At 34.6% G+C, this 56,336-nt stretch carries 65 protein-coding genes, 2 pseudogenes and 1 riboswitch; of the genes and pseudogenes, 47 read left to right on the top strand and 20 right to left on the bottom strand.

Going from position 1 to position 56,336, the window contains the following annotated elements; all coding sequences use genetic code 11:
- Window positions 1–29 precede the first annotated feature (29 nt).
- From AC1Q51_RS12340 to cbpA, 10 genes are all read left to right on the top strand, one after another.
- Entirely contained in the window at window positions 30–1,106 is a 1,077-nt protein-coding gene (locus AC1Q51_RS12340; protein ID WP_000750893.1) for a putative 2-aminoethylphosphonate ABC transporter substrate-binding protein, read from the top strand.
- 19 nt (window positions 1,107–1,125) lie between these two features.
- Complete coding sequence (locus tag AC1Q51_RS12335) at window positions 1,126–2,127, top strand: putative 2-aminoethylphosphonate ABC transporter ATP-binding protein (RefSeq protein ID WP_000006196.1); 1,002 nt, start codon at window positions 1,126–1,128, stop codon at window positions 2,125–2,127.
- A complete protein-coding gene (locus AC1Q51_RS12330) occupies window positions 2,128–3,885 on the top strand; it encodes a putative 2-aminoethylphosphonate ABC transporter permease subunit (RefSeq protein WP_000425530.1) in 1,758 nt (585 codons plus the stop codon).
- Window positions 3,886–3,906: 21 nt separating this feature from the next.
- A complete protein-coding gene (gene phnX / locus AC1Q51_RS12325) occupies window positions 3,907–4,701 on the top strand; it encodes a phosphonoacetaldehyde hydrolase (protein ID WP_000687381.1) in 795 nt (264 codons plus the stop codon).
- A gap of 15 nt (window positions 4,702–4,716) precedes the next feature.
- Window positions 4,717–5,814, top strand: a complete 1,098-nt coding sequence (gene phnW / locus AC1Q51_RS12320) for a 2-aminoethylphosphonate--pyruvate transaminase (protein WP_090975882.1) — start codon at window positions 4,717–4,719, stop codon at window positions 5,812–5,814.
- Window positions 5,811–6,995 (top strand): saccharopine dehydrogenase family protein, encoded by a 1,185-nt coding sequence (locus AC1Q51_RS12315; RefSeq protein ID WP_025118330.1) that lies wholly within the window; start codon window positions 5,811–5,813, stop codon window positions 6,993–6,995. Before phnW ends, AC1Q51_RS12315 begins: the two co-directional genes overlap by 4 nt.
- A gap of 40 nt (window positions 6,996–7,035) precedes the next feature.
- Window positions 7,036–7,818 (top strand): DeoR/GlpR family DNA-binding transcription regulator, encoded by a 783-nt coding sequence (locus AC1Q51_RS12310; RefSeq protein ID WP_000117666.1) that lies wholly within the window; start codon window positions 7,036–7,038, stop codon window positions 7,816–7,818.
- Window positions 7,819–8,237: 419 nt separating this feature from the next.
- Complete coding sequence (locus AC1Q51_RS12305; protein ID WP_492331534.1) at window positions 8,238–10,538, top strand: NEAT domain-containing leucine-rich repeat protein; 2,301 nt, start codon at window positions 8,238–8,240, stop codon at window positions 10,536–10,538.
- Window positions 10,539–10,830: 292 nt separating this feature from the next.
- Window positions 10,831–11,460: a class II aldolase/adducin family protein gene (locus AC1Q51_RS12300; protein WP_053564937.1), complete on the top strand. Its 630-nt coding sequence runs from the start codon at window positions 10,831–10,833 to the stop codon at window positions 11,458–11,460.
- A gap of 126 nt (window positions 11,461–11,586) precedes the next feature.
- Window positions 11,587–12,210 carry a cyclic di-AMP binding protein CbpA gene (cbpA, locus tag AC1Q51_RS12295; RefSeq protein WP_001264204.1) on the top strand — a complete coding sequence of 208 codons (624 nt, stop codon included), beginning with the start codon at window positions 11,587–11,589 and terminating at the stop codon, window positions 12,208–12,210.
- A gap of 160 nt (window positions 12,211–12,370) precedes the next feature.
- Here cbpA and AC1Q51_RS12290 read toward each other — a convergent pair whose 3' ends face one another.
- Window positions 12,371–13,141 (bottom strand): divergent polysaccharide deacetylase family protein, encoded by a 771-nt coding sequence (locus tag AC1Q51_RS12290; protein ID WP_492331533.1) that lies wholly within the window; start codon window positions 13,139–13,141, stop codon window positions 12,371–12,373.
- 480 nt (window positions 13,142–13,621) lie between these two features.
- Between AC1Q51_RS12290 and AC1Q51_RS12285 the strand changes: the two genes are divergently transcribed.
- Window positions 13,622–13,903: an aspartyl-phosphate phosphatase Spo0E family protein gene (locus AC1Q51_RS12285; RefSeq protein ID WP_000495527.1), complete on the top strand. Its 282-nt coding sequence runs from the start codon at window positions 13,622–13,624 to the stop codon at window positions 13,901–13,903.
- 29 nt (window positions 13,904–13,932) lie between these two features.
- Here the strand turns inward: AC1Q51_RS12285 and AC1Q51_RS12280 are convergent, their stop codons facing one another.
- Complete coding sequence (locus AC1Q51_RS12280) at window positions 13,933–15,429, bottom strand: DUF3149 domain-containing protein (protein ID WP_492331532.1); 1,497 nt, start codon at window positions 15,427–15,429, stop codon at window positions 13,933–13,935.
- A 195-nt stretch (window positions 15,430–15,624) separates the two neighbouring features.
- Here AC1Q51_RS12280 and AC1Q51_RS12275 point away from each other — a divergent pair, with 195 nt between their 5' ends.
- The 4 genes from AC1Q51_RS12275 to AC1Q51_RS12260 all read left to right on the top strand — a co-directional run bounded on the left by AC1Q51_RS12275 (window position 15,625) and on the right by AC1Q51_RS12260 (window position 18,817).
- Entirely contained in the window at window positions 15,625–16,071 is a 447-nt protein-coding gene (locus AC1Q51_RS12275) for a MarR family winged helix-turn-helix transcriptional regulator (RefSeq protein ID WP_090975890.1), read from the top strand.
- 159 nt (window positions 16,072–16,230) lie between these two features.
- On the top strand, window positions 16,231–17,925 hold the full coding sequence (locus AC1Q51_RS12270; protein WP_063546912.1) for a M3 family oligoendopeptidase: 1,695 nt from the start codon (window positions 16,231–16,233) through the stop codon (window positions 17,923–17,925).
- 139 nt (window positions 17,926–18,064) lie between these two features.
- Complete coding sequence (locus AC1Q51_RS12265; protein WP_000941977.1) at window positions 18,065–18,598, top strand: DinB family protein; 534 nt, start codon at window positions 18,065–18,067, stop codon at window positions 18,596–18,598.
- Window positions 18,599–18,700: 102 nt separating this feature from the next.
- Window positions 18,701–18,817 carry a DUF6254 family protein gene (locus AC1Q51_RS12260; protein WP_000038355.1) on the top strand — a complete coding sequence of 39 codons (117 nt, stop codon included), beginning with the start codon at window positions 18,701–18,703 and terminating at the stop codon, window positions 18,815–18,817.
- Between the two features lie 11 nt (window positions 18,818–18,828).
- Here the strand turns inward: AC1Q51_RS12260 and kinB are convergent, their stop codons facing one another.
- Window positions 18,829–20,037 (bottom strand): sporulation sensor histidine kinase KinB, encoded by a 1,209-nt coding sequence (gene kinB / locus AC1Q51_RS12255; protein WP_000964151.1) that lies wholly within the window; start codon window positions 20,035–20,037, stop codon window positions 18,829–18,831.
- 206 nt (window positions 20,038–20,243) lie between these two features.
- A riboswitch (PreQ1 riboswitch) is annotated at window positions 20,244–20,287 on the top strand.
- 93 nt (window positions 20,288–20,380) lie between these two features.
- Between kinB and queC the strand changes: the two genes are divergently transcribed.
- The 4 genes from queC to queF are packed head-to-tail and all read left to right on the top strand — an operon-like array spanning window position 20,381 to window position 22,759.
- Window positions 20,381–21,043, top strand: a complete 663-nt coding sequence (gene queC, locus AC1Q51_RS12250) for a 7-cyano-7-deazaguanine synthase QueC (RefSeq protein ID WP_000711595.1) — start codon at window positions 20,381–20,383, stop codon at window positions 21,041–21,043.
- Complete coding sequence (queD, locus tag AC1Q51_RS12245; protein WP_000368414.1) at window positions 21,043–21,534, top strand: 6-carboxytetrahydropterin synthase QueD; 492 nt, start codon at window positions 21,043–21,045, stop codon at window positions 21,532–21,534. Before queC ends, queD begins: the two co-directional genes overlap by 1 nt.
- On the top strand, window positions 21,527–22,243 hold the full coding sequence (gene queE / locus AC1Q51_RS12240) for a 7-carboxy-7-deazaguanine synthase QueE (RefSeq protein ID WP_000036299.1): 717 nt from the start codon (window positions 21,527–21,529) through the stop codon (window positions 22,241–22,243). Before queD ends, queE begins: the two co-directional genes overlap by 8 nt.
- An 18-nt stretch (window positions 22,244–22,261) precedes the next feature.
- Entirely contained in the window at window positions 22,262–22,759 is a 498-nt protein-coding gene (queF, locus tag AC1Q51_RS12235) for a preQ(1) synthase (protein ID WP_001986050.1), read from the top strand.
- A gap of 48 nt (window positions 22,760–22,807) precedes the next feature.
- Here queF and AC1Q51_RS12230 read toward each other — a convergent pair whose 3' ends face one another.
- The gene (locus AC1Q51_RS12230; RefSeq protein WP_001165082.1) at window positions 22,808–22,993 is read right to left on the bottom strand and encodes a YkvS family protein; all 186 of its coding nucleotides are present in this window, start codon (window positions 22,991–22,993) and stop codon (window positions 22,808–22,810) included.
- Between the two features lie 261 nt (window positions 22,994–23,254).
- Here AC1Q51_RS12230 and AC1Q51_RS12225 point away from each other — a divergent pair, with 261 nt between their 5' ends.
- Window positions 23,255–23,410, top strand: coding sequence for a hypothetical protein (locus AC1Q51_RS12225; protein ID WP_000461432.1), 156 nt, complete (start codon window positions 23,255–23,257; stop codon window positions 23,408–23,410).
- 88 nt (window positions 23,411–23,498) lie between these two features.
- A complete protein-coding gene (locus tag AC1Q51_RS12220; protein ID WP_075720137.1) occupies window positions 23,499–24,101 on the top strand; it encodes a histidine phosphatase family protein in 603 nt (200 codons plus the stop codon).
- A gap of 35 nt (window positions 24,102–24,136) precedes the next feature.
- Here the strand turns inward: AC1Q51_RS12220 and AC1Q51_RS12215 are convergent, their stop codons facing one another.
- Complete coding sequence (locus tag AC1Q51_RS12215; protein ID WP_000619547.1) at window positions 24,137–24,715, bottom strand: GNAT family N-acetyltransferase; 579 nt, start codon at window positions 24,713–24,715, stop codon at window positions 24,137–24,139.
- 334 nt (window positions 24,716–25,049) lie between these two features.
- Between AC1Q51_RS12215 and ykzS the strand changes: the two genes are divergently transcribed.
- The 13 genes and pseudogenes from ykzS (at window position 25,050) to AC1Q51_RS12150 (ending at window position 35,800) form a co-directional block, all read left to right on the top strand.
- Window positions 25,050–25,244: a protein YkzS gene (gene ykzS, locus AC1Q51_RS12210; RefSeq protein ID WP_000356686.1), complete on the top strand. Its 195-nt coding sequence runs from the start codon at window positions 25,050–25,052 to the stop codon at window positions 25,242–25,244.
- A gap of 82 nt (window positions 25,245–25,326) precedes the next feature.
- Window positions 25,327–25,644 carry a hypothetical protein gene (locus tag AC1Q51_RS12205; RefSeq protein ID WP_000502199.1) on the top strand — a complete coding sequence of 106 codons (318 nt, stop codon included), beginning with the start codon at window positions 25,327–25,329 and terminating at the stop codon, window positions 25,642–25,644.
- A 477-nt stretch (window positions 25,645–26,121) separates the two neighbouring features.
- Window positions 26,122–26,481, top strand: a complete 360-nt coding sequence (nrdI, locus tag AC1Q51_RS12200; protein WP_000959447.1) for a class Ib ribonucleoside-diphosphate reductase assembly flavoprotein NrdI — start codon at window positions 26,122–26,124, stop codon at window positions 26,479–26,481.
- Window positions 26,468–28,552, top strand: coding sequence for a class 1b ribonucleoside-diphosphate reductase subunit alpha (gene nrdE / locus AC1Q51_RS12195; protein ID WP_492331531.1), 2,085 nt, complete (start codon window positions 26,468–26,470; stop codon window positions 28,550–28,552). Before nrdI ends, nrdE begins: the two co-directional genes overlap by 14 nt.
- Window positions 28,553–28,706: 154 nt before the next feature.
- Window positions 28,707–29,285 (top strand): annotated as a pseudogene (locus tag AC1Q51_RS12190) (ribonucleotide-diphosphate reductase subunit beta); the annotation flags it as partial.
- 189 nt (window positions 29,286–29,474) lie between these two features.
- Window positions 29,475–30,248 (top strand): GIY-YIG nuclease family protein, encoded by a 774-nt coding sequence (locus tag AC1Q51_RS12185; RefSeq protein WP_492331530.1) that lies wholly within the window; start codon window positions 29,475–29,477, stop codon window positions 30,246–30,248.
- A gap of 129 nt (window positions 30,249–30,377) precedes the next feature.
- Window positions 30,378–30,773, top strand: a pseudogene (locus tag AC1Q51_RS12180) (ribonucleotide-diphosphate reductase subunit beta); the annotation flags it as partial.
- Window positions 30,774–30,988: 215 nt separating this feature from the next.
- Window positions 30,989–31,369, top strand: coding sequence for a GntR family transcriptional regulator (locus AC1Q51_RS12175; protein WP_000687512.1), 381 nt, complete (start codon window positions 30,989–30,991; stop codon window positions 31,367–31,369).
- Complete coding sequence (locus tag AC1Q51_RS12170; protein WP_000137747.1) at window positions 31,366–32,064, top strand: ABC transporter ATP-binding protein; 699 nt, start codon at window positions 31,366–31,368, stop codon at window positions 32,062–32,064. Before AC1Q51_RS12175 ends, AC1Q51_RS12170 begins: the two co-directional genes overlap by 4 nt.
- Entirely contained in the window at window positions 32,061–32,843 is a 783-nt protein-coding gene (locus AC1Q51_RS12165) for an ABC transporter permease (RefSeq protein ID WP_492331529.1), read from the top strand. The genes AC1Q51_RS12170 and AC1Q51_RS12165 overlap by 4 nt, the downstream gene beginning before the upstream one ends.
- Before the next feature lie 14 nt (window positions 32,844–32,857).
- Window positions 32,858–33,760, top strand: coding sequence for an ABC transporter ATP-binding protein (locus AC1Q51_RS12160; protein ID WP_000528820.1), 903 nt, complete (start codon window positions 32,858–32,860; stop codon window positions 33,758–33,760).
- Window positions 33,760–34,536, top strand: coding sequence for an ABC transporter permease (locus AC1Q51_RS12155; protein ID WP_000475427.1), 777 nt, complete (start codon window positions 33,760–33,762; stop codon window positions 34,534–34,536). Before AC1Q51_RS12160 ends, AC1Q51_RS12155 begins: the two co-directional genes overlap by 1 nt.
- 250 nt (window positions 34,537–34,786) lie before the next feature.
- Complete coding sequence (locus AC1Q51_RS12150; protein ID WP_000558812.1) at window positions 34,787–35,800, top strand: CPBP family intramembrane glutamic endopeptidase; 1,014 nt, start codon at window positions 34,787–34,789, stop codon at window positions 35,798–35,800.
- A gap of 28 nt (window positions 35,801–35,828) precedes the next feature.
- On the opposite strand, the gene AC1Q51_RS12145 is transcribed toward AC1Q51_RS12150, so the two are convergent.
- Window positions 35,829–36,011: a DUF3913 family protein gene (locus AC1Q51_RS12145; RefSeq protein ID WP_492331528.1), complete on the bottom strand. Its 183-nt coding sequence runs from the start codon at window positions 36,009–36,011 to the stop codon at window positions 35,829–35,831.
- A 100-nt stretch (window positions 36,012–36,111) separates the two neighbouring features.
- Window positions 36,112–36,564: an Lrp/AsnC family transcriptional regulator gene (locus tag AC1Q51_RS12140; RefSeq protein ID WP_001175505.1), complete on the bottom strand. Its 453-nt coding sequence runs from the start codon at window positions 36,562–36,564 to the stop codon at window positions 36,112–36,114.
- Between the two features lie 123 nt (window positions 36,565–36,687).
- On the opposite strand from AC1Q51_RS12140, the gene AC1Q51_RS12135 reads away from it, so the two are divergent.
- The 3 genes from AC1Q51_RS12135 to AC1Q51_RS12125 all read left to right on the top strand — a co-directional run bounded on the left by AC1Q51_RS12135 (window position 36,688) and on the right by AC1Q51_RS12125 (window position 38,151).
- Entirely contained in the window at window positions 36,688–37,101 is a 414-nt protein-coding gene (locus tag AC1Q51_RS12135; protein WP_072939645.1) for a carboxymuconolactone decarboxylase family protein, read from the top strand.
- Between the two features lie 10 nt (window positions 37,102–37,111).
- Window positions 37,112–37,666, top strand: coding sequence for a cysteine hydrolase family protein (locus AC1Q51_RS12130; RefSeq protein WP_492331527.1), 555 nt, complete (start codon window positions 37,112–37,114; stop codon window positions 37,664–37,666).
- Window positions 37,667–37,752: 86 nt separating this feature from the next.
- Window positions 37,753–38,151 carry an SseB family protein gene (locus tag AC1Q51_RS12125; RefSeq protein WP_000435265.1) on the top strand — a complete coding sequence of 133 codons (399 nt, stop codon included), beginning with the start codon at window positions 37,753–37,755 and terminating at the stop codon, window positions 38,149–38,151.
- Window positions 38,152–38,190: 39 nt separating this feature from the next.
- Here AC1Q51_RS12125 and AC1Q51_RS12120 read toward each other — a convergent pair whose 3' ends face one another.
- Entirely contained in the window at window positions 38,191–39,111 is a 921-nt protein-coding gene (locus AC1Q51_RS12120) for a S66 peptidase family protein (RefSeq protein ID WP_000640064.1), read from the bottom strand.
- A 115-nt stretch (window positions 39,112–39,226) separates the two neighbouring features.
- On the opposite strand from AC1Q51_RS12120, the gene AC1Q51_RS12115 reads away from it, so the two are divergent.
- Window positions 39,227–40,315 (top strand): NAD(P)H-dependent flavin oxidoreductase, encoded by a 1,089-nt coding sequence (locus AC1Q51_RS12115; RefSeq protein ID WP_090975900.1) that lies wholly within the window; start codon window positions 39,227–39,229, stop codon window positions 40,313–40,315.
- A gap of 21 nt (window positions 40,316–40,336) precedes the next feature.
- Here the strand turns inward: AC1Q51_RS12115 and dltD are convergent, their stop codons facing one another.
- From dltD to AC1Q51_RS12090, 5 genes are all read right to left on the bottom strand, one after another.
- Window positions 40,337–41,512 (bottom strand): D-alanyl-lipoteichoic acid biosynthesis protein DltD, encoded by a 1,176-nt coding sequence (gene dltD, locus AC1Q51_RS12110; RefSeq protein ID WP_001030287.1) that lies wholly within the window; start codon window positions 41,510–41,512, stop codon window positions 40,337–40,339.
- Window positions 41,509–41,748 carry a D-alanine--poly(phosphoribitol) ligase subunit DltC gene (gene dltC, locus AC1Q51_RS12105; RefSeq protein WP_000807310.1) on the bottom strand — a complete coding sequence of 80 codons (240 nt, stop codon included), beginning with the start codon at window positions 41,746–41,748 and terminating at the stop codon, window positions 41,509–41,511. The genes dltD and dltC overlap by 4 nt, the downstream gene beginning before the upstream one ends.
- Window positions 41,749–41,816: 68 nt before the next feature.
- A complete protein-coding gene (gene dltB / locus AC1Q51_RS12100; RefSeq protein ID WP_053564929.1) occupies window positions 41,817–42,983 on the bottom strand; it encodes a D-alanyl-lipoteichoic acid biosynthesis protein DltB in 1,167 nt (388 codons plus the stop codon).
- The gene (dltA, locus tag AC1Q51_RS12095; RefSeq protein WP_492331526.1) at window positions 42,980–44,494 is read right to left on the bottom strand and encodes a D-alanine--poly(phosphoribitol) ligase subunit DltA; all 1,515 of its coding nucleotides are present in this window, start codon (window positions 44,492–44,494) and stop codon (window positions 42,980–42,982) included. Before dltA ends, dltB begins: the two co-directional genes overlap by 4 nt.
- A gap of 12 nt (window positions 44,495–44,506) precedes the next feature.
- Window positions 44,507–44,653, bottom strand: coding sequence for a teichoic acid D-Ala incorporation-associated protein DltX (locus AC1Q51_RS12090; RefSeq protein WP_000440293.1), 147 nt, complete (start codon window positions 44,651–44,653; stop codon window positions 44,507–44,509).
- Between the two features lie 337 nt (window positions 44,654–44,990).
- Here AC1Q51_RS12090 and AC1Q51_RS12085 point away from each other — a divergent pair, with 337 nt between their 5' ends.
- The 5 genes from AC1Q51_RS12085 to AC1Q51_RS12065 all read left to right on the top strand — a co-directional run bounded on the left by AC1Q51_RS12085 (window position 44,991) and on the right by AC1Q51_RS12065 (window position 48,112).
- Window positions 44,991–46,160 (top strand): amidohydrolase, encoded by a 1,170-nt coding sequence (locus AC1Q51_RS12085; protein ID WP_353773018.1) that lies wholly within the window; start codon window positions 44,991–44,993, stop codon window positions 46,158–46,160.
- 224 nt (window positions 46,161–46,384) lie between these two features.
- Window positions 46,385–46,561, top strand: coding sequence for a hypothetical protein (locus AC1Q51_RS12080; RefSeq protein ID WP_090975909.1), 177 nt, complete (start codon window positions 46,385–46,387; stop codon window positions 46,559–46,561).
- Complete coding sequence (locus tag AC1Q51_RS12075) at window positions 46,554–47,000, top strand: flavodoxin (RefSeq protein WP_000041153.1); 447 nt, start codon at window positions 46,554–46,556, stop codon at window positions 46,998–47,000. The genes AC1Q51_RS12080 and AC1Q51_RS12075 overlap by 8 nt, the downstream gene beginning before the upstream one ends.
- A gap of 24 nt (window positions 47,001–47,024) precedes the next feature.
- Window positions 47,025–47,798, top strand: coding sequence for a hypothetical protein (locus AC1Q51_RS12070; protein ID WP_090975911.1), 774 nt, complete (start codon window positions 47,025–47,027; stop codon window positions 47,796–47,798).
- A 152-nt stretch (window positions 47,799–47,950) separates the two neighbouring features.
- The gene (locus AC1Q51_RS12065) at window positions 47,951–48,112 is read left to right on the top strand and encodes a hypothetical protein (protein ID WP_000651086.1); all 162 of its coding nucleotides are present in this window, start codon (window positions 47,951–47,953) and stop codon (window positions 48,110–48,112) included.
- 2 nt (window positions 48,113–48,114) lie between these two features.
- On the opposite strand, the gene AC1Q51_RS12060 is transcribed toward AC1Q51_RS12065, so the two are convergent.
- Window positions 48,115–49,017 (bottom strand): aminoglycoside phosphotransferase family protein, encoded by a 903-nt coding sequence (locus AC1Q51_RS12060; RefSeq protein ID WP_090975913.1) that lies wholly within the window; start codon window positions 49,015–49,017, stop codon window positions 48,115–48,117.
- 83 nt (window positions 49,018–49,100) lie between these two features.
- Between AC1Q51_RS12060 and AC1Q51_RS12055 the strand changes: the two genes are divergently transcribed.
- Window positions 49,101–49,619: a biotin transporter BioY gene (locus tag AC1Q51_RS12055; RefSeq protein ID WP_097924968.1), complete on the top strand. Its 519-nt coding sequence runs from the start codon at window positions 49,101–49,103 to the stop codon at window positions 49,617–49,619.
- An 81-nt stretch (window positions 49,620–49,700) separates the two neighbouring features.
- On the opposite strand, the gene AC1Q51_RS12050 is transcribed toward AC1Q51_RS12055, so the two are convergent.
- The 3 genes from AC1Q51_RS12050 to AC1Q51_RS12040 form a co-directional block, all read right to left on the bottom strand.
- Window positions 49,701–49,850 (bottom strand): hypothetical protein, encoded by a 150-nt coding sequence (locus AC1Q51_RS12050; RefSeq protein WP_000744623.1) that lies wholly within the window; start codon window positions 49,848–49,850, stop codon window positions 49,701–49,703.
- A gap of 18 nt (window positions 49,851–49,868) precedes the next feature.
- The gene (locus tag AC1Q51_RS12045; RefSeq protein ID WP_000341062.1) at window positions 49,869–50,042 is read right to left on the bottom strand and encodes a hypothetical protein; all 174 of its coding nucleotides are present in this window, start codon (window positions 50,040–50,042) and stop codon (window positions 49,869–49,871) included.
- A 76-nt stretch (window positions 50,043–50,118) separates the two neighbouring features.
- Complete coding sequence (locus tag AC1Q51_RS12040) at window positions 50,119–51,477, bottom strand: MATE family efflux transporter (protein WP_029441800.1); 1,359 nt, start codon at window positions 51,475–51,477, stop codon at window positions 50,119–50,121.
- A 186-nt stretch (window positions 51,478–51,663) separates the two neighbouring features.
- On the opposite strand from AC1Q51_RS12040, the gene uppP reads away from it, so the two are divergent.
- The gene (uppP, locus tag AC1Q51_RS12035) at window positions 51,664–52,455 is read left to right on the top strand and encodes a bacitracin resistance undecaprenyl-diphosphatase (protein ID WP_000796253.1); all 792 of its coding nucleotides are present in this window, start codon (window positions 51,664–51,666) and stop codon (window positions 52,453–52,455) included.
- A 30-nt stretch (window positions 52,456–52,485) separates the two neighbouring features.
- Here uppP and AC1Q51_RS12030 read toward each other — a convergent pair whose 3' ends face one another.
- Both AC1Q51_RS12030 and AC1Q51_RS12025 read right to left on the bottom strand, forming a co-directional pair.
- Complete coding sequence (locus AC1Q51_RS12030) at window positions 52,486–53,073, bottom strand: thioredoxin family protein (RefSeq protein ID WP_002040836.1); 588 nt, start codon at window positions 53,071–53,073, stop codon at window positions 52,486–52,488.
- A gap of 33 nt (window positions 53,074–53,106) precedes the next feature.
- On the bottom strand, window positions 53,107–53,538 hold the full coding sequence (locus AC1Q51_RS12025) for a YrvL family regulatory protein (RefSeq protein ID WP_090975917.1): 432 nt from the start codon (window positions 53,536–53,538) through the stop codon (window positions 53,107–53,109).
- Window positions 53,539–53,699: 161 nt separating this feature from the next.
- Here AC1Q51_RS12025 and AC1Q51_RS12020 point away from each other — a divergent pair, with 161 nt between their 5' ends.
- Window positions 53,700–54,119 carry a MarR family winged helix-turn-helix transcriptional regulator gene (locus tag AC1Q51_RS12020; protein WP_000081434.1) on the top strand — a complete coding sequence of 140 codons (420 nt, stop codon included), beginning with the start codon at window positions 53,700–53,702 and terminating at the stop codon, window positions 54,117–54,119.
- A gap of 155 nt (window positions 54,120–54,274) precedes the next feature.
- Window positions 54,275–54,430: a hypothetical protein gene (locus AC1Q51_RS12015; protein ID WP_000184928.1), complete on the top strand. Its 156-nt coding sequence runs from the start codon at window positions 54,275–54,277 to the stop codon at window positions 54,428–54,430.
- 22 nt (window positions 54,431–54,452) lie between these two features.
- On the opposite strand, the gene AC1Q51_RS12010 is transcribed toward AC1Q51_RS12015, so the two are convergent.
- Window positions 54,453–55,688 (bottom strand): dicarboxylate/amino acid:cation symporter, encoded by a 1,236-nt coding sequence (locus AC1Q51_RS12010; RefSeq protein ID WP_000814809.1) that lies wholly within the window; start codon window positions 55,686–55,688, stop codon window positions 54,453–54,455.
- Window positions 55,689–56,336: the final 648 nt, after the last annotated feature.

Below are 56,336 nucleotides of genomic sequence, written 5' to 3'. Positions count from 1 at the left end.
CATAAGATTTGTAAAAGGAGAGAGAAACAGTGAAAAAAACAATCTTTAAAGCTGTAGCGACTGGAATGGTATTTTCGTTATTAATGGGGTGTGGTGCAAAGAAGGAAGAAAGTGCTGGAGCGAAAGTGAAAGATGACAAATTATCTGGATCATTAACTGTTTACACAGCAATTGAAGAAGAGCTTGTACCAATTTATCTTGATTCCTTTAAAAAGAAATATCCTGATGTGAAATTGAACATTGTACGTGATTCAACAGGAGTTATTACTGCGAAATTGCTAGCTGAAGGGAAAAATACACAAGCAGATGTTGTATGGGGAACTGCGGCATCAAGTCTATTAGCTTTAGATAAAAAAGATATGTTAAAAGGATACTCTCCAAAAGGAGCAGATCGTGTTCTTCCACAATTTAAAGATGATAAGCAACCTGAAAAATGGGTAGGAAATACTGCATTTATGACGGGGATTGCTGTAAATAAAGAAGAGTTAAAGAAGAAAAATTTACCGATGCCAGAATCATATGAAGATTTAACGAAACCAGAGTATAAAGGAACACTTGTTATGCCACATCCAGCATCATCTGGAACAGGATTTTTAACAGTTTCTGCATGGCTACAAATCATGGGTGAAGATAAAGGCTGGGATTACATGAAGAAACTTCATGATAATATGGCAAGTTATACGCATTCAGGATCAAAACCAGCGAAATTAGCAGGAGCAGGTGAATATCCAGTCGGTGTATCAATGGTTTATAGTGCTTTAAAAGAGAAACAAAAAGGTGCACCAGTTGAAGTTGTACTGCCGAAAGAAGGATTAGGGTGGGAAGTAGAAGCGAACGCACTTATTAAGAAAGATAATGCGAAAAATGATAAATTAGCACAAGCATTTTTAGATTGGGCAATTACTGATGATGTAATGAAGTTATACTTTGAGAAAAATGGATTTGCGACAATTAAAAATGATTATAAACTTCCAGAGGGATTCCCGAAAGATGTTACTGAAAAATTATATAAAAAGAATGACTTTAAATGGGCAGCAGAAAATCGTGACAAAATCTTAGAAAAATGGGAAAAAGAGTTTGGCCAAAAAGCAGAACCGAAAAAGTAAGTGAGTGGGAGAGAGAAAAATGAGCGAATATTTATCAATTCAACACATTCAAAAACAGTTTGATGCATTTACAGCGTTAAAAGATATTTCTTTTACTGTGAACAAAAATGAGTTTGTTTGTTTATTAGGCCCGAGTGGCTGTGGGAAAACGACGTTGCTTCGCATTTTAGCGGGACTAGAGGAACCAACGACTGGCAGTATAGCTGTGAATGGAAAAGATATTACAGCATTGCCTCCTGGAAAGAGAAACTTCGGAATGGTTTTCCAATCGTATGCTTTATTTCCGAATTTAACAGCACTTGAAAATATTGAATACGGCTTAAAGACAAAAAAATATGGGAAAGCAGAAGTGAAAGAGAAAGCGCTAGATGCGTTAAAACTTGTAGATTTGCTGAATGTAAAAGATAAATATCCTGCTCAAATGTCTGGTGGACAACAGCAGCGAGTAGCACTTGCACGTGCGCTCGCTCTGTCTCCAGATATTTTGTTACTCGATGAGCCGTTATCAGCTTTAGATGCAAAAGTGCGTGAAAAATTACGTAGGGAAATGCGTGATTTGCAAGAGAAAATAGGAATAACGACGATTATGGTAACGCATGATCAAGAAGAGGCATTAACGATGGCTGATAAAATTGTTGTAATGAATCATGCGGAAATTATGCAGATTGGAACACCAGAGGAGATTTATCAAAGACCAGCCAATCCGTTTGTGGCAGATTTTATTGGTTCTATTAATTTCTTTTCGAAAAATAACGAAGAACATGCAATTCGTCCTGAACATGTAACAATTGTACAAAAGGACGGTATTAAAACAGTTGTGGAAAGTATGGAATTTCGCGGATCTGTATATCGGACGGAAGTACGAGTCGTAGAAGAAAACACACACCTTTATAATGAGAAAATTGTAGTGGATATATTAGCATCAGAAGTAGAAGCAACGGCTATTAGAAAAGGAAAGCCGATTCAAATCTCTTTCTCAGAAAATCATATGTTGTCATATGGAAAGAAGGTCATTGTATAGATGGAGATGTTAGAAAACTATAAGGTAGAAAGTACGAAAAAAAAGATTAAGAGAAGTATAGGGAAAGAGGAATGGATCCAAAGGCTCGTAATTATCGGTATGATTCTTTCTTTCCTTATCATACTTGTATTACCGCTATTACAACTATTTACACAAGCTTTTTATAATAAAGATGGAGTTTTCATTGGTTTAGCGAATTTCAGTAAATATTTCACAACACCAACTTTAGTGCAGTCTTTACAAAATACAGTATGGATTTCGGGCGCAACAACAATTATTTCAGTTGCAATCGCATTCGTTTACGCATATGCAATTGCCCGTACGAATGTTTTTGGAAAGCGCGTATTTCAGTATGTAGCGTTATTACCATTGTTTGCACCAACGATGATGCACGGTATAGCACTTACATATTTATTTGGTAATCAAGGGCTAGTAACGAAAGGAATGTTTGGTTTATTTGAAGGTATACAAATCCCTTTATATGGACCAGTAGGAATTGTAATAGCTGAAGTTATGTATACATTTCCGCAAGCCTTTCTCATATTGCTAATTGCCTTTCAAGGATCTGATTATCGTTTATATGAAGCTTCTAATATGTTAGGAGCCAGTAAAACAAAGCAATTTTTCACGGTTACTTTACCTAGTGTAAAGTACGGATTAATTAGTGCAATGTTTGTTGTGTTTACACTTAGTTTTACTGATTTTGGGGCACCAAAAATTGTTGGTGGGCAATATAATGTGCTTGCTACTGACGTATACAAACAAGTAATTGGACAGCAAAATATGCCGATGGGTGCAACTGTCGGAATGATTTTATTAATCCCAGCTATATTCGCATTTGTAGTTGATCGTATTACGCAAAGAAAGCAGGCGAATTTCTTATCTTCAAAAGCAGTACCATACAGAATAATAGCTAATAAGAAAAGAGATGTAATCTCATTCATATATTGTAGTGTGATTACCCTTATGATCATTCTATTATTTGTTGCAGTTGGTATTGCTGCAAGTGTGAAAGTATGGCCATATAATATGAGTTTTACATTTGAGCATTTTAATTTTTCCAGTTTAACAGGAGATGGACTTGAAGCATTTAAAAATAGCGTAATTGTTTCAGCAGTTACAGCAGTTATTGGGGCGATCTTAACATTTGTATTCGCATATGCAATTGAGAAAATAGACCAGCTACAATTTTTTAGAAAAACAGGTTACTTTTTCTCTATAGTGCCGTTAGCGATACCAGGTTTAGTACTCGGATTAGGATATGTCTTTTTCTTTAGTCAACCAACGATTCAAATTCTTGGACTATCAGTAACGAATCCGTTTCATTCTTTATACGGAACAATCGCTGTATTAGTACTAGTAAATATCATTCATTTTTATTCTGTAACATTTGTCACGGCAACGACTGCCTTAAAGAAATTAGACCGAGAGTTTGAGCTTGTTTCGCAGTCGATGGGTATTCCGTTTTATAAAACATTCTTCCGAGTAACAGTACCAATGTGTTTACCAGCAATTTTAGAAATGGTAATGTACTACTTCGTAAATTCAATGGTAACTGTATCGGCAGTTGTGTTCCTATATGCAGCTGATTTTAAACTAGCTGCCGTATCAATCGTAAATATGGATGATGCAGGAAATGTAGCGCCAGCAGCTGCAATGAGTGTACTTATTGTTGTTACAAATATTGTAGTGAGAGTTGTATATGAATGGGGAACGAAAGCACTTCGTAACCGAACTTCACAATGGCAAAAAAGATAAGTAAGAAGGGTGATGGACAGAATGAAAATTGAAGCAGTTATTTTTGATTGGGCAGGTACGACGGTTGATTACGGATGCTTTGCACCACTAGAAGTATTCATGAAGATTTTTCATAAACGCGGCGTTGAAATTACAGCAGAAGAAGCACGTAAGCCAATGGGATTATTAAAAATAGATCATGTAAGGGCACTAACAGAAATGCCTCGTATTGCGGATGAGTGGAAGCGTGTCTTTGGTCACTTACCAACAGAAGCAGACATTCATGAGATGTATGAAGAGTTTGAAGAAATTCTCTTTTCTATTTTGCCAAATTATGCTAAGCCGATTGATGGGGTAAAAGAAGTAATCGCTTCTTTACGTAAGAGAGGCATTAAAATCGGTTCAACAACTGGTTATACGAGAGAAATGATGGATATTGTAGCAAAGGAAGCAGCGTTACAAGGATATAAACCTGATTTTCTTGTTACGCCAGATGATGTTCCAGCAGGCCGCCCATACCCATGGATGTGCTATAAAAATGCAATGGAACTTGGTGTGTATCCGATGAACCATATGATAAAAGTAGGGGACACAGTATCAGATATGAAAGAAGGTAGAAATGCTGGAATGTGGACAGTTGGTGTAATTCTTGGAAGTAGTGAGCTCGGTTTAACGGAAGAGGAAGTGGAGAGTATGGATTCGGTAGAGCTTCGTGAAAAAATAGAAATAGTTCGTAATCGGTTTGTTGAAAATGGGGCTCATTTTACGATTGAAACGATGCAGGAGCTCGAAAACGTAATGGAACATATCGAGAAACAAGAACTTATTATTTCATAAAAGGGGTACGGGATCATGAATGAAAATCACTACTTATTATTAACACCAGGACCATTAACGACAACAAAATCAGTAAAAGAAGTTATGCTATACGATTGGTGTACGTGGGATGTTGAATATAATACGATGGTGCAAGAAGTAAGAGCTAAACTTGTATCGTTAGCGACGAAGGAAGAAGAGAAATATACAACAGTGTTAATGCAAGGAAGCGGTACGTTTTCAGTTGAAGCAGTAATTGGTTCTGTTATTCCGGCAAATGGGAAGCTTCTCGTTTGTACAAATGGTGCGTACGGTAAGCGCATTGTACAAATGGCAGAGATGTTACAGATTGATGTAGTGGTCAGCCAAACAGAAGAGTGGGAACCTACTAATATTGTAGAAGTAGAAAAGTTATTGGAAGAAGATAAAGATATTACGCATATTGCAGTTGTTCATTGTGAAACAACGACAGGCATTATAAATCCAATTGTAGATGTATGTAAATTAGGAAAGCAGTATGGAAAGGTTACAATTGTTGATGCGATGAGTAGTTTCGGCGGGATTGAAATAGACATTGCTGATTTACAAATTGATTTTTTAATTAGTAGTGCGAATAAGTGTATTCAAGGGGTTCCTGGATTCGGATTTGTAATCGCAAAACGTGATGAATTATTGAAGTGTAAAGGGCAAGGACGCTCTTTATCTCTTGATTTATATGATCAATGGGAAACGATGGAAAAACAAAATGGGAAATGGCGTTTTACTTCACCTACACATGTTGTACATGCTTTTTATCAAGCACTACTTGAACTAGAAAAAGAGGGTGGAGTAAGAGCGCGTTACAATCGATATTACAACAATCAAAAACTACTAGTGAATAGAATGGGAGAAATCGGATTTAAGCCACTAGTAGATGAGAAATATCAATCTCCTATTATTACATCTTTCATTTATCCAAAAGGGGAGTTCGAGTTTCAACAGTTATATAACGAATTAAAATGCTATGGATTTGTTATTTACCCTGGGAAAATTTCGAAAGTAGATACGTTCCGGATTGGAAATATAGGTGATGTACATGAAGAAGATATTAATCGCTTAGTTGATAGTATTGCTAAAGGAGCTGTTATTGGGTGAAAGTATTTTGTTTAGGTGGAGCAGGTAAAATTTGTCGTGAAGCTATTTTGGATTTAGTTCAATTTTCATCTTTTGAGACGATTACTGTAGCCGATTTTAACGAGGAAGAGGGCTGTAAAGTAGTAGAATGGCTCAACGATCCTCGTGTTGATTTTGTAAAAGTAGATGTAACGAATCACGAGGATACGGTTGCAAAAATGAAAGGTTACGACATTGTAATGGACGGTACGACGATAAAGCTAAACGGATTGTCGACTCGCTGTATTGCAGAAGCAGGCTGCCACGGTGTGAACCTAAATGGATTTGGTGAAGAAAATGAATCGCATGCTATATTTGTTCAAAATGAAAAAACATGTTTGCCTGGGTTTGGCATGACGCCAGGTGTAACGCAAATGATGGCAATGCATGCAGCAAATCAACTGGATACTGTAGAGTCTGTCCGCGTAAGTCACGGTTCGTATCGTCCGATTGCTTTTTCTGCTTCAATTACAGAGACAACGACATATGAATATGATCCAGATTTACCATCGCGTACAGTGTATGAAGATGGTGAATTTAAACAAGTACTTCCGTTTGCGCGTCCGAGAGAAATAGAATTGCCAGCGCCTTATGGTAAGGAAACGCAGTATATCATTCCGCATTCTGAAACGATTACGTTAGCAAAGGCACTAGAAAATAAAGGTGTCAAACTGATAGAGACGAGAGGGACTTGGCCGAAGCAAAATATGCAACTTGTACGTGCTTTATATGATTACGGCATATTGCGTAATGATCAGATTGAAATAAACGGGAAAGAAATAGGCATTATGGATTGTATTTCGCAGTATTTATTGCAATCGAAAGAAGGACAAGAAACAGAGCTTTATGGTTATGCACTTCATGTAGAAGTAATAGGTATGAAAAATAATGAGAAGCAAAGACATGTGTTATATCATACACATCCGTTATCTGATGGTTCTGTTGTAGGATGGGAAAAATTAAGGGCGTATACGAGAAACGTCGGTATTCCATTTGGGATTGCTGCAGAGTTAATTGCAACTGGAAATGTAAATAGGGTGGGTGTTGTTACGCCTGAAGAAGCTTTTGAAAATCCACAATTAATTTTTGATGAACTAGCAAAGCGCGGTATTCATATTCATGAAGAAGTTTCTACTTACAAAGAAAATTATAACTTTGTATAAGCAAGGAAGCTTATGAGGGAGATATAAATGAGGTGAATCTATGTCTGTAGTAGGAGAAGAAAGAAAGCGAACCATTCTTGAAAAGGTAGAATTTAAAGGAAAAGTAAAGGTTTCAGAATTAGCGAGAGAATTTGCTGTATCAACAGAAACGATTCGTCGATATTTAGAAGAATTAGATCGTGAAAAGAAGCTGAAAAAAGTGTATGGTGGAGCTGTTCAACTTCCAGGCGCTGGGGTAGAGGCGCCAATGTTAGAAAGAGAAATGCTACATATAGAAGAGAAGAAAAGAATTGGTTATAAAGCAGCGACATTTGTAGAAGATGGTGATGTCATTGCAATTGATGATGGAAGTACACCGCTTCAAATGGTTCCATACCTTGTTCATCGTAAAAACTTAACGATTGTAACAAGTTCATTTCCAGTCGCAACACAATTAATTTCTTCTATTAATAAAAAGATGTTTCACGGTGAAGTTTTATTTATAGGTGGAAAAGTATCTCCAAAGCATTCGCGTGTATCAGGGTCTATTTCTCAGCAAGTAATACAGCAATTCCATTTTCATAAAGCGTTCGTTTCGATTGATGGGTTATTACCTAGCTTTGGAGTTTCCAGCTTTGAATTAGAGAAAGCGAAATTGTCAGAGGCGATGATGAAATTAGCTGAGAAAACATATATTTTATGTGATCATACGAAGGTAGGCGTGAAAGGGAATTATCGTATAGCAGCATTTTCACGTATTCAACATGTAATTTGTGATAAAAAAATGCCATATAGTTTTGAAGAAGAACTTATGAAGCATAATATTCAGTGGACAGTTTGTTAAATAAAGTGAAAGTACCTAAACTCCCGCCTAATTTTTAGGAGGGAGTTTTATTGTCTGCAAATCGTAAAATAAAAGATTTGCATTTATGCAAAAAGTGGACACATTTTCTCATCTCTTTCATATAATTTACCAATACAAAAAAAGTTGGTCGAAGGAAAGAAGGGAGAACATGTCAGAACGAATATATAATAAACTTGTATTGTACGCGAATATTTTGCAAAAAATTGGTGTCATCAATGAGAAGGAAAAAAGTGAAATTCTTCATACGATAGGTAAAAAAGCCCTTTGAATAAAGGGCTTTTTATTTTTATCTTTAAAAATATAAATTTAATGTAATATTCTCATTGACAATGATAATGACATTCATTATCATTTATTTGTAGGTAATTGATAAGGGTTATCAATTATAAAAATTGTATATGATAGGGGATATTATTTTGAAAAAAAATTATATGAAGGCGCTAGTAGTAGCGACAACATTAGCAATTCCATTTGCTACGTATTCTACTCCAGCATTAGCGGCATTAAAAGTTGAAGCAAATCAATCGGTAGCAGCAGCGAGTGATCGCACGTATGATACTGAAATTAAAATATATAAGGACCAAAAAGACGAGCCATCTATGGTTTCTCAATATATAAAAGATCCTAAAGTAACGATTGCAGCTGGTAAAAAAATTGTCACTGTAACAATGCAAGATAGCGATTATTTTCAATATCTTAGAATAGAAGATAGAAACCAGCCTGGTGTATTTCATGATGTGAAGGTTTTGTCAGAAGATAAGAGGAAGAACGGAACGAAAGTAGTCCAATTTGAAATTGGCGAGTTTGAGAAGAAGCACAATATGCAAATGCATATACTTATTCCAGCTATTGGATATGATCACAAATATCAAGTTCAATTTGAAATTAAAGATCCAACTGTAGGTAACAAAGAAACAGAGAAACCAGATGATAACTCTAATTCAGGCAATACGGAAACGGATAATCCAGTTGATAATCAAAATATGATAACAGATAACAAATTAAGAGAACTTGTGAATAAAAAAGTATTTAATAGAAAAGATTTAAATACACCAATTACGAAAGAAGAGTTATTACAAGTAAAGGATTTATTTTTAAATACAAATGAGATACTTGATTATAGTGCATTAAAATATATGCCAAATTTAAAATCTTTAACAGTTGCGAATGCGAAGATAAAAGACACGTCGTTCTTTGCGAACTTAAAGCAATTAAATCATTTAGCTTTGCGTGGTAATGAATTTGCAGATGTAACGCCACTTGTTAAGATGGATAATTTAGAATCTCTTGATTTAAGTAATAATAAAATTACAAACGTTACACCACTAACTGAAATGAAAAATGTAAAAAGTTTATATCTATCAGGCAACCAAATAGAAGATGTAACAGCATTAGCGAAAATGGAACAACTAGATTACTTGAATTTAGCAAATAATAAAATTACGAACGTTGCTCCATTAAGCGCTTTGAAAAATGTAACATACTTAACTTTAGCAGGTAATCAAATTGAAGATATTAAAGCGTTATATTCATTACCTTTAACAGATTTAGTATTAACACGTAATAAAGTTAAAGATTTATCCGGCATTGAGCAAATGAAGCAATTAGAAGAATTGTGGATCGGGAAAAATGAAATAAAAGATGTTACTCCTCTAAGTAAGATGACACAGTTAAAACAATTACACTTACCTAACAATGAGTTAAAGGATATTACGCCATTATCAAGTCTAGTAAACTTACAAAAGCTTGATTTAGAAGCGAATTATATTTCAGACTTATCACCAGTGAGCAATTTGAAAAAATTAGTATTTCTAAGTTTTGTTGCAAATGAAATCCGTGATGTCCGACCAGTTATAGAACTAAGTAAGACGGCTTATATTAATGTCCAAAATCAAAAAGTATTTTTAGAGGAAACAGAAGTAAATAAAGAAGTAAAAGTACCTATATATGAAAAAGATGGTGAGGTTTCTACGAAAATCCGTCTGAAGAGCGATAACGGTACGTATAGTAATGGTGTAGTGAAATGGAGTACACCGGGTGAGAAAGTATATGAATTTGGTGTGAAAGATCCATTCGCGGATACAGGAATCTTCTTTACAGGATCTGTTATTCAAAATGTAGTAGAAAGTAAAGACGGTAATACATCTAAAGAAGATGAGAAAACAGAAGTGATAGAATTTAAAGATGTACCAAAAGGACATTGGTCAGAAGAAGCAATTAATTACTTAGCGAAAGAAAAGTTATTTATAGGCTATGGAAATGGTGAATTTGGATTTGGGGATAACATTACTCGTGGACAAGTAGCACTTCTAATACAAAGGTACTTAAAATTAGAAAATAATCTAAAACCAAAAACGACATTTACAGATACGAAAGGAAATATGTATGAAACGGCTATTGATGCAGTAGTTCAAGCTGGGATTATGACAGGGTATGGAAATGATACATTCCGTCCAGATGGAGTATTAACTCGATATGAAATGTCAGTAGTACTACAAAGAGTATTTCAGTTAAAAGAAAATGAAAATAGTGCAGAGAACTTTAAAGATATACCAAATGGCCATTGGGCGAAAGGATATGTGAAAGCTTTAGTAGATAATAAAATATCAAAAGGTGACGGGGAAGGGAACTTTTTAGGAGATAATTTCGTAACACGTGAACAATACGCACAGTTTTTATATAATGCAATAAAGAAATAAAGTGAAACTTTAATCAGTGGGGGTCTTACTGTCCCGGTAAATAGCGGGATAAAAAATGAGGAAAATACGCTATTCTTTAATTAAAGAATAGCGTATTTTTTTATGTGCAAAATGAAATAGATAGGAGTATAGACATATGAATAGCCTATTTTAAAGAAGAACCACGAAACTATATTGACAAAAAAGCGTTCTCATGTGATAATTCAATTAAATTTTTAGAATAATCAAAAAATATTCCTTTTACATAGAAAGGATTCGAACCTTATATGAATATTATGCCGGGGGTGACGAAATGTTATTTTTTCTGAAGAAATGGAATGAATTAAAAGATGTGAAATCTGAATTAGCACTTCGTGATTGGTTTTATGGTACCAAAATTAGTTTATCGCTATGTACGTCAAAAGAGCCGTTAACATTCTTAGTAAATGTTGAGGGAAGAGATAAAGGGCTATTTTCGGAAGAAGATTTTATTGTCGTAAATTGCATGTGCGAGTCAGTATTTGAAAATGAAGAAAAACCAGCTGCAGAGTCATTTATGCATGCAGATATTTATAAAAAAAGTAGTGCAGGATGTATTTTACAAGTGCAGACTGTAGATAGTCATTTAATATCAGAGTTATATGGAGAAGAAGGAGAAGTAACGTTCGATAAACGCAGTGTGGAGCGTGTTTTCGGAAAAGAAGGTATAACAGAAATGACAATTCCAATTGTAGAAGATGAAAAAAAATTCGCTGATTTATTAGAAAGTAATGTTCCGAATTTCATTGAAGGTGGAGGAGTAGTTCTTGTTCATAATTATGGCATGATTGTGTGGGGGAAAACGCCAGAAGAATCGAAAAAATGGCTAGAGGGTATAGAATATTTAATGAACTATCATGTAAAGTTATTAATGATTAAGGGCGCAAGGAGCTCTGTTATATAAAAATGTATGTGATATGGATACAAGTTAATAAATAAATGAAAGCGTTTTAAAAATAATTTCACTCATAAAATATAGGTCTCCTTATTATATATAGATTACATGTTGACATGTAAGGAGGAACATATTTTGCGAGTTAAATATCATTTTCTGCCAAAGCAGCAAGTAACATTTTGCAAAATAAATGATTCTGGTGAAGAGGCACTGCAAATGATGAACGAAACGGGATTTCGAGCCATCCCGGTATTAGCAGAAGATGAGAAGAAATTCACGGGGATTATTTATAAAGTAGATTTATTAGAAAAAAAATGCAATAGCGGATTAGATCATGTAAGTGCAGGAGATATGCTTGACAATTCCGATGCATTTATTTTTGAAAAGGATTCCTTCTTCAGAGCCTTTTATGTAATTCGTCGGCTTCCGTTTTTAGCCGTGCTAAATGATTATAATGAATTTGTCGGTATGTTAACGCATTCGAATATATTTGATGTTATTGAAGATTCATTTGGTATGCGAACAGGTGGTTATATATTAACAATTGCAACACAAGATTGTAAGGGGACGATTAAAGAGCTTGGGACATTGTTAAAAGCATATAATATCGGTGGTTTGTTTACACTCGATAACGGTGATCAATATATCCGTCGGGTTATTGTAAATATATCAGATGAGTTAGATGAAACAAGATTAAAGCAATTAATCGGAAAAATAGAGAAAAAAGGATTCAGAGTGAGTCATGTAGATTATATTTAAGTTAAAAAGAAAAGTACCTATCTGTTATATACAGATAGGTACTTTTTTGTCCCGTTATTTGTGGGCGGTAAGATCCCCACCTCAAAATTCAGTGAAAGCAATGGGGGGCTTCCCGTAAAAGCCCGATTGGTGAGGGCTGGTTATATGTGAGTAATGAACTTTATTTTGAAACAGGAGGCGGGGATAATGCTAGATCAGATAAAAAAATAAAGTCTGCATGCTCACGAATTTTAGGGATAGAAGTTTCAATAACGCGTGATGTAATTTCACCTGGGGGGCCCACATGCCCGATAGCTACCATAATAGGCTTTTCTTGAATTTTTTTGATGAGTAATTGGGCTTGTTTTGAAATATGTCCTGCTGTATACACATCATCAAAAAATAGTTGGTTTTCAATAATAGGAACTCCTAATTCTTTTCCTATTTTTGGGACGACACTATTAGGATTCGTTTTACTATCTAAGTAAAATAAACCGTGTTTTTTACAAGCAGCAAGTATAAGGCGAACAATTCTTTCATCTGCTGTTACTTTTGACCCCATATGATTGTTCATTCCAATTGCATGCGGAACTTCTTGAATTGCTTGTTCAAGTCGGTTGTTTATTTCTTCATCGCTTAAATCGGTTGTAATGGCTTTTGGTCCAAGCCATTCTTTTTTACCTTTAATAGGTTCCATTGGCATATGTATAATAACTTCATGACCTTTTTTATGGGCAGCTATTGCATCTTCTTTTGTGGAAGGAAGAAAAGGCATAACAGCAACAGTTAGTGGAATTGGAAGTGACAACATTTGATTAGTCCCCTTCATATTATTGCCGAAATCATCAATGACAATAGCAACTTTATTCGTATGAGCAGTTGCTTGCATAGGAAATAAGAAGGACGGTAAAAACAAAATAATGATGAATAATGCAATCGTATATTTTCGCATATAAATATTTCCTTTCTCTTGTTATCCCGCTATTTGTGGGTAGTAAGACTCCCACCTCAACATTGGGCTGGATAGGTGGGAGATTCACTGTCAATAAACGCTCGATTGGTGAATGCTAATAATCAGTGGGGCTGAACAAAAAACACTGATGAAAGTTTCACTTTATCAATCATCATTATGTTTTGCTTTTTTATATAAATTAAACAAAAAATGTCGAAGAAAAGTAGGTGGAAAATTAAGAATCCCCGGTTTACGTAGAATTTGTAAAAAAAGAAGATGAAAAAAATGTCTATTATTGCGAATGTATTTACAAAGATAGAATAATTTGTAATAATTCTCAAAGTGAGGGTAAAGATTTGTAAATTACAGGGAGAAAATGTTAAATTTTCTGATTCTTCAAATTTGCATATGATTAAGTAGTTAAAAAAGTCAATGGAGAAGTGAACTTGAGAGCATGGAAGTATAATAAGGGGGATATGGATGTTTACTGTAAAAAGGAAGTACACATTAGAAAAGCTTTCACGTGATATTCATATGAAACGTGAAGAAATGATTCAACTAGGATTAACAAGTGGGCTAAATAGTAAGGAGACAATTCAAGTTAGTCAAGAATTGGACAAGCTTATTTTACAATATCAGTGTTATAAAGAAAAACAAACACCGAAATGGTTTTCAATTATAAAAATACCTATTTTCCAAATCGGGTATGAAGGAAAATCAAATAATTTTTGGCGAATGCTTGTCGCTGGTTTTATGAAATAAGTATAATTACCCTTATAGGATAAGGATAATTATACTATGTGTAACGGAATTTCGATATGAACTGTCGTTCCTTCGTTTTCTGTACTGTCAATAAAAATATGCCCATTATACATCTCTACAATTCGTTTACATATGACAAGTCCAAGACCTGTTCCAGTATCTTTATTAGTAAAGAACGGATGAAAGAGGTGTTTTTGAATATGTTGTGGAATCCCTTTCCCAGTATCTATAATCTGCAATTGTGCATGTGTTTGATTGTTTTTTACTACAATGGTTAGTGTATCATTAGAAGTCATAGCCTCAATTGCATTTTTTGTAATGTTTAAAACCACTTGTTTCATATGGTCTTTCGAACAACGGATATGAACAGGATGGTCTGGCAAATGTAAATGGAATACAATGTTATGTAAATTCGCCTCAGATTGAATAATTAATGCTACCTCATTTAGAATTGTTCTTACATCATATGTTTGTTCGATGATGGCGGTTGGCTTTCCGAGAATAAGAAATTCACTTACAATTTCATTGATTCGCTCTATTTCTTGTTCAATTACGGAAAAGTAGAACTGATCTTGTTCATCTTTATATTTCTCTTTTAATAGAGCGACGAGTCCTTTAATTCCAGTAAGAGGATTACGGATTTCGTGTGCTGTACTTGCTGCAAAAGTTCCAACTAATTCAATTTTCTGTAGTTCGTTTTGTTGTCTTTCAAGTTTTGTTTGACGTTTTAACAACATATATTGAGCAAGTAAAAATAAAATAGACATTAAAAATAAAGTAGCGATACACTCTATTGCAACCCACTGGTATAAGGTTTTCTGATGAATAGGTAATGGAGAAACAGAGACCTTCCAATTTAATCTTTGGAGTGGGGTAGTAAGCATATTAGAATGCGTATCACTTGTGTCGTTATTATCATCGGTTAGAAACACTACATCATGTTTATCAGTTACCTCAAAATGGTATTGTGGTTTAATGGCATTTAAAGAAGATGAAATGTAATCAAAGCGTAAACTAGCTAATAATAATCCTGAGAGCTCTTTCTGTTTATTGAATATGGGGGTAGCAATCATAATAGCTTTATGTCCAAGAACGCGATCAGTAATGACTGATGATACAGTGGTTTTTTTAGTTTGTAGCACGTCTTGAATATATTTACGGTCTGAAACATCTATAGGCTTTGATTCATCTTCAGATGCGATTGTAATGACCCCTTCTGGTGTAGCGTAATATAAACCAGAAAAGCGTGCATCGTTCCCATCTGTATCATGTACAATTTGTTTAATGCCGTTTATATTACCAGTCTCGGTGCCTACAACTTTTGCAAGCATGTCTAAAGCAGAAATTGCTTCACCAAGATGATGATCTAAATAATCTCTATATAAAAAGAGAACTGTATGAGCGGATAATTTGTTTTCCTGTTTCATTTTATATGTATGATACGAATAAAATGTAGCACCAATCCCTATTGTCGGTAGGATAACAAGCAATATATATATAATTATGCTTTGGAATTTGACTTTCAAATGTGGTACTCCTTCTTTTTTTATTATCATTATATATAAACTATGTTAAAATTGTCATGTTTTTATTCAAGAATGATTCTTAATATATTAGGGGAGAGGAAATGGATGAGTGAATGCTCATTCGGAATTCACATGAAGTATGAAGTGGCATTTTCTTTTTATTGGTGAGAATTTAAGTGAAGGGTTGAAAGTTGTATGACATCAAATAATGAACGAGAAGATATTTCTCAATCTTTAAAAGTATTTATTGCATTATCTCGTGTACATCGTTCTGTTATGGATACTACAAATAAATCTATACAAAGTAACGGATTAAATCCAACTGAATTTGCTGTATTAGAACTGCTATATCATAAAGGCGGTCAACCACTCCAGCAAATTGGTGAGCGCATTTTAATAGCCAGTGGCAGCATTACATATGTTGTAGATAAGCTGGAGAAAAAGGGATTAGTAAAGAGAATCCCATGTCCGAATGACAGACGTGTTATTTACGCGCAATTAACTGAGTCTGGCGAGAGCTTTATTGCTTCTATTTTTCCGGGGCATGAGAAAGTTATACATCAGTCTTTTGAAATGTTAACGAAAGATGAAAAAGATGAATTACTTGATCTATTAAAAAAAATTGGGAAGTATGAAAAATAATAATATGTTCCAAAGGAGCTTTGGATAAATAAATCCAGGGCTTTTTTATTTGCAATGAACTCAGAGTAGTCACTGCCGAATTTTGTTGAAAATTAAGAGGGAATTCGAGAATACGTATTGAATTATAATAAAGGTATGTAATGGAGAGGAGGCTCGTTCATGTCATTTAAAGACTATGAATATAAACGCCCAAATATTGAAGAGTTAAAAGAGAAATTTACTGTTGCTTTAGAGAAGTTTGATAACGCAAAAACTGTAGAAGAACAAAAACAAGTCATTCATTCAATTAATGAAATTCGCAACGATTTTGGTACAATGGGAAACCTTTGTTACATTCGCCATTCTGTTGATACGACGGATACTTTTTATAAGGAGGAGCAGGATTTCTTTGATGAATTCTCTCCAGTTGTACAAGGATATGGTACAAAATATTATAAGGCACTTATTAATTCTCCATTTCGTGAAGAATTAGAGGCGTATTATGGAAAACAATTATTTGCTCTAGCAGAATGTGATTTAAAAACATATTCAGATGAAGTCGTGAAAGATTTACAATTAGAAAATAAATTATCGTCGCAATATACACAGTTATTAGCATCTGCAAAAATTGACTTTGCTGGAGAAGAAAGAACGTTATCGCAATTGATTCCGTTTATGCAAGGAAAAGAAAGAAGCGAACGTAAAGCAGCAAGTGAAGCATACTACGGATTTTTAGCTGGAAATGAGGAAGAACTAGATCGTATTTATGATGAGCTTGTTAAAGTGAGAACGAAAATCGCAAAATCTTTAGGTTTCAAAACCTTTGTTGAACTTGGATATGCAAGAATGTACCGTACAGATTATAATGCGGAGATGGTGGCTAATTACCGTCAGCAAGTGCTGGATTATATCGTTCCCGTTACAACGGAATTAAGAAAGCGACAACAAGCACGTATCGGTGTAGAGAAGTTAGCTTATTACGACGAAAACTTTGAGTTTGCTACAGGTAACCCAACTCCAAAAGGAGATGCGGATTGGATTGTTGATCATGGAAAGACGATGTATAAAGAGTTATCGGCTGAAACAGATGAATTTTTCAATTTCATGCTAGATAACGATTTATTAGATTTAGTTGCGAAAAAAGGAAAAGCTGGTGGCGGATATTGTACATATATTGAGAATTATAAAGCGCCGTTTATTTTCTCAAACTTCAATGGAACATCTGGTGACATTGATGTATTAACACATGAAGCAGGTCATGCTTTCCAAGTATATGAAAGTCGTAAATTTGAAATTCCAGAATATAATTGGCCAACATATGAGGCATGTGAAATCCACTCTATGAGTATGGAATTCTTTACATGGCCATGGATGAAGCTATTCTTTGAAGAAGATGCAGATAAATATTACTTCTCTCACTTAAGTTCAGCACTTCTGTTTTTACCTTATGGTGTATCTGTTGATGAATATCAACATTATGTATATGAAAATCCTGAAGCATCACCTGAAGAGCGTAAGACAGCGTGGCGTAACATAGAGAAGAAATATTTACCGCATCGTGATTATGAGGATAATGATTATTTAGAGCGCGGTGGTTTTTGGCAACGTCAAGGGCATATTTATAGCTCACCTTTCTATTATATTGATTACACGCTTGCTCAAATTTGTGCGCTACAATTTTGGAAACGTGCAAGAGATAATAGACAAGAGGCATGGGAAGATTATGTGAATCTGTGCCAACAAGGTGGAAGTAAATCGTTCTTAGAATTAGTAGAAGTTGCAAATTTAACATCACCATTTGCTGAAGGCTGTGTGAAAAGTGTTATTACAGAAATTGAAGCATGGTTACATGCGATTGACGACACAAAATTGTAAAAAACATGCGCTTTTTTTCACATGTTTAACATCGACATAATGGGAAAATGATGAGATAATAAAAGAAAATTCAGAATACTAAAGAGGTGTTTCTAATAAGGAGCACCTCTTTTCACCAACAAAAAGGGGGGAAAGAAGTATGCTTCAATCTAATATGGATGTGAGTTTAGAAAGTTTAGTAAGCTCATTACAGTCTACTCGAAGCACGCTATTATCAGAAATTGAAATGTTAAATGATACAGAAGTGAATGTAAAGCCACGCCGTGATAAATGGAGTATTATTCAAATTTTACACCACTTGCATTTAGTTGAACAATCTGTCACGTCTGCCCTTGTATATGCTTTACAAAAAAATGAAAGAAACATGACTCCATTTAAAGACCTCCAACTTACGCTTGATCGCACACATAAACGAGAAGCTCCTCAGCAAATGCAACCAACAGAAACTTTAATGAAAAAACAGCAAGGAATTCAATTACTAGAACATTCACGACAAGAACTATTACATGCGCTTCATAGTGTTATAGATGAAAAAGATCTATTTGAAAATGGATTAAAGCATCCTGTTTTTAATGATCTGAATTTGTATCAATGGGTTCAATTTCTTGATTTGCATGAACAAAGACATCTTACGCAATTAAAAGAGGCGAAACATGCAATTTTGCAGCGCTAAAGTGGAAGAAGTGGGAAACCACTTCTTTTTTTGATACGTGCATAGTTTTCTTTCTTATTTTGGAATACTACATGGAGAAAGAAAAGAAGGAGTTGAAAAAATATGTCTAAGAAGAAGCGAGAAGAAGAGCGCGCCTGGAAAGCGCGTAAAGAAAATCAACAACCGCACGGAAAAGTGAAAGCTTTTGCTGAATTAGTTGAAGGAACAGAAAAAACGTGATGATTATTTCATCACGTTTTTTGTATGAGTGGAAAAGTTAATAAAAAGGTTGTACCGATTCCTTTTTCACTTATAATATCAATTTTTCCATTCATAGCTTGAACAACACTGAATACGACCATCATTCCAAGTCCAGTGCCTTTTTCTTTCGTTGAATAGAAAGGCGAGCCAAGACGTTTTACTTGTTCTGAATCCATACCGACTCCTGTATCTTTTATATATAACTGAATATGCTTATGATCAGGAACTAATGTGAAATAAAGATCACCGCCTTTTGGCATAGCCTCAATGCAATTTTTTAAAATATTTAATAAACATTGATTTAGTTTTTGCTTTTCTCCAGCGATAAAAAAAGAAGTGCTTTGCTTTATATAATGAGTACGTACATTTGTTAAATTAGCAAGCGGTGTAATTAACGACAATGCATGTAGTAATTCTTCTTCTAACTGTAATGTTTGTTCTTTTTCAATGCTTGGTTTAGCAAAGGTTAAATAATCTGTAAGAACATGATTTGCTTGTTCAATGCCGTTAATGGCAATGTCGATATATAATTTTCGTTCCTGCTCAGTGCATGTATCTGATTGTAACAGTTGTAAAAACCCTTTTGTTGAAGTTAATGGATTGCGAATTTCATGAGAGATAGACGCTGCCATTTCACCAATTAAATGAAATTTTTCAGCATTTATAAGTTCGTTTTGGAGACGAACTTGAGTTTGTAATATGTGTAGTAAATATAAAATTAGAATCGTACCAAGCATTGAACATAACTCATACACAATAATATGCGGTATATAATCAGTCTTATTTGTAACCTTTGAAAGGAAGAAGGGTATCCAACTAAATCCGTATGTGAGACTGTAGATAATAGCAAGTGTTATTTTTATACGATTAGAAGTTCGATTGAAAAATTTATATGTTAATAGTAGAACAATAAATAGAAGAACAGAACCGATAAGAGATGGGAAAACACCGATCCCACCTAATAATAAGCGATATATGTTTAATACAACTAAGATAGAACCACCAGCAATAGGCCCTCCCGTTAATGTACCGACAATTAATACAATATGGCGCATATCAAATTGAAAACCATTATTTGTTTTTGCTGCAAATGTAATACAGAGTACGGTAGCGAGGCAACAGAGTACAATGAATATAGCTGAATTTAATTTAGGAGAGCGTTTCCCTTTTTGATTCCAAAATAAATGATATACGAGCATTGTAATCAGGATGAATAATATATTTAAAAAGAGATAAATAATAAAGGATTTCAGTGGGATGCCTCCTCTCTTCATATATTAAATTAATCATACTATAAAATGAAAGAAATGAAATGATAAATAGCGGAAAAATCAGAAATTTTTACGCTAGTATACAATATGTTACAATAAGCTGTGTCAATGAAAGAAGAAATTCCGTGCACCGCGCGGGAGAGGTTCGCGAACTCCCTCTATAAAAAACTATGGAAACAACAATATCCTTAGGTATTGTTTTGTTTTTTTATTGTGACAGTTCAAGAACGTTCTTTCTTCTTATTTATAGTAGAGAAGGAGAATGAGTGAAATGAAAAAAGAAAAAGCAGTTGTTGTTTTTAGTGGAGGACAAGATAGTACGACATGTTTATTTTGGGCAATAGAGCAGTTTGCGGAGGTAGAAGCTGTAACATTTAATTACAATCAACGTCATAAGCTAGAAATTGATTGTGCAGCGGAAATTGCAAAAGAGCTAGGAATAAAGCATACGGTACTAGATATGAGTCTATTAAATCAACTTGCTCCAAATGCGTTAACGAGAACGGATATGGAGATTACACATGAAGAAGGTGAATTGCCGTCGACATTTGTAGATGGACGAAATTTACTCTTCCTATCATTTGCTGCTGTATTGGCAAAACAAGTTGGAGCACGTCATATTGTAACCGGTGTATGTGAAACTGATTTCAGTGGTTATCCAGACTGCCGTGACGTGTTTGTGAAATCGTTAAACGTTACTTTAAATTTATCTATGGATTACCCGTTTGTCATTCACACGCCACTTATGTGGATTGATAAAGCTGAAACATGGAAATTATCAGATGAACTTGGAGCATTTGAGTTTGTTCGGGAAAAAACATTAACATGTTATAACGGAATCATTGGTGATGGTTGCGGTGAATGTCCAGCATGTCAACTTCGTAAAGCAGGATTAGATACGTACCTACAAGAACGCGAAGGAGCGAACAACTAATGGATAACTTTTTTGGATTTCGCATCGTAGAGAATTTGCAAAAAATGGACAAGGATATTCAGCGTAAACAACTCAAATACCATAATAAAAGAGTAATGGTCAGCAAGGAATTTACATTTGATGCAGCACACCATTTACACTGTTATGAAGGGAAATGTAAAAACTTACATGGTCACACATATAAAGTTGTATTTGGAATTAGTGGATATGTAAATGAAATAGGTCTTGCAATTGACTTTGGAGATATAAAAGAAATTTGGAAGAATGAAATCGAAATTTATTTAGATCATCGTTATTTAAACGAAACGTTACCTGCAATGAATACGACTGCTGAAAATATGGTCGTTTGGATTTATGAAAAGATGGCAGAAGCACTAACAAAAGAGAATCGAGTGAACGAATATAAAGGAGCTCGCGTTGAATTTGTTCGTCTCTTTGAGACGCCGACTAGTTATGCGGAAGTAAGACGGGAGTGGATGCTTGATGAGTAAAATCCCTGTCTTAGAAATATTCGGTCCGACTATTCAAGGTGAAGGAATGGTTGTAGGGCAAAAGACAATGTTTATCCGTACAGCTGGTTGTGATTATAGCTGTGCTTGGTGTGATTCTGCTTTTACGTGGGATGGATCAGCTAAAGATCAAATTAGACAGATGACACCAGAAGATATTTGGGATGAGCTTGTTGCAATTGGAGGAGAAAATTTTTCTCATGTTACGATTTCAGGCGGAAATCCGGCATTACTGAAAAATATTGAGTTTCTTCTTTCAATATTAAAAGAAAATGGAATGCGAACGGCAATTGAAACGCAAGGGAGTAAATGGCAAGATTGGTTACTTCAAATTGATGAGGTAACAATTTCTCCAAAACCACCAAGTTCGACGATGAAAACAGATTTTCAGAAGTTAGATGCTATTATTCAGAAACTAGCAGGAAAAGATATTAGTTTAAAAGTAGTAGTATTCGATGATCATGATTTTGAATATGCAGTTAAGATGCACGAACGTTATCCAGGTGTACCATTTTTCCTGCAAGTAGGAAACGATGATACAAAAACAGTGGATGATGCGATGCTTATTAAAAAATTATTAGATAAGTATGAGTGGCTGATTGATAAAGCTGTAAATTGTAAAGAGATGAATGATGCAAAAGTATTGCCTCAGCTTCATGCGTTAGTATGGGGAAATAAACGCGGCGTATAACGAGAAGGGATGTTTAAAATGACTGGAAGATTAGATGAAGATTTAAAAGATGTAACATTATTAGGAAATCAAAATACAAAATATTTATTTGAATATAGCCCAGAAATATTAGAGGTATTTGATAATAATCATCCAAACCGTGATTATTTTGTAAAATTCAATTGTCCTGAATTTACAAGTTTATGTCCGAAAACAGGACAACCAGATTTTGCAACAATTTATATTAGCTATATTCCAGAGCAAAAAATGGTAGAGAGTAAATCTTTAAAGTTGTATTTATTTAGTTTCCGCAATCATGGTGATTTCCACGAAGATTGCATGAACGTTATTATGAACGATTTAATTAAATTAATGGATCCACGTTATATTGAGGTATGGGGGAAATTCACACCACGTGGTGGCATTTCAATTGATCCATACTGCAACTACGGTCGCCCAGGGACGAAGTATGAACAAATGGCTGACTACCGCATGATGAACCACGATCTATATCCGGAAACAATTGATAATCGTTAATAGAAAGAAAGGGCCTGTATACTATACAGGCCCTTTCTTTCTATTATATTATGCATTTTGATTAATGACAGTATAGTTTTTATGACTTACAACTGTAAGAGGTTCCATATCTAGTTCTCTAAAATTCTTCATAATTGTTATATCAACAATAACAGAGTTTTGATTTACTTTTTGAACACGGCCTTGCATTCCACCTTTAAATTCGATGATATCTCCAGTTTCTGCGATCTGCATAAGCAACTCTCCTTGTTACAGTTTTCCCAAAAAAAGAATAAATTTGGGTTTTTTTTATTTCCTCCTATTTTGAACCATATTTCCTACTTTGTAAATGTTTCCAAAGTAAAAATTCGAAAAATATTCACTTTTTGTAAGAAAATATGTAGAAAATCCATGTTATTTGAAAAAAATAGCAAAAATGCGGGAATCTTTATATCGAGGTATAATGAAAAAGTAGAATAACCTGCTGAAGTGGGAGAAATTAGAGGCGGTAAAATGATGTTTGAATTTGTGGGGAGTGTTATAGCTTTAATTTTATTTTTATTTTCTTATATGCATTTAAAAAAGATTCGTCAATATGATACGAGTACATATTTTGATGGGATGGATGGTATCCATGCTTCGATAACGCATGATAGTGGTGGGGAGATGTAAAGGTATATGACTTTCTTTTCTTGCGTGGTATGATGTTTAGAACTAGTGCATAATAGAGTTCGTAAGTGATGAATGGAGAGTGAAAAGAATGAAGATTTCTTTTATTCGTCATGGTTGTTTAGGTCGTATAAGAGAACCGATGACAATTAATTCATTTCACGAATGGATGAAACAGTATGATTCCGAGTCAATGATACAAAAAGCTAAAATGCCGATAGAAACAATAGAGGCAATTGAAGCAGCGAAATTTGTCTTAACAAGTGATCAAAGGCGTGCTGTACAATCAGCAGCTGAATTAACGGATTCTTTATCTTTTATGCAAAACTCTCTTTTTAGAGAAGCTGAAGTTCCTTCATACTTTTTTGCTCCGAAGTGGTTGAAATGCACAATTAAGGTATGGATGTTCATTGGGCGCACATTATGGATACTTGGCTACCATAAAGATGTTGAGTCTTATAAGGAAGTAAGAGAGAGGGCAAAGCAAGCGGCTTACCTGTTACATCGTTATGCTCTCGTACATGGAAGTATTGCTCTTGTAGGTCATAATTATTTTAATTCGATGATTGGAACGGAGCTGAGGGCAATGGGATGGTCTGGTTCTCCTATTTTGCATAGAAAGCCATGGGGATGTACAACATATACGTTTCACGAGGCGATGGATGGAAATATATTAAATACGAATTTAACATAAAAGCACACGATTTATATAAATCGTGTGCTTTCTTTTTAAGATATAGAAATTTTGACGTTTAATGGTTTTACGAGATGAGCATAAGGTTCGCCTACTAGCATAACAATTTCATCTTTTTTATAACCTAACTTTTCGTATAGTGAATAGGCGCGTGTGTTTTCTAAATTAACAAGTAAAGCGATTTTTTCATGCCCTTTTTCAGTTGCATAGATTTCGGCAGCTTCAATTAATTTAGAACCAATACCTTTTCCACCGTGTGCACTTGAAACTGATAATGTATCAATGTAATACTCATCAAGCTCAGCTTCTTTTTCTAACGTAATTGATTCATCTTTATGTAATTCTCTTAAGTGATGTACAATTGGTGCGTCAAGCTGTGTTGCTTCACTACCGTGATAAGCGACAATAATTCCAACTGCACTCTCGTCTTGTTCATAAATAAAACAGTTTTCGTAGCTCAGACGGTTATTTTCTTTTGAGAACCATGTCTCAAGTCCTAGTAATACTTCTGCTTCAACTGTGCTACCTGTGATTTTTTCAGCAATTTCATGCAGAGCATTATACAATAAAGGAGCTATTGCCATTGCATCTGTCTTTTTTGCTTTCCGAATCATAGTATCCCTCCTAGTTCTATTTGTATATTGTAGCATAGTGGTATGGAACTTTGCATAATTGAATGCCGAAATGTTTGATATAGAGAAGTAGCTATGTTAGTATATGATATTTAGTGGACATATAGTAAAACGATATTGTTTGCGAAATAACGAAAATAAAATCATGGCATAACAACAAGATAAAGTGAAATGTTAATCAGTAAGATTTTTTGTTCATTCCACGACTGATTAGTAGTCAACACCAATCGGACTACCCGCAAATAGCGGGATAATTTTACAGTTGTTGACCTATAGAATATACGATAGAATAAAATATTGCAGAGAGGTGAAATACATGGATAAAGAATTAGCAAATACAATTTTAGATCAGCTGAAAAATGGTGAAATAACGGAGTATGTTGTTACGAAAGATGTATTTTATACGTTCAGAGAAGTTGTTGTAAATAGAGAAGACTTTAAGCATTTCATTGGTAACGCACAGCGAGGCGGGCAAGTGATTTATACATATTCAGAAACGCCACGTTCATAAAGGGGAATTTTGATCAGCAGGGCATCCTTCACCAACTGGACGTTTAATGCGGGATAAATAAAAGATAAAGGAGAGGGGAATTATGGGCGATTTTAAACAAGGCATTTTACCACATTGGGATTATATGTGGAAAGATAGAGCCGGCAATAGATTTATGGGAATGGTTATGTATCCAGAGAAACGAAAATGTTCAGCAAAAATGCTTCAGAAAATAAAAAGAGCATATGAAGAAGCGATAGAAATTAAAGTAACTGTACAAGTTCAACATACATATCAGTATGTAGAAGGAATGATTGTATACTTTGATGAAGAGGCTCCTGTATGTACAATGCTTGATAAAGATGAAAATCCACATCACATATTTGTAAAAGATATTTTGCGTATTGAGCACTCTGAATAAACTTTTCATAAATAAATTGAAGTTCCATAATAATAATCTTTTTCTATAATAGTTATCTTTTAGTATGTAACGAGAGACGAAAGTATATGTATAATATATTTAATAAGGTAAATTTGATAAATGTAATCGTTTTTTAGAGCAGATTATCGTTTCATATCTGTTCTTTTTTGCGTGATGCTAGAGAAATATATTTCTTCAGCATCTACCGTTTTATGACAAAATATATTGTTAACTTTTTTAAAAATAAGGTTAAATTCGTTGACAACTTTTTTGAAAAGCACTTTATTGACATGAGTTTTAGAATGTTGTTTCATAGTCATTGTATTGAAAAAAAACGGCTATCATGTCGAAAAGTAAAAGTTAAAAAAAGAAAGAATTTATACATATATCTTGTGTCTTATTTTGAAACGTAATACAATATATAGAGAAATCAAGAACAACATATAGAGAATATAGATTTGAGAGGGAGGGTCGGAAATGTTAGTTGCATATGATTCTATGACAGGAAACGTGAAGCGTTTCATTCACAAATTAAATATGCCGGCCGTTCAAATTGATGAAGATCTAGTAATAGATGAAGACTTTATTCTTATTACGTATACAACAGGTTTTGGCAATGTACCAGAACGTGTTTTAGACTTTTTAGAGCGCAATAATGAAAAATTAAAAGGCGTATCTGCAAGCGGCAATCGTAACTGGGGAGACATGTTCGGTGCAAGTGCTGACAAGATTTCTACTAAATATGAAGTGCCTATTGTATCAAAATTTGAGTTATCTGGAACAAATAACGATGTAGAATATTTTAAGGAAAGGGTGCGGGAGATTGCGACACATTGAACTGAATAATGAAATCACGCAAATGCAGGACGGTTTTTATCAGCTTCATAAAGATAAAGAGGCATTAGAAGTCTTTATGGAAGAAGCTAGAGAGAATACCGTTCCTTTTAATAGCGTGGCAGAGCGAATGGAGTATATGAAAGAACATGATTACTATTACAACGTTCTGGACGAGTATAGCTTGGAGGAAGTAGAGGAAGTATATAACATCGCTTATGGTGAAAACTTCGAGTTCCAATCTTATATGGCAGCATCTAAGTTCTACAAAGATTATGCGTTAAAAACGAATGATCAAAAACAATACTTAGAAAGCTATGAAGATCGTGTAGCAATTGTTTCATTATACTTAGGACGCGGTGATGTTTCGAAGGCAAGACATTTCGCAAGCATGATTGTAAAACAAAACTACCAACCAGCGACACCAACCTTTTTAAATGCGGGAAGAAGCAGAAGAGGAGAAATGGTGTCTTGTTTCTTGTTAGAGATGGACGATAGCTTAAATTCGATCGGCTTTAACATTAATACTGCGATGCAATTATCGAAAATCGGCGGGGGAGTAGCTTTAAACTTATCTAAGCTACGCGCACGTGGTGAGCAAATTAAAGGTATCGACAATGCTGCAAGTGGTGTAGTACCTGTTATGAAATTGCTTGAAGATTCGTTTTCATATGCGAATCAACTTGGCCAACGAAAAGGTGCCGGTGCAGTATATTTAAACATTTTCCATTGGGATATTATTGAATTCCTTGATACAAAAAAAATAAATGCCGATGAGAAGAGCCGTATTCAGTCTCTATCAATCGGAATTATCGTTCCAAGTAAGTTCTTTGAGCTTGCTGAGAAAAATGAGCCTTTCCATGTTTTCGCACCTTATACGGTTTATAAAGAATATGGCAAGCATTTAGATGATATTGATATTGATGAAATGTACGATGAATTAATGAGCAATCCGAAAGTGAAGAAGAAGCCACTAGATATTAGTGCACGTGATATGCTTATTAAAATCGCTATGATTCAGCTTGAGTCTGGTTACCCATACTTAATGTTTAAATCAAATGCAAATAATCAACATCCATTGAAGGATATTGGAACTGTGAAGATGTCGAACTTATGTACAGAAATCTTCCAGCTTCAAGAAACTTCAGAAATAAATGATTACGGTACAGATGACATTATCCGTCGTGATATTAACTGTAACTTAGGATCGTTAAATATCGTAAACGTAATGGAAAATAAAGAAATTCGTGAAGCGGTTCATGCAGGAATGGAAGCTTTAACAGCTGTTTCTGATATGACGATCATTCCGAATGCACCAACCGTGAAAAAAGCAAATGACGAGCTTCATTCAGTTGGACTTGGAGCAATGAATTTACACGGGTATTTAGCAAAAAATAAAATCGCTTATGAAAGTGCAGAAGCGAAAGAATTCGCTCGTACATTCTTTATGATGTTAAATTACTACTCTATTGAGAAAAGTATGGAAATCGCTACAGAAAAAGGCGAGACATTTAAAGACTTCGATAAATCTGATTATGCGAATGGCACATACTTTGAAAAGTATGAAACGACAGATTACAGCCCAGTAACTGAAAAAGTTCAGCAACTATTTGAAGGAATTCATATTCCAACAAAAGAAGATTGGACAAGTTTAAAAGAGCAAGTGCAAAAGAATGGTTTATACAACTCATATCGTCTTGCCATTGCTCCAACACAATCAATCAGTTACGTTCAAAATGCAACTTCAAGCGTAATGCCGATCGTAAGTCAAATCGAATCAAGAACATATGCGAACGCGACAACATATTATCCAATGCCGTATTTATCAAAAGATACGTTCTGGTACTATAAATCTTCTTACGATATGAATCAGTTTAAATTAATTGATTTAATCGCAGAAATTCAAGAACATATTGACCAAGGAATTAGTACAATTCTTTACGTTAATAGTGATATTTCAACACGTGAATTAGCACGTTACTACATCTATGCACATAAAAAAGGCTTAAAGAGTCTGTATTATACGAGAACACGTAAATTAAGCGTGGAAGAGTGTGTGGCGTGTACCGTTTAATGGCATATTGCCATACTAAATGAATAACCCAATAGTATGAGCAGGGTTATGAACCCTGCTCATACTTGGTTTGTTCTACTAAACGGTTAGCTTTTCATTGTTAGATGGAAATTTAACCGTTCAGTAGAACAATAATAGATATAGGGGTGATTCAATGCGCGCTGTTAACTGGAATAAAAAGGAAGATGATTTCAGTTTAATGTTTTGGAAGCAAAACATCGCTCAGTTTTGGACAGAAGAAGAAATCGCGGTTTCGTCTGACAAAAATACTTGGGTGCAATTATCGAAAGAAGAGCAAATTGCTTATAAGCGTGTATTAGGTGGTTTAACACTTTTAGATACGAAACAAGGTGGCGAAGGAATGCCACTTGTACTTGTTCATCTTGAAAATTTACAAGCGAAAAGTGTATTAGCTTTCATGGGAGCTATGGAAGAAGTACATGCGAAAAGTTATAGTCACATTTTCACAACATTAGCTACAGAAGAAGAAATTGATGATATTTTTGACTGGGTAGACAATCATCCGTTACTTGAGAAAAAAGCTGGTATTATTACTAGTTACTATCGTCGTTTATTAAAGCCTGAAGTAACGAAAAAAGAGTTATACATGGCAATGGTAGCAAGTGTGTTCTTAGAAAGTTACTTATTCTATAGTGGATTCTTCTATCCACTTTACTTAGCTGGTCAAGGTAAACTGACGGCAAGTGGTGAAATTATTAACCTTATTATCCGTTAACTTATGGCGGCTTTTGGTAGAGATACCAATTGAAAAACCCTTTTAATTGCTGGGACCCCCTATTGTAAATTTATCTGTATTATTATTGATGAATATATGCATTCAGGTTATTCTCTAACTATCAATAGATGGAAAGGAGAATAGCTGATAGGGCAATCAGCAGCGAAGCCTTTATCTAGCGATAACATGTACGGAATTTACTATTTAAAAATCAATGGGAAGTATTATATTGGTAAAGATGTGAACGTTTCAAATTTAAAACGAATTAGGGAACATATGTGGATGTTAAAGAGTGGTACACATTATAATAGGTATTTACAAGCAGTATATTGTAAATATGAATCCACTTTAGAATATGGAATTCTAGAGGAAATAGAATGTTCATTGGAAGAATTGAGTGAGATTGAGCAACAGTATATTTGGCTGTATGATTCTTATAATAATGGCTATAACTTGACATTAGGCGGAGAAGGATTGGGTGGAATTAAATTCACTGAAGAACAATTAGAGAAGAAAAGGCAACGTGTTATAGGTGAAAAAAATCCACAATCAAAAATTACAGATGCACAATTTTTTGAGATTGTAGAACTACTAAAGTGCGGAAAGACAAATCCAGAAATTGCTGATATGTATAATCTTCATCCTAATTATGTATCTTTAATTCGACATAAGAAACGTTATAAATATCTTTGGGGAAAAGTACAAAATTATTTGCCGGTTAAATCTGAACACCAACTGAAAACAAGGGGACGTGTTACTCTTGAAATGTTTTTGGATATCGTTCAGATGCTACAAGCCGGTGAATCTAATGCATCCATTGAAAGAAAACATGGGTTATCGAGCGGCACAGGAAGCCATATCAGACATCGAAAACTGTATAAACAGTGGTGGGTGCGATACGTAGATAAAGGAACGTTCAACGACTATCCCAATGGCGGTGAAATTCCGCAAGAGGAGTAGGGCCAAGCGGTGGGTGAGAATCCCTTAAATCGAAATGGAGGGCTACCTGAGAAGGTAGATGATATAGTCTCTTCTTACAGGAAACTGTAAGCTGTATAAACGGCATAGGAGTAGCGAACTTATGTGAAGGTAAAGGATGAGTCAATTCACGGCGTATTCGTCGGTATTTTAGCACAACAAATCTTCGCAGAACTTTCTGCAGAAGAGCAACAAGAAGTGCAAAAAGAAACACAAGAGTTATTAATGGAACTATATGAAATTGAAATGGCCTATACAGAAGAAATTTACACTTCTATCGGTCTTGTAGAAGATGTAAATCGTTTCGTTCGTTACAATGCGAATAAAGGGCTTATGAACTTAGGACTTGAGCCGAAGTTTGAAGAAGAAGAAATTAACCCAATCGTTTTAAATGGTTTACGTACAGATACGAAAAACCATGATTTCTTCTCTGTAAAAGGAAATGGTTACGTAAAAGCAACGAACGTTGAAAAGTTAGCTGACGATGACTTCGTGTTTAACTTTTAATATAGGATTATAAAGAAAAGCTGTCTTATTCATTGATAAGACAGCTTTTCTTTATAATTTTGTTTACATAACACTATTATTTCTATATAGCGATTTATGTTTGGGAAGTTCTATTCGGTTAACGGATAGAACTTTTTGTAATTAAATGGGTATTTACAAACTTTTTGTATCAGTGTATTATTTAACTGGTACACCGATACAAAAGGAGGGAAGAAATGAAAATAGAGTTTTCTCCAAATACACCAATTTACATTCAGGTAATGGAATACATAAAAAAAGAGATCGTAACAGGACATTTATTGCCTGGTGATAAAATTCCCTCTGTCCGTGAATTAGCGAGTGAATTACAAGTGAATCCAAATACGATTCAGCGTACATTTCAAGAGCTAGAACGGGATGGAGTTGTTGTAACACGTAGAGGAATGGGACGGTATGTAACGAATGAAGGGGAGAAAATTATGGAGCTGCGAAAAGAGATGGCGAAAGAATTACTTCATTCTTTTATAGATGGAATGGACAATTTAGGTTTTTCAGAAGAAGAAATTCTTACAATTCTTCGTTCTTCATTACATGATAAGAGGGAGGAGAGCCAATGACAGAGCTATTAAAAATAGAAAACTTATGGAAGAGATACGGATTAAAAGCAGTGATCCGTGAATTAAACATAGAGATTACGGAAGGGAAAATCGTTGGGCTTGTTGGAGATAACGGGAGCGGGAAAACGACGTTATTGAAAATGATTGCAGGCTTGCAACACCCTTCTGAAGGCAGTATCACAATAGACGGTAAAAAGGTAGGATTACAGACGAAAGAAATCGTTTCATTTATGTCCGATAAGCCAGTCTTTGATGATTGGATGACTGTAAAAGACGCTTTATTTTTCTACCGGGATTTTTATAAAGACTTCGATATTCAAAAAGCGGTAGATACGATTGCAGAATTTAAAATACCGTTAGAAGAAAAAATTACAGCATTGTCAAAAGGTATGATAGAGAAGCTGCAAATCATTTTAACATTTTCTCGAAAAGCGAAGCTATACGTACTGGATGAGCCATTGGGCGGGATAGATCCTCTTTCTAGAGAACATGTATTGGATCTAATTCTACAGTTCTATAGAGAAGATTGTACGATATTAATTTCCACTCACTTAATAAATGAAATTGAAAATATTTTTGATGAAGTGATCTTTTTAAAAGATGGAGAAATGGTTCTATATGAAAATGTAGAAGAAATTCGTTTTCAGAGAGGAAAAGCAGTTCATGAATTGTTTAAGGAGGTGTTTAGTAAGTGAAGTCATTACTTTCCTATTTATGGAATGTAAATAAGAAAAGATATATTGTTACTTTTTTATTCTTTGTGCTAATTGAAGCTGTGTTATTTTCACAAATGATTGTAAGAAAAAGTGATGCGGCTATCAGTAGACAAGAGGGTATATTTGGAATCATTATGATTATATTTTTCTTTTATATTGTTTATATGTTTATACAAACAATGAAATCATATTCACGCTTACTAACTAATCCGATGTTACGACTTACAGCAATATCTGGGAAACAATATGTAATTTCTATGCTTATTTTCTCATTTATCGCAATGGCTATATGGTATGGGATATGTGGAATTCTTTTCTACGTAAGTTATATATTAGCTTTTCCTACGACTTCTGTATATGTAGAGGCAAAAGAGATTATGCAAGTAGGCATAATTAATAATTTAATATATACGATAAGCGATTTATTTGAGTTTTTGTTTAGTGTGTTACAAATCATATTAGTAATTACTCTAGTTAAGTTACTTACGAAAAAGAAAAAGGCGCAAAATATACTAATCGTTATTATTTTTCTAGTAATAAATATAGCGATTACTTTAGCGACAACCTTGCTAGGAAAATTAGCTCCAGCTTTCCAAGTATTGCGAAGAGTAGAATATCATAGTGAAAGCAAGAGTCTGTTTATTAATATGTTTCAAGAAAATGGATTTAACATTTTTAATATAAGTTTCATGGTAATGGTTAGTGCTCTAATAATATATGTAATTGCTTATATTATCGATAAAAAACTAGAAGTCTAAAGGAGGAATCAGCATTGGGAAACGTAGTAGTAAAGTTAGAGAATGTTCGAAAAAGGATTGGTGGAACGGAAATTATTCGTGGTTTATCATTTGAGGTTCGTGAAGGAGAAGTATACGGATTCCTTGGGCCGAACGGTAGCGGTAAGACGACGACGATCCGTATGATGACAGGTCTTATTTCAATGACAGAGGGCGATATTACAATTTGTGGACATAGTATTCGCTCGGAGCGTGAAAAGGCACTAGAGCAAATTGGAGCGATTGTAGAAAATCCTGAACTATATGATTATATGACAGGAATGCAAAACTTAAAGCATTTTGCGAACATGGCCATTACTCCAATTAGTAAAGAGCGCATTGCTGAGATTGTAAAGCTTGTTGAATTAGAGCATGCGATTCATAAAAAGGTGAAAACATATTCACTTGGTATGAAACAACGTTTAGGAATTGCACAAGCATTACTTCATCAGCCGAAAATCTTAATTTTAGATGAGCCGACAAATGGATTAGATCCAGCTGGTATTCGCCAAATTCGTGATTATTTACAACGTTTAGCGAAAGAAGAGAATATTGCTGTAATCGTATCAAGTCACTTATTGAGTGAAATTGAATTAATGTGTGATCGCGTTGTTATTATTAAACAAGGTGAGTTTGTACAAGAGTACAACTTACATGAAAAAGTGAAACATGATGAGGCAGTCGTTGTAGCGTTTGAAGTAGATGAAGTTCAGAAAGCAAATGAAATCATTAAAGGTAAAGCAAAAGGGAATGTAATTGTAGCATCTGTAACAAAAGACAACATTCCGCAACTTGTAAAAAAACTTGTTCATGCTGATGTGCTTGTATACGGAGTTACTGTTCAAAATAAAACGTTAGAGGATGAGTTCTTAGCGATTACTGGGGGAGTGAAAGCGTAATGTTTAAATTAATTCAAAATGAATTTTTAAAGTTGCATGCGAAAAAAGGTATGTATATTTTAATTGGTGTCATTGCGGCACTCGAAATTTTAGGTACTTTAGCAATGTTGAAGTGGGGAAAAGGTGATGAGTTTAAGGGATCATATTTAGATTATGCAAACTCAGAGATTGGCTTAATTGTTTTATTTACAACGATTTTTGGGATTACACTTGCTGCCCGTACTCTTACTGATGAGTTCCAAAAAGGTACAATTAAACAATTGTTAATCCGTCCAAGAAAAAGACTTGCAGTTTTATTTTCTAAATATATTACAGTGTTATTAGCAATGTTATTTATCGTATTAGCTGGTATGCTAATTGCAATGATTATTGGCGGTATTGTAATGGATGGTAGTAAAACAGAATTAACGTTAGGAATCGTAATGAAGTCCACTTTATATCAACTACTTTCACCATTCTTTTTTGCAACACTTGCATTTTTCCTAGCAAATGTCTTTAGAAAGTCTGTATTACCATTAATTATTACGATGTTCCTATTCTTCTTACAAGGTGCAATTAACATGGTATTAATAATGTTTGCAAAAGGTGTAGCGAAGTTTGTAGTATTCAACCATTTGGATTTAAGAGCTTACGATAGTAATAAATTAATCAATGGTGGAATGGAACCAACATTTACAGAATTTACGTTTACAACTTCATTATTACTTGTAGCTGCATACTTTGTTGTGTTACTTGTAGCATCAAGTGCATTATTCCAAAAACGTGACGTATTATAATAAAAGAAATCCCCGCTTGTAAAAACGGGGATTTTTATTACATAAATTTCACTTGGATTGCAACTTGAAGAACAGCGATATGGTATTTTAAGAGCTATGCTGTTTGAAATGATTTGAGAAAAATAGGAAGGATTTCAACTATATTCATATTATAATTTAGTTATCCTGCTATTTATAGGGAAAGGATTGCCTATAAAGTACTGATTAAAGTTTTATTTTATTTTTACTATCTTTGGGGGTGGTGTTCTATATGCACTATGCATTTTCACGTATAAGGCTACGTAGCTTTTTTGGATGGATGATTATAGGGGTGTTCCTTATAATGATACCATTAGGTCTAGCAAATGTTTCTGAGAATACGATGGAGGTTATTTCACAAATAACTGTATTTTTTGTATTTCCGTTACTTTGGCTATACGTAAAAACAAATAAAAATAATGTTGTATTTAACAGTTTTTTTGATAAGCCAGGACGTTTATCTTGGGGATTAATTGTATTAGCAACGATAATGGGGATGATTTTTTCAGTTGGCATATCTCAGATTCAATTTTACATATTAGCACATACGTTACCGAATTTCTTAGTTACTATGCTAGAAGACGGAAATGTTATTAATACGAGTAACGTATATATGACGATATTTACTTTCATTTCAGCATGTGTGTTAGCACCTATTATGGAAGAGGTTATTTTTAGGGGATTTTTCTTACAGCGGATGGCTCATAAATGGGGAATTAAAAAAGCTGTAATTATATCTTCAATTATTTTTGGCCTAGGACATTTTGATGTTATTGGTGCGTTCATGTTTGGTGTCGTTATGTGTCTTTTATACATAAAAACAAAAAATATATGGACGAATATAGCTGTGCACGCTCTAAATAATTTGATTGCAACAAGTATGCAATTTTTCGGTGGAGAAGAAAGTGGTACAATCTCAATTACTGAATTACAAGCGCAAAGTAATTTATGGATTGGTATCGGTCTTACAGTTGTTGGATTACTATGGTTAATTCCGTATGTTTGGAAACAATGGCGTACAGTAAAAGAAGTTGGCGTGCCACCAGTACGTTTTATAAATGAGCAAAAAGTAGTGAATTCATCACAAGAAAATGAAGTGTATAGTCAAGTGATCGTAACCGATAGATTGATGGCCATAGAGTTACCAGATGAGGCTGTAAATAAGCTTCGGTTAGAAGAAAATGATTATGTAACAGTAGCTGTAGAAGAAGATAAAATCGTTATAAAGAAAGCACATAATAGATAATTAAAAAGTAGCTCTTAGGAGCTACTTTTTAATTTGTAATAATTTCTACACGAAAATTATTACCGTTCTTTATATATTTAATATCTGTAACAGTGCGGACTGTCTTTAAAATCTCCACTTTTTCACCAATTCGCGGGATGGTCGGAACATTGTCCCAAATACCAAGCAAGTCATCTAATTGTGCCGTTTTTTCATAAAACCAGATTTTCAATGTAAAGCCCCTTTCTCGAACTTTATGTATTTTAATACATAATATATTATTTTTATTCTTATTGTAAGGGGTTTTTTTATATTTTATGAATAAAAATAAATTAATCTTCTGGGAAGATATGTTCAATATCAGGAGTAAGAGATACTTCTGATAATACGATATGAGAAACTGTCGTTGCATATGAAGAAACATCATTGATAAATTCTTCAAGTTCAACGAGTGAAGGAACAGAAATTTTTACAATGTAGCATAAGCTTCCTGTTACTCGGTAACAAAAACTTGCAGATGGATAAGACTGAATAAATTGTTGCATACGTGTTGTATCACCATTCTTTAAGGTGATTTCTAAAATACAATCTAAAACTAGTCCTGCCTTTTTATAATCAATATCAATTGTGTATTTTTGAATAACACCTTCGCTTTCGAGCTTACGAACACGTTCTGAAGTAGACGGAGCAGATAAGTTTACTCGTTTAGCCAATTCACGCATCGAAAGGCGACTATCATTATATAATTCATTTAAAATTTTTCGATCAACACGGTCTAATTGCATTTGTAAATATACCTCCAGTAAAATAATGATTTTTGTAAAGGGAAAATATAAATTAAGATTCATATGAAATGTAAAGTGAACGTTATTTATTTTACAATAAAACAGAAGGAAATAGGAGGGGAAATGATGGAGAGAATTTCATTATCAAATGTAGGAGATACAAAGTTTCAAAAGTTATTAGGGCATAATTCGGATATATTACACTCGTGGAGTAAGTTAGAAGATACACTGTACAATAAAGGAACTCTTTCAGCAGAGTTGAAGGAGCAAGTGAGAAGAACATTAGCGTATGGGAATGAATGTCTGTACTGTATGGCAAAGGGAAGACCAGATGATGTGCAAAAGGCAGAGGAGATTGGTGTAGCCGTTACTTTTGCGCATACATTTGTTCATGACCGAAAAGCAATAGATGATACTATGTTTCACGCATTAAAACAATATTGGACAGAAAAAGAAATTGTAGAGCTTTGCGCCTATGTTTGCTTTATTACTGCGTCACAACAACTTGGTTTTCTATTTCAATTACAGCCAAATTAAGGGGGAAATGATGACAAATCAAATAGCACTTATCATAATCGATGTACAAAAGGCATTTCAATTACCAGATTGGGGCGAGAGAAATAATATTTTTGCTGAAGAAAACATGAGAATTTTGTTAGAAGAATGGAGAAAAAGGAAACGACCAGTTTTTCATATTCAACATGTAAATAAAGAAAATGCTCAGTCAATGTTTTATGAGAGAGCGGAAACGGTAAACTTTAAAGAAGAAGTGCAACCACTACTTGGTGAAGTGGTTATTCAGAAATTCGTTAACAGCGCGTTCATTGGGACAAATTTAGAAGAGCGATTAAGAAAGAACAAATGTAATGCAGTAGTGGTTGTAGGATTAACGACAAATCATTGCGTGGAAACTACGACACGAATGGCAGGGAATTTAGGATTTACAACATATTTAGTGAGTGATGCAACGGCTACTTTTAACCGTAAAGGTTTAGATGCTAAGGAGTATAGTGCAGAGGATATTCACAATATGACACTTGTAAATTTACATGAAGAGTTTGCTACGATTGTGACGACAAAAGAAGTGTTAAAATTATTTTAAGAAAATAATTGCGAATTATGTAGAAAAAAATAAGAATATTTCGTATAATCTAAGTACAATCATTTTGAAAATAGGGGTGGCATCATATGGAGCAAATTTCAGTAAAGAAATTAGAAGAGGTACTTGTTGTAGCAGGGGATGATAAACAGAAGCAAAAGGAATTTTATGAATTGCTCTTATCTACTGAGTTTTATGTTGCTGGTTCACTAGAAGCAGAGGACGGGGCAACAGAAGGAATACTTCGTTTGCGTCATTTCCAAGGAGAAGGTAGATGGATCGTTCCGTTCTTTACACAAATGGAATTTGTAAAAGATGTGTTGCCAGAAGGAACGCCCCTTATTACGATACGTGGGAAAGAGTTATTTGGTAGCATTGAGAAAGATGCTACAGCTGTATTAAATGTTGGCACTGATATAAGTAAAACATTTATTCCAGAAGAAATTGCAGATATCGCATCTGGACGAATTTTTAATTATTATAAGTAAAAGTAAAAGGAAAAGCGTAATCGCTTTTCCTTTTACTTTTTAATTTGAATATGAAGTGGCTATACCAGAAGAAATAGAGACTGTTTTATTATTCGTGTTTATTGTCGCTGTAGCTCCAAGTGGAATACCGATGTTTGGACTTATATGTCCAATTGGTAAATCGAATAGAACAGGTATATGATATGGCGCGAAATATTCATATAATATTGTTTGCAATGATTGAGATGGCTTTGAAGGAGTGCAGTCGTGACAACTTGTGAAAATAACGCCCCTGCATTCATTAAACTTTCCAGATAAAAGTAGCTGATTTAACATACGGTCAATGCGGTACGGTTCTTCACCAATGTCTTCAAGTAATAAAAGTGTATTGTCCGTATTTATCTCGTAGGGCGAGCCAATTATACTTGCTAACACAGCTAAATTTCCTCCAACTAACGTACTTGTAACTGTACTGTGAGAGCTAGGTACGATACATTCTGATGCAGATAAGATGGTTGAATACGGATGGAATAGCTGATTAAAAGAGGATAAAGATAGGGAATCAATACCTTTTCCTAGTTCTTCAATCATCGGACCATGAAATGTTATAAGCTTTGCATAACGTGAAACAGCAGTATGTAAAGCTGTAATATCGCTATATCCCCAGAAGATTTTTGGATTCTGCCTAATAACTTCATATTGAATGTGAGGAAGAAGACGAGCACTTCCATAACCACCTCGTGCACAAAAAATTGCCTTCACTTCATTATTTGTAAATGCTTCATGTATATCGTCAAGCCGAACTTGATCACTTCCGGCTAAAAATCCATATTTCTCGTAAACACTCTTCCCGATTATTACGGATAACCCCATCTCTTGTAATACATTCACACCTTTTAATACATTTTCGATTGTAGGTGGACCAGATGGTGCAATAATCATTACTGTATCACCTTGCTTTAATGCATTTGGATAAATCATTAAGCTCAGCCTCCTTCTCTTTCAATATATTCGCTTCATTTGAGGTCCAACCCTTGCATAAGCAGGGGAAAGCTTATCAAATAAAGAAGATATAAGGGAAATAGGAGGGAAAATGATGTTTACAAGTCGAGTAACAGACATATTAAAAATTGAGTATCCCGTTGTTCAAGCCGGTATGGCAGGCGCGATTACGACGCCAGAACTCGTTGCAGCAGTAAGTAATAGCGGAGGATTAGGGACGCTTGGAGCGGGCTATATGAGCCCAGAACAAATTCGTGAAGCGATTTATAGAATAAGAGAACTAACAGATAAGCCTTTCGGTGTTAATTTACTTGTAACGAAAGAGATACAAATAGAAGAAGAGAAGGTAAATGAGGCGAAAGTATTACTAAGCGGAGTGAATAGAGAATTAGGTATAGAAGTAGAAGGAACGTTAAAGCTTCCAAAAAGCTATAAGGAACAATTACAAGTGCTATTAGATGAAAAAGTACCAGTCGTTAGTTTTGCATTTCAAACGTTAGAAAAAGAAGAAATAAATGATTTAAAAAGAAGTGGAATAAAAGTTATCGGAACAGCTACCCATGTGAAGGAAGCGAAAGTACTTGCCGAGCTAGGAGTAGATATTATTATCGGACAAGGTAGCGAAGCAGGAGGGCATAGAGGAACGTTTATTGGGAAAGAACGAGATGCTATGATTGGTACTTTTGCGTTAGTACCTCAGTTAGTAGAAGCTGTTCCGCATATCCCAATTGTCGCAGCAGGTGGTGTAATGAACGGACAAGGGCTTGTTGCGGCATTGGCACTAGGAGCAGAAGGTGTTCAAATGGGATCGGCCTTTTTAACAAGTGAAGAGAGTATTACGCACGATGTGTATAAAGAAGCGGTTTTACATAGTACAGATACGAGCACAACGGTAACTCGTGCGTTTTCCGGGAAATATGCACGGGGTATCCGGAATGACTTTATAGAGAGACATGAAGGAAAAGAAGAAGGGCTTCCGATGTATCCAGTGCAAAACGTATTAACTTCTAAAATACGCCAAGAGGCAGCGAAGCAAAATAAGGAAGAATATATGTCACTTTGGGCAGGACAGGCAGCATCGTTGGCACGAATCGAATCAGCTCAGCATGTAGTGGAGCGAGTTATGAAAGAAGCGGAGAATGCAATCGAGCAATTACAAAATATATACAAAAAGACCACTTGAGTAATTCAAGCGGTCTTTTCATTAGTTTGCTTTATAAAATTGTTGGATGGCTTCGTCGATGTAAACCCAGCCTTTCCAACCTAAGTGCATATGATCTTTTAAGAAGTATTTATCGTATTCATGATTTGAGAAGTCGGCAATTGGATAACCAGCTTTTTCGATTTGCTCATGAACTTTCTTATAGTATGCTTCGCGGCGTTCTTTCGGGAAGCCAGCGTAGTCGTACCAAGGACCTTTGACAGGAACAGAAATGAAGAGCGGTTTTGCACCAGATTGTTTTAATAAATCAAGTACAATTTGTAAATCTTCATATTCTGGCGATTGGTCATAAGCATCATTTTTTAAGTAACCTTCACGTTGCTTTAATTTTTTCTTAATTTTGCTATTGAAATAATCATCTTCAATACCGTATTCATTAGATCCAGATTCTACTGCACCTGTTTGATCCGCATGTTTACGAGCCTCTTCCCAGTTCATTTGTTTTAATGAAGGATCAAGCTTTTCTTTGTGCGGTTTAATATTAAACATAGCTGTAAATAAATCTTTACGATCTAAAATGTTACGATAAATATAAGCGAAAGGTTTAGCAGCAAGTGCTTTTACTTTATACTTCGTATCATCATAAGCAATGCCTTCAAGCGAAATTTTTAATAAAGTTTCTTTTTTTACAATCTCAAAGTTTAATAAACGCTTTGCAATTTGTTTTTTCATTTCAGGTTTTAAATCATTGTTGAAAATGAAATGGTAACCTTGTTGCTTTGAAAAGTTAGGTGCAAAGTGCGTTTCATCAATACCTTGTGGTACAAACCATTGCGGAGAAAGAACGAATACCATTTTCTTATCTTTCAATTGATCCATTGTAGATGCGAAGTTTAACACATGTACAAGGTCTTGTGTTCCGCCGCGTCCAAGAAGGAATGGTGTGAACCCTTCAGGCTTTACTTTAAAATAATTAGATGGATGGAAAGCATCCATACGTGCGAATTCCGATGAACCGTACATCGGAAGATATTTTGGATTTGCTAACATCTTTTGCTGTAAAATCATACTTTGAATTTTTTCTTCTTTTAAAGAAGTAGCAGCTTGTTCTACTTTTTCATCACTTAAAAGTGGAAGTAGGAAGCGCGTTGGAATAAGTAAGAATACAGCAAAAAGGGCCAATGCTAAAAGCATCGGACCAAATTTTGCTTTGTTCATCGGATTTCTTCCAACTTTTTAATAACCATGTTTGGTGTAGCCCACTCGTCACGGTCAAAATCAGAAATAGAAACTTCAATATCTAAACGCTCTTGGAATTCAACTAATAAAGATACTACAGCGAAAGAATCAAGGATACCTTCTTCAAATAATTGAACATCTAAGTTTTCTTTCACAATATCGTTTTCACATACTTCTTCTAAAATATCTAATACTTGCTCTTTGAATTCTGCCATTTTTAAAATCTCCTTTATATCCGAAATATATTATATGTGCAACTTCTTAATGGAATAAGAAGGGTGCATTAAAAGTATCTGTTAAGGTGTCCAGAGAAAATTAGGAAACCGAAACATACAACGTGGAACGTAATTACAATCGCAAGGACGTGTGTAAATTTATTGTTTGGCCAAAACTTATGCTTTTTGTTTTTTCGTTCGAAAATATCAAATAAAATAAACAGTGCGGCATGATATAGACCATAAATAACATACTGCGCAACAGCGCTTCCTTGGATGTGCCAAATTCCCATAATGAAGAAGTTTAAAAATGCACCGATATACGAAATTGTGTAACGGTTTTTAATTAACTTTTTCTTCGTTGCAAAAAAGACGAAACGCATGTAAATAAAATCACGGAACCAGAATGATAAACTCATGTGCCAGCGGTTCCAGAAGTCTTTAATATTACGACTAAGGAATGGCTTATTAAAGTTTTCTGGCGTTTTAATTCCCATCATATAACTGATACCAATTACGAACGCACTATAACCTGCAAAGTCAAAGAATAATTGCATGCTAGTAGCGTACATAAAAATCACATTAGATAAAAGTGTATCTTGATTGGCGAATACAGCCTTTACAAGATATGTTGTTATCAAGTGCGCGATTATAAATTTATACAGGAAACCTTGGAAAATACGGTTAAACCCTGTATATAGTAACTTTTGATATTCCTCAGCACTAGGCGGCTTTTGAATATCTTTTTGGAATCTACGGTAACGATCGATAGGTCCACTTGAAATCGCAGGGAAGAATAAAACGAATTCCCAGAAATTAAAGAAGGAAAGTTCTTTAATTAAATTATCACGAACTTCAAAGACCATTTGTACAGCTCTAAATGTTACATAAGACATACCTGCGAAAACAATAAAATGCAATTCAGGTACAAATGGTGCGACTTTTGCCAAAATAAGTGGCAAAATCGATAAAATAACAGCTACACAAAACATGAATGTACTATTATTTTGTTTTCTTAAAATTAAATAGCCTTTAATAAGGGCATATTGCCAAATAATAAATGCGGCTAACATAATCGCTTGCTTCGGTTTATCCGAGAAGATAATAGCAATCATGACTAATGTTAAAACGGCATTATATTTACGCAACATTTTACCTTTTAATCCAGCTATGATAGTAGGTATTAATAAAATGCCCACTATAGCGAAAAAATAAAATGATCCATATGCGGTCATGCTGTAACCTCACTCAATAATTTTTTGCGATCTACCTTTCCATTTGGTGTCATTGGAATAGAAGATTGATACATGAATTTACGTGGAATCATGTAGTTTGGTAATCGCTCATTGAGTTCTTTTTTGATTGCAGATGTTAATTTGAATTCTTTTTCAAACGAATGTTCTCCAGGAACAACAACCGCTAATAAATAATCGTATTTCTCACCTTTTTTAATTGGAACGATAACTGCACCTTCTACGTAAGAACACGCACGAAGGTGATGCTCAATTTCTTCTAATTCCATTCGATAACCATGCAGCTTAATTTGGAAATCAAGACGACCATTATAGAATAGAAGACCATTTTCAACATAGCCAGCATCGCCTGTTTTATAGGCGCGCTCACCGTCAATCATAGTAAATGCTTTTTCTGTTAATTCAGGGCTGCCTAAATATCCAACGCTTACGCTTGGACCGACAATTACGATTTCGCCTTTTTCACCATCAGGTGCAATCGTACCATCTTCTTTCATAATAAGAAGGCGACAGTCTGATTTACAGTAGCCAACTGGAAGTGATTTGTATTGATCAAGCACTTCTTCTGTCACGTGAATACCTGTTACAGCGACAGTAGCTTCTGTTGGACCATACGTATTCATAATTGTTGCATTTGGGAAACGCTCAATTAATTTTCTAGCTACTTCATTTGGTAACACTTCACCGCAGAATAAGAATGTTTTCATGTTTGGTAGCATATTCTCAGAGAAAGATGCTTCCATTAAACACATCTCTGCGAAAGAAGGTGTGGAAGTCCATACTTGTATATCCGATTGCTCTAAAGAAGCAAACAAGTCTTTTGGACGCGCAATCATATCTTTATCGATTGCCCAAAGCGTACCACCTGTTACTAATGATGGGTAAATATCCATAACAGATAAATCGAATGAGAAAGGTGCTTGGTTTAAGAATACTTGCCCTGTTTGTAAGTTGAAATCTTCTACAGCCCATTTTGTAAAGCTAACAAGGCAGTTATAAGTAATCTGAACCCCTTTCGGATTACCTGTGCTTCCTGATGTGTAAATAATGTAGAAGTTCTCATCACCTTTTACCGCATGTTCAGGATTTGGAGTGTTCCCTTTATGAGTAAAGAAAATATCTTTTAAGTTGTCTTCACTTACGATGCGAACTGGCAAATCAGTTACAGTTACTTCTGCTGCCGATAAAAGCAATTTCGCACCAGAATTTTCAGCGATACGTTGTACACGATCAGCTGGGATAGATAAATCTACAGGAATGTAAGCATGTCCAGCTTTTACACATCCTAAAAAGTTAATAATCATTTCAGGTTGCATATGGCCATACACCATAATTGGTGAACGATCGTCTGGATACTCAGAAGAAATCCAATGTGCTAACGCATCAGAATCTTCCTTTAATTGTCTGTACGTAATTTTCGCATCTCGCCAAACAAAAGCGGTTTGATCAGGCGTTTCTGCAGCCCACTTTTCAATTTGTTCTAATAACTTCATAACGTTCCCACCCTAGAATTCATTGTAAATAAATGTACTTGTGTTTGTATCATGGAATCCATACAACCAAAGTAATGCAAATAAAATTGCAAGGTAATAAACCGTCTTTGCAACCCATTGTGTGAGTGGTCGAGACCATATCTCTTTTAATCTTTCCATGTCTTTCCCTCTCTTAATGAAATAATAGCTCTTTGTAGGTATCATGTCCTACATTATTGTGAAAAAAACAAAATCCCACATTTTAGGTAAAAATAAGTCAAAAGGCTCTTTTCTGATATTAGCACTAAATACTAAAAAAGAAAATCCCTAACTTAGCAATTATATTACATTCAGCATGAATTTGTAATGGGTTTGACATGTAAATAGAAAGTGGATTGTGTGAATACATAAAAGTGGACTATAAGAATACGTAAAAATGCAGTATTTGTTTTTATTAATCATTTAAGACGGAGTAAAATTTAAAATTTCTAGTTCTTTTGAAAAGGAGGAAATTATCATGAATAGAGTGTGGAAGAGTCTAATTTCGGAAGAAAATATCGTGAAATGGAGAAGGCATTTTCATAAGTATCCGGAATTATCATTTCATGAAAAAGAAACTTCGCAATTTATATATGATACACTATGCTCATTTTCTTCTTTTGAAGTAACGAGACCGACGAAGTATAGTGTACTAGCAATTAAAAGGGGTGTGAAGCAAGGGAAAGTAATTGCGATTCGAGCTGATATAGATGCTTTGCCAATTCAAGAGGAGACAAGTAAATCTTATACATCTGTGAAAAAAGGAATGATGCATGCATGTGGGCACGATGCTCACGCAGCTATTTTATTAAGCACTGCAGAGGTGCTTAATAATATGAAGGAAGAGTTTGTAGGAGAAATTCGTCTATTCTTTCAGCATGCAGAAGAAGTATACCCTGGTGGTGGACAAGAAATGGTTGAGGCTGGTGTTATGGACGGTGTTGATTATGTAATAGGTTTACATGTTATGTCTGGCTTGGAAAGTGGGAATGTAGGAATTGTATATGGACCGATGATGGCAGCACCAGACGTATTTACAGTTGAGATCCAAGGCAAAGGAGGGCATGCGGCGCGGCCAGAAGAAACGATTGATCCTATCGCTATCGGAGCGCAGATTATTACAAATCTACAACATATCGTATCTAGAAATACAAGTGCTTTCATGCAAAGAGTCCTTTCAGTTACTCAGTTTCATGGGGGAGTGGCTGACAATATTATTCCTAGTACAGCAACTTTAATGGGAACTGTTCGTTCATTTAATCAAGCATTGAGGGTGGAAGCAGAAGGGAAAATCGAAAAAATTGTGAAAGGAATTACAGAAGCACATGGAGGATCGTATACATATACGTATCGATATGGATATGATCCGGTTATTAATGATGAATATATTACGAAAATAGTAGAAGAAAGTGCACTACATTTGTTTGGGAATGAGCATGTTGTGAAGCTTGAACCTTCTATGGGTGGGGAAGATTTTTCAGCATATTTAAGAAAAGCACCCGGTTGTTTCATTAAATTAGGAACAGGTAATGAAAATATATATACTTGTTATCCACATCATCATCCGAAATTTGACGTGGATGAATCAGCATTAATTTGTGGAGTGGAGCTATTCTTAGAGACTACTATAAGATTACTAAAATCATAGAAAAACAAAAAAAGGCAACTGCGCTCTATCGCAGTTGCTTTTATTTCTTTCCGTCAGAGAGGGCTGAGAAAGAACTATGCTCATTTATAGTATATGAATAGCTAACGGACAAGCTTGTACATTTTAATCATTTTTTTAAAAATAGTTATTGACATTGATAATCAATGTCAATTAATCTAAATATAGTTGAAATTGATAATTATTATCAATAGGATGGATGCGACATGTTAATGAGAAAAAAATTTCACCTTCTACGGAGGGGATTAAAAGATAAAAATAAAGATGTTAATCAGCATATGGAATGGCAACGAAATGTAATTCGGTCTGAATATGTAGATGAGAAGAAGAGCATTCAAACAGAAAAAGAGATACAAAGTAAAGGGAGAGGTTCAGTTGAGTAAGTTAGTAATGATTTTTGCAAGTATGAGTGGAAATACAGAGGAAATGGCTGACCATATTGCCGGCGTAATTCGTGAAACAGAAAATGAAATTGAAGTTATTGATATTATGGATTCACCAGAAGCTTCTATATTGGAACAGTATGATGGAATTATTTTAGGTGCATACACATGGGGAGATGGTGATCTTCCTGATGATTTCTTAGATTTTTATGATGCAATGGATTCTATTGATTTAACTGGGAAAAAAGCGGCAGTATTCGGATCATGTGATTCGGCTTATCCGAAATACGGAGTGGCGGTTGATATTTTAATAGAAAAGCTACAAGAGCGCGGAGCAGCAGTTGTGTTAGAAGGACTAAAAGTAGAATTAACGCCAGAAGATGAAGATGTAGAAAAATGTTTACAGTTTGGAGCTGAATTTGTAAAACACCTTTCTTAATGGCAGAAGGGAGCTGAAGAGCAAGTGCATGAGAAAATCTCAATCAAAACGATGACAGATTATCATTTGTATGATTTTATGCGGTGTCCGCATAAATTTTATTTTCGTCATATAAAAAGAAGAGAACCTTCTTCATTTGAATGGCAACAAATAGCGCAAATGATTGTGAATCAAATTATTAACGAGTATTACACGCTACCTGCGGGTCAACAAACGAAAATTGTACTTTTAATATTAATAGAAAAGTATTGGAAAAAAGTAAGGATTAATATGTTTGCTTCGAAGACGGAGTACTATATTGTATTAGCGAAGCTAACGGATCACTTATTACAGTTTGTTGAAAGGGATGATAGTCAGACACCACCATTGTTTTTATACGAGAAGTTTCAAACATATATGGAAGAGTTAGGTGTCCACATGTCATTGACATTTGAAGTTGGTGAGTGGAATGCTGAGTCGTTTGTAATTAAAAAGTATGTTGTCGATGCGGATGAGGAAATGCTTGCTCTTTGTCAGAAGCTAATGACAGTATTCAGTTATAAAGCTTTCGGCGTTCTTCCAGGAAAAATTGAAGTTATTAATTTAATAGAAGGAACTAAGTATGAGTACATTCCGAAACAGGAAGATATTATAACTGGAATGGCTGATTTATCTAGAATGAAAGAAATGTTACAGCAACCTGAGCACTATACAGAGCGTCATTTTCGTTCTGAGTGTATAAGTTGTGCGTTTCATAGTGAATGCCAAGGGGAAGAAGTAAAGAAAGAAGCGAAACAGAAGAAAAATATAGTTCATTAAAGGATGCAACTTTGCATCCTTTTTTGTTATTGACATGAAAAGCTTTTCATCATTTACGGTATATTTGTAGCAGATTTTAATAAAGTGAAACTTTAATCAGTGGGGGTCAATCGGGCTACCCGCAAATAGCGGGATAAAGGGAGGAATAATCAATGAAAGATGAAACGAAAGTATTTCAATGGTTAAAAGAACAAAATGCTCCTTTTGAAATTCAACTGCAAATTTTACAGGCATTTCAATTGTATAAAGTTATTGTTGAAATGGATAAAAAGTTAATGATGTATGAGGAGAGAGTATATAGGGAGAGAATGTAATCTCATCCCTGTAATATCGTTTTTAGTTGTTCTGTACTTGTAATGAATTCGAGTTCATTCTCTGATTCAAAGTTATAAATAATATTATGTAGTAAAGGACTATATTGATAAAAGGTAGTAATGCGGTGAATGAGTAATGGATCATGATGAGAAATAAGTGTACTGTACTGTTCATATACAGATGTAGTAAACTCATGTCCGAAATCATAATATAGTCCTGCAAAATCAAAAGCAGGATCGCCAATTTGCGCATCACCAAAATCGATAACACCTGAAATGCGTTTGTTCTGCTTGTTAAATAAAATGTGATGATGTGTAAAATCAGCGTGAATGATTGTATTTTGAAAATTAGATGTAGCTAGACAGGCAAAGAAATTCTCGAATAAACGATTTAAGGCTGATTTCTGGAACGAAGTAAGATTGTTAGTAACATACTGATTTAATTTAGTTTGTAGCTCTTTCCAGTAGGTAAGTGTTTTTTCAATAGGGAATCCTAACGCTGTAACACTTTTTAGAGGAATACTATGTAGAGCAGCAAGGAAAGTTGCTAATTGTGTAATAAGTGCTTTTCGTTCTTGTTTTTCTAGTGTAGTAACTATTTCTGTTTTTAAAGGTTTACCATGAATGAGAGTATAGTAACTACAAAGCGGAATAGCATCAGTCTCCTTTTTATAGAATAGGTGATACTTTGGAACTTTAATTTCATGTAGTGAACAAGAGAGAAGTGTGCATAGTTCTTTTTCTAACGGAATTCGCATTGCATATTCCTGTTTTCGCGGGAAACGAAACAGTAGCTCATCATTTACTATAATTGCTACATTATCCCAACCTTCTTCATTTTGTTTATATGAATGTATAGAAAGATTAGGCAAAGCTTCTTTTATATAATGTTTGTAAGAGTCCATAATTGTTCCTCGTTTCTGAGTTAAGTTATTCTAGTTTATGATATCAGAATTTTCTTTCTATATGTTAAAATATAGCTATCATTATGAAGAAGGGCGGGAGTATTACGAAAAAAAGACTGTTAATCATTTCTCTATGTATCGCTTTTGTATTGTTTTGGTCATATAAAGAGGAGGTTTTTGCTACCTTTAAACCGATTGATCAGTACGAGTTAAATAAGGAATTAAAGAACAAAAGTATAGAAAATTTAACTCATAATGAAATGAAAAAGGTAGGAGAGCATTTTGTGACCGAGCAACTATCCGTGTTTGAGTTTAATAATAAAGAAGATGTGAAACGAAAAGGTGAAGAACTATTTTTAAATAGAGGGTATGAACAATTAATAGAAAATTATTATCCCAATCGTTTTCAAGATTTAGAGTATAAATTTACAAGCGAGGAGATACGTGAAGAGACAGATGAGAGTTTTCTCTATCAAGCTGTAGCGTACGTTGCGGGTACTGAAAATGGTAAGAGAAGCGAAATGAAATTGAATTATGAAGTGAAAATTGTAAAGGTTAATAATATATTTATGGTGCTAGAACAAAAGCAGCGCGTACAATAAAGGAAATTCATTGCTCAATAGATCATTTGGGGGTGTACTACTTAATGCGGAATAAAAAGGCCCTCAAGGAATCAAGGACCTTTAAAGATTTTCATTTTGTTGACCAAGTTCTTTTTGAGCAATATATAAATTTCCTTGCTCCACTTGTTTAAGTGTATGAACAGAATCGCCTGCATATCCTTTTTGTGTTTTAACAGTTCTTTTGGAACGATTGGAATTTTGTTTCTTCATATAATAGGCCACCTTTCATCAAAAATAAACGAAAATGATAAGTATGAGTAATACAGCGGCGAAAATGGTAATGCCCATTAAAAACGAAGTGTTTTTATATTTAGGTGGCTTATGTACATCTTGCCGATATCCAGGTGAAATTTCAGGGGCAAATTCTTCATCGAATGATTGCTTTTTTTCTTTGTCGTCCATATGTACCCACCTTTCTTTTTCATTATATTATACGTTACAAGAAAAAATATGCATAAAGAAAACAGCCGCTTTATTATTAGCGGCTGTTTTGTGTTGTATATTTTCGTTGTACTTGAAAGAGACGGATAAGGAGGAAGGCAGCGCCAAATGCTAGACCGATAATAAGACCGATCCAATAACCTTTTGCGGCCCATTCTGTATATGTTGCTAATATGTAACCTAGTGGTAGACCTATTATCCAATAAGCAATTAAAGTCATAATTAGAGCAACATTTACATCTTTATACCCACGCAGAGCTCCTTGTACAGGGGTTGCAATTGCATCTGAAATTTGAAATAAAATCGCAAAGATAAGAAATTCTTTTGCTAAATGATGAACTTTTGCATCTGTCGTATAAATAGAAGCAATTTGATTATCAAAGAAGTAGAGAAGAATTGAATATAATAAAGCAAAGGCAAGGGCTAATCCAATTCCAATCAGTCCGTATTGTTTTGCATTATCGTAACGTTTTGCTCCAACTTCGAATCCGACTGCAATAGTCATTGCCATTGCTAAACTTAGCGGAGTCATATATAACAAGGAAGCAAAGTTCATAGCTGCTTGGTGAGCTGCAATAGTTGTCGTACTAAAATTACTCATCATGAGCGTTACCGCAGCGAAAATACTCGTTTCAAAAAAGATAGCAAATCCGATAGGAACGCCAAGCTTTAAGAATGTTGTCCAACTCGAAAGAGAAGGGCGATATAATTGTTTGAAAATGTTGAAAGAGGCAAAAGGCTCTTTCGTCTGAATAATAATGACTGTAATAATTAAAATGCACCAATATGTTGCAGTGGAAGCAATTGCTGCTCCGACACCACCAAGCTTTGGGAAACCGAAGTTACCAAAAATTAATAGGTAATTTAATATTACGTTAATTGGTAATGATAGTAATGTAATAATCATCGTTGTGCGAGTTTTTCCTAATGCATCAATAAATCCACGTAAAACAGTGTAAGTGAATAAAGGTATAATTCCTATTGCGATAATACTTAAAAATTGAGCTGCAATTCGTTCCACAGGTTCTTCTAAGCGCATGCCGTTTAAAATAGGTGAAACGACGAAGAAACCGATGAGGATAACAACGAAGCTAGCACAAATTGCTAAATAAACTGCTTGTATGACAACGTGGGGAACGTCCTTTTTTTTCTTGGATCCGACGAGCTGTGCAACAATGGGAGTAGTAGCCATTAAAATTCCTGTTAATCCCGTACTAACTGGAAGCCATATACTTGTTCCAATTGCAACACCTGCTAAATCAGTTGGACTTGCATGTCCTGACATTGTTGTATCAAAAAAACTCATCGCAAATAATGACATTTGCGTTACGAAAATCGGAAAAAATAGTAATACAAATTGCTTTAACTTTTGTGAAAATGAAGTAGTTTCTTTCATAAAATCCCCTTTCCATATAAAAAAACAAACTCTTACTATCATACAATTTAATCAAAGATTAGAAAAGAAATACGCGCCTACAACATATGAAACCAATAAAAAAAGGATGCACTTTGAAAAGGGATAAGGTATTATGATAAGGTGTGAAAAAATTACATATTATTTGTTATTAAGGAGGCACTACTTGTGGCTGATTGGTTAATTGGTTTAATCATGGGTGCTGTTGAAGGGTTAACAGAGTTTCTACCAGTATCATCAACAGGACATATGATTTTAACAGGACATTTAATTGGATTTGACGATGAGAGAGCGAAAGTTTTTGAAGTTGTTATCCAATTGGGATCGATTTTAGCAGTTGTTGTTATATTTTGGAAGCGTCTATGGTCGTTAGTTGGAATAGGTAAAGTAACAGACGGACCATCGTTAAATTTATTACATATTATTATCGGGATGATTCCTGCCGGGATACTTGGCGTATTATTCCATAGCACTATTAAAGAGGTTTTATTTGGTCCAGGACCAGTTGTTATTAGCTTAGTAGCCGGTGGTATTTTAATGATTGTTGCTGAGAAGTTTTCAAAACCAAGTACAGCAAGAACGTTAGATGAAATCACATATAAACAGGCATTTACAATTGGAATGTTTCAATGTTTAGCTCTTTGGCCAGGATTCTCTCGTTCTGGTTCTACAATCAGTGGTGGTTTATTAGCTCGCGTGTCGCATACAGCGGCAGCTGAATATACGTTCATTTTAGCGGTACCGATGATGGTAGCTGCAAGTGGATTAGATTTAATTAAAAGCTGGGATGTATTAAGCTCAGCAGATATAACGCTATTTGTAACAGGATTTGTAACTGCATTCGTTGTTGCGATGCTTGCAATTGTTTCATTCTTGAAATTATTATCTCGTGTGAAACTAACACCGTTCGCTTATTATCGTTTCATTTTAGCTGCGGTATTCTATTTCTTCATTATGTAATAAAAAAACCTGCCGAGCTCGGCAGGTTTTTTATTTTACTATTTTTTCCACCATATTTTCCATTACATGCTCCCAAAGAGAAGTATCATCAGCTAATGTAGCACGGAAATTAGCATACATTTCTTTTTGTTTTTCTTCGAATGTTGGATCTTCTTTTTCAGGTAATGTAGCGCGCATTGAAGTTACTAATTCTTGTACTTTTGGAGCGCGTGGTCCAAAGACGGCTTGTTCATTTCCATCTTTATCAATGAAAATAAAGATTGGAATCGCACGTGCTGTTCCATTTGTTAAATATTGATCCATTAATTCTAAGTTTTCGTCGCGAATTAATAAACTCATTTCAATATTTGCAACTTCAGAAATTCGTTTCATAACAGGTACGCATAAAAGAGCATCGCCACACCAATCAGCAGTTAATACGATAACACGCCAGCCGTCATTTTGACGTTCTTCTAATACAGGAAGTAATTCATTTGGAATTAAAAAGTTATTGTAAATGTGTAGTAGCTCGTATTGGTTTACTTGCATTTCATTCACATATGTATCAAAGGACATACCTTTATCAGCCCATTGTTGTAAGTTCATAATTAACACCTCTTTAGTAAGATTTGCTTTCATTGTACCAATTTTTATATAGAAAAGCTTGTATTCTTACTCTTTCTCGTCACTTAATAATTTATTTAAGAGGAAAAAGAATAGTACGACACATAATTCAGCTATGTTGGACATTTGTACGCTTTCTATCCAATCATCAGCAGTATGAATGACGAACCAATCTAGTGTAATTTCAATGAATGAGAAAAGAGTAATAGAAATCCAATTTGGCATGTTTTGTGTTAGTGGATATAGCAGCGTTTTGAAGAAACTGAAGATGAAAAATGTAATACTGTCTAAGAAAGTGATTAATAAAAAAAAGAGAAGTAACGCAGTACGTGAACTATACTCTATACCTGTAATTTGAAAGATTCCTACATATACAAAAAATATAAATGCAAAAATTATAATGAGAAAAAGAGCGATAATACTAATGATAATCGTTTTATCTTTTAGGCTGAGATTTGAGAATTTCTCCTCCTCATGCATTAAAATACCCCCTTTTTCTGGAAGTTAACTTCATTTTATCATGAAATACATATTAAAAAACTACGAATTATGGGAAAATAAGGTGACAAAAAGTAAGATTTCATGTAAAATTATTAATAAGGTTTTTATTTAACTAAATGAAATAAAAGGAGCTGTCAAAGTTGTCTCAAAATCGAGAGCAATTAATGGAAGAACTATCGACAAATGTGTTTGCTATGTTTCGCACATTGCGTAATGATATCGGAAAAATATTCGGTGGTTACATACCGTGGAATGAATTCATCGTTCTGAGAATATTAAATCGTACGAATAAAGAAATGGTATCGCGTGTAGCAAATGAATTAAATGTGTCGAATAGTCATATTACAGCTGTTACAGAAAAATTAATTAATAAAGGTTTTGTAACTCGTTCACGTTCTACATCAGATCGCCGAGTTGTGTATTTAGAGATTACAGAACAAGGGAAAGATTTAGTTGCGAAAATGGAAGATGCGAAAAAACAATATTTACAAGAAAGATTCTCTACACTTTCAGAAGATGAAATGAATGTAATGATTTCGATTTCCAAAAAACTTATTTAAGTGATTATAAACAAGAAAACGCTTACGTGATGAAAGAGAAGATCTTCCTTATATATGGAAGGTCTTCTTTCGTGTGTAATAGATGTTAAAAAATAAAATGTGTATGAAAAAAGATAGAGCGCCATACTACTAATACAAGGAAGGGAGGGAGAAATATGACGAATCGTAACGGTAGTAAAGGGAGCGGTAATCAAGGATCACCAAAGTCTGGCCAGTTTAATCAGGAATTTAGCACTGAATTTGAAACTGGTAATGATAATAAAGGGAAAGAATATCGTTCTAAAAAAGGGAGTAAATCAAAAAAGGAGTGAATATATTCACTCCTTTTTTGATTTACGATGCTGCCGATTGATCAGTATTATATTTTTCTTCTGATTTTGCGACAATCATTGCGCAAATTGCATCCCCAGAAATGTTTACAGCTGTTCTAGACATATCTAGAATACGGTCAATACCGATAATTAAAGCGATACCTTCTACTGGTAGATTTACTTGATTTAAAACCATTGTAAGCATTACAAGTCCAACACCTGGTACACCAGCAGTACCGATACTAGCTAGTACAGCAGTTAATACGACCATAGCTAATTGCGGTAATGTAAGTTCAACTCCGTATACTTGAGCGATAAATACAGTTGCCACCCCTTGCATAATGGCAGTACCATCCATATTAATAGTTGCCCCTAGTGGTTGTACAAATGAGCTTATCGCTTTTGGAACGCCAAGCTTATCTTGTGCTGTTTTCATTGCAAATGGAAGCGATGCATTAGAGCTAGATGTACTAAATCCAATTGCCATTACTGGTCCGAAATGTTTAAAGAAACGAACAATACTTTCTTTTGCTAATACCTTTAATAAGCCACCATATACAAAGACCCCGTGAATAATGAGTACTAACATAACGACAATCATATACTTGAACATCGCAGCGACGCCTGCAAGCCCCATTTTACCAACGGATGAAGCGAGCAAACCGAATGTTCCAATTGGGGCTAATTTCATAACGAGATTAACGAGATACATCATTAATTCGTTGCCCTGTTCAAGTAATGAATGGATACCTTGAACTCGTTTTCCTAAAATAGCTATACCGAGTCCAATCAATACGGCAAAGGCAATGATTTGTAACATGTTTCCGTCAGCCATCGCTTTTGCTGGGTTATCTGGTACGATATTTAGCAATGTGTCGACGAAAGATGTTTCAGTTTTTGCACCTTCATACTTAAGACCTTCTGTTTTAAAATTACCGCCAGCTCCTGGTTTTATAATAAGTGCAAATGTAACCGCTATAGAGATGGCAACCGCAGTTGTTACGAGAAAGAATGAAATTGATTTTAAACCGATTCTTCCAAGTTGTTTCGGATCTCCAAGGCCGGCAGCACCAAGTACGATAGAAATGAATACAACAGGAACAACTAGCATTTTAATAAGTCGAATAAACAATTGACCAATTGGGTTGAACACATATTGATTTAGTGGCTCAAAGATAGATGGAGCGGCTAAATTTAGAGTGAGTCCAACAACTAGACCTAGAAATAATGCGATTAAGATTGCTTTTGTTTGTTTCAATAAAATCCCCCTTTTGTTTTTGCGAAATTCCTTCCTAAAGTAATTATACCGAAAAAATACCTAATTTGACAATATTTTCTGAATTTTTAGGATTTTATTTAAGTACAGATAGATTGATTTTGTGTTTGGAAAATAAAAGAGACCATCACATAGGATGGTCAAGGGAAGGGGACAATTTATGTCAATTTAATTAGGGATGGAAGTTGCTTTAAGACACTGGGGAATGTCTTATAAATTAGGGAGGAACAACTTCGATACATATACTATAAAAGATAGGTGTGACTCTCATGTGAACATAGGGTGAAAGAGAGAGGGAGTTTTAAATAAAAGATAGAAAGACAAAAAAATAAGACCATCATTTATAAGATGGTCAAGGAAGGGGACAATTTATGTCAATTTAATTAGGGATGGAAGCTGTTCAAAGACACTGGGGAATGTCTTATAAATTAGGGAGGAACAACTTCGATACATATACTATAAAAGGTAGATGTGACCTCTGTGTGAACATCGAGTGAAAGAGAGAGGAAGTTTTAAATAAAAGATAGAAAGACAAAAAAATAAGACCATCACATAAGATGGTCAAGGGAAGGGGACAATTTATGTCAATTTAATTAGGGATGGAAGCTATTCAAAGACACTGGGGAATGT

The sequence above is a fragment of the Bacillus sp. MT94 genome (assembly GCF_058792475.1).
This window is presented reverse-complemented; position numbering and strand designations above follow the sequence as displayed.

What these genes read in the sequence shown, in the direction of transcription:
- AC1Q51_RS12335 (WP_000006196.1), top strand. Translation starts at nt 1,126, where the DNA reads ATGAGCGAATATTTATCAATTCAACACATTCAAAAACAGTTTGATGCA.
- AC1Q51_RS12330 (WP_000425530.1), top strand. Translation starts at nt 2,128, where the DNA reads ATGGAGATGTTAGAAAACTATAAGGTAGAAAGTACGAAAAAAAAGATT.
- phnX (WP_000687381.1), top strand. Translation starts at nt 3,907, where the DNA reads ATGAAAATTGAAGCAGTTATTTTTGATTGGGCAGGTACGACGGTTGAT.
- phnW (WP_090975882.1), top strand. Translation starts at nt 4,717, where the DNA reads ATGAATGAAAATCACTACTTATTATTAACACCAGGACCATTAACGACA.
- AC1Q51_RS12310 (WP_000117666.1), top strand. Translation starts at nt 7,036, where the DNA reads ATGTCTGTAGTAGGAGAAGAAAGAAAGCGAACCATTCTTGAAAAGGTA.
- AC1Q51_RS12305 (WP_492331534.1), top strand. Translation starts at nt 8,238, where the DNA reads ATGATAGGGGATATTATTTTGAAAAAAAATTATATGAAGGCGCTAGTA.
- AC1Q51_RS12300 (WP_053564937.1), top strand. Translation starts at nt 10,831, where the DNA reads ATGTTATTTTTTCTGAAGAAATGGAATGAATTAAAAGATGTGAAATCT.
- AC1Q51_RS12290 (WP_492331533.1), bottom strand. Translation starts at nt 13,141, where the DNA reads ATGCGAAAATATACGATTGCATTATTCATCATTATTTTGTTTTTACCG.
- AC1Q51_RS12285 (WP_000495527.1), top strand. Translation starts at nt 13,622, where the DNA reads ATGTTTACTGTAAAAAGGAAGTACACATTAGAAAAGCTTTCACGTGAT.
- AC1Q51_RS12275 (WP_090975890.1), top strand. Translation starts at nt 15,625, where the DNA reads ATGACATCAAATAATGAACGAGAAGATATTTCTCAATCTTTAAAAGTA.
- AC1Q51_RS12270 (WP_063546912.1), top strand. Translation starts at nt 16,231, where the DNA reads ATGTCATTTAAAGACTATGAATATAAACGCCCAAATATTGAAGAGTTA.
- AC1Q51_RS12265 (WP_000941977.1), top strand. Translation starts at nt 18,065, where the DNA reads ATGCTTCAATCTAATATGGATGTGAGTTTAGAAAGTTTAGTAAGCTCA.
- AC1Q51_RS12260 (WP_000038355.1), top strand. Translation starts at nt 18,701, where the DNA reads ATGTCTAAGAAGAAGCGAGAAGAAGAGCGCGCCTGGAAAGCGCGTAAA.
- kinB (WP_000964151.1), bottom strand. Translation starts at nt 20,037, where the DNA reads ATGCTCGTATATCATTTATTTTGGAATCAAAAAGGGAAACGCTCTCCT.
- queC (WP_000711595.1), top strand. Translation starts at nt 20,381, where the DNA reads ATGAAAAAAGAAAAAGCAGTTGTTGTTTTTAGTGGAGGACAAGATAGT.
- queD (WP_000368414.1), top strand. Translation starts at nt 21,043, where the DNA reads ATGGATAACTTTTTTGGATTTCGCATCGTAGAGAATTTGCAAAAAATG.
- queE (WP_000036299.1), top strand. Translation starts at nt 21,527, where the DNA reads ATGAGTAAAATCCCTGTCTTAGAAATATTCGGTCCGACTATTCAAGGT.
- queF (WP_001986050.1), top strand. Translation starts at nt 22,262, where the DNA reads ATGACTGGAAGATTAGATGAAGATTTAAAAGATGTAACATTATTAGGA.
- AC1Q51_RS12230 (WP_001165082.1), bottom strand. Translation starts at nt 22,993, where the DNA reads ATGCAGATCGCAGAAACTGGAGATATCATCGAATTTAAAGGTGGAATG.
- AC1Q51_RS12225 (WP_000461432.1), top strand. Translation starts at nt 23,255, where the DNA reads ATGTTTGAATTTGTGGGGAGTGTTATAGCTTTAATTTTATTTTTATTT.
- AC1Q51_RS12220 (WP_075720137.1), top strand. Translation starts at nt 23,499, where the DNA reads ATGAAGATTTCTTTTATTCGTCATGGTTGTTTAGGTCGTATAAGAGAA.
- AC1Q51_RS12215 (WP_000619547.1), bottom strand. Translation starts at nt 24,715, where the DNA reads ATGATTCGGAAAGCAAAAAAGACAGATGCAATGGCAATAGCTCCTTTA.
- ykzS (WP_000356686.1), top strand. Translation starts at nt 25,050, where the DNA reads ATGGATAAAGAATTAGCAAATACAATTTTAGATCAGCTGAAAAATGGT.
- AC1Q51_RS12205 (WP_000502199.1), top strand. Translation starts at nt 25,327, where the DNA reads ATGGGCGATTTTAAACAAGGCATTTTACCACATTGGGATTATATGTGG.
- nrdI (WP_000959447.1), top strand. Translation starts at nt 26,122, where the DNA reads ATGTTAGTTGCATATGATTCTATGACAGGAAACGTGAAGCGTTTCATT.
- AC1Q51_RS12185 (WP_492331530.1), top strand. Translation starts at nt 29,475, where the DNA reads ATGTACGGAATTTACTATTTAAAAATCAATGGGAAGTATTATATTGGT.
- AC1Q51_RS12175 (WP_000687512.1), top strand. Translation starts at nt 30,989, where the DNA reads ATGAAAATAGAGTTTTCTCCAAATACACCAATTTACATTCAGGTAATG.
- AC1Q51_RS12170 (WP_000137747.1), top strand. Translation starts at nt 31,366, where the DNA reads ATGACAGAGCTATTAAAAATAGAAAACTTATGGAAGAGATACGGATTA.
- AC1Q51_RS12155 (WP_000475427.1), top strand. Translation starts at nt 33,760, where the DNA reads ATGTTTAAATTAATTCAAAATGAATTTTTAAAGTTGCATGCGAAAAAA.
- AC1Q51_RS12150 (WP_000558812.1), top strand. Translation starts at nt 34,787, where the DNA reads ATGCACTATGCATTTTCACGTATAAGGCTACGTAGCTTTTTTGGATGG.
- AC1Q51_RS12140 (WP_001175505.1), bottom strand. Translation starts at nt 36,564, where the DNA reads ATGCAATTAGACCGTGTTGATCGAAAAATTTTAAATGAATTATATAAT.
- AC1Q51_RS12135 (WP_072939645.1), top strand. Translation starts at nt 36,688, where the DNA reads ATGATGGAGAGAATTTCATTATCAAATGTAGGAGATACAAAGTTTCAA.
- AC1Q51_RS12130 (WP_492331527.1), top strand. Translation starts at nt 37,112, where the DNA reads ATGACAAATCAAATAGCACTTATCATAATCGATGTACAAAAGGCATTT.
- AC1Q51_RS12125 (WP_000435265.1), top strand. Translation starts at nt 37,753, where the DNA reads ATGGAGCAAATTTCAGTAAAGAAATTAGAAGAGGTACTTGTTGTAGCA.
- AC1Q51_RS12120 (WP_000640064.1), bottom strand. Translation starts at nt 39,111, where the DNA reads ATGATTTATCCAAATGCATTAAAGCAAGGTGATACAGTAATGATTATT.
- AC1Q51_RS12115 (WP_090975900.1), top strand. Translation starts at nt 39,227, where the DNA reads ATGTTTACAAGTCGAGTAACAGACATATTAAAAATTGAGTATCCCGTT.
- dltD (WP_001030287.1), bottom strand. Translation starts at nt 41,512, where the DNA reads ATGAACAAAGCAAAATTTGGTCCGATGCTTTTAGCATTGGCCCTTTTT.
- dltC (WP_000807310.1), bottom strand. Translation starts at nt 41,748, where the DNA reads ATGGCAGAATTCAAAGAGCAAGTATTAGATATTTTAGAAGAAGTATGT.
- dltB (WP_053564929.1), bottom strand. Translation starts at nt 42,983, where the DNA reads ATGACCGCATATGGATCATTTTATTTTTTCGCTATAGTGGGCATTTTA.
- dltA (WP_492331526.1), bottom strand. Translation starts at nt 44,494, where the DNA reads ATGAAGTTATTAGAACAAATTGAAAAGTGGGCTGCAGAAACGCCTGAT.
- AC1Q51_RS12090 (WP_000440293.1), bottom strand. Translation starts at nt 44,653, where the DNA reads ATGGAAAGATTAAAAGAGATATGGTCTCGACCACTCACACAATGGGTT.
- AC1Q51_RS12085 (WP_353773018.1), top strand. Translation starts at nt 44,991, where the DNA reads ATGAATAGAGTGTGGAAGAGTCTAATTTCGGAAGAAAATATCGTGAAA.
- AC1Q51_RS12080 (WP_090975909.1), top strand. Translation starts at nt 46,385, where the DNA reads ATGTTAATGAGAAAAAAATTTCACCTTCTACGGAGGGGATTAAAAGAT.
- AC1Q51_RS12065 (WP_000651086.1), top strand. Translation starts at nt 47,951, where the DNA reads ATGAAAGATGAAACGAAAGTATTTCAATGGTTAAAAGAACAAAATGCT.
- AC1Q51_RS12060 (WP_090975913.1), bottom strand. Translation starts at nt 49,017, where the DNA reads ATGGACTCTTACAAACATTATATAAAAGAAGCTTTGCCTAATCTTTCT.
- AC1Q51_RS12055 (WP_097924968.1), top strand. Translation starts at nt 49,101, where the DNA reads ATGAAGAAGGGCGGGAGTATTACGAAAAAAAGACTGTTAATCATTTCT.
- AC1Q51_RS12050 (WP_000744623.1), bottom strand. Translation starts at nt 49,850, where the DNA reads ATGAAGAAACAAAATTCCAATCGTTCCAAAAGAACTGTTAAAACACAA.
- AC1Q51_RS12045 (WP_000341062.1), bottom strand. Translation starts at nt 50,042, where the DNA reads ATGGACGACAAAGAAAAAAAGCAATCATTCGATGAAGAATTTGCCCCT.
- AC1Q51_RS12040 (WP_029441800.1), bottom strand. Translation starts at nt 51,477, where the DNA reads ATGAAAGAAACTACTTCATTTTCACAAAAGTTAAAGCAATTTGTATTA.
- AC1Q51_RS12030 (WP_002040836.1), bottom strand. Translation starts at nt 53,073, where the DNA reads ATGAAAGCAAATCTTACTAAAGAGGTGTTAATTATGAACTTACAACAA.
- AC1Q51_RS12025 (WP_090975917.1), bottom strand. Translation starts at nt 53,538, where the DNA reads ATGCATGAGGAGGAGAAATTCTCAAATCTCAGCCTAAAAGATAAAACG.
- AC1Q51_RS12015 (WP_000184928.1), top strand. Translation starts at nt 54,275, where the DNA reads ATGACGAATCGTAACGGTAGTAAAGGGAGCGGTAATCAAGGATCACCA.